At 39.3% G+C, this 57,671-nt stretch carries 42 protein-coding genes (2 of these 42 cut by a window edge); 7 read left to right on the forward strand and 35 right to left on the reverse strand.

Annotation, left to right across the window (positions count from 1 at the left end; translation table 11 throughout):
- The 4 genes from CVD27_RS09490 to CVD27_RS09505 form a co-directional block, all read right to left on the reverse strand.
- Positions 1-260, reverse strand: the beginning of a protein-coding gene (locus CVD27_RS09490; protein ID WP_101647657.1) for a sugar ABC transporter permease. The gene continues 592 nt to the left of window position 1, outside the view; only the first 260 of its 852 coding nucleotides appear in the window; the start codon lies at positions 258-260; its stop codon lies beyond the left edge, outside the window.
- Positions 261-263: 3 nt separating this feature from the next.
- Entirely contained in the window at positions 264-1,520 is a 1,257-nt protein-coding gene (locus CVD27_RS09495; protein WP_101647658.1) for a carbohydrate ABC transporter permease, read from the reverse strand.
- A gap of 145 nt (positions 1,521-1,665) precedes the next feature.
- Positions 1,666-2,946, reverse strand: coding sequence for a sugar ABC transporter substrate-binding protein (locus CVD27_RS09500; RefSeq protein ID WP_101647659.1), 1,281 nt, complete (start codon positions 2,944-2,946; stop codon positions 1,666-1,668).
- 154 nt (positions 2,947-3,100) lie between these two features.
- On the reverse strand, positions 3,101-4,093 hold the full coding sequence (locus CVD27_RS09505) for a LacI family DNA-binding transcriptional regulator (RefSeq protein ID WP_101647660.1): 993 nt from the start codon (positions 4,091-4,093) through the stop codon (positions 3,101-3,103).
- Positions 4,094-4,400: 307 nt separating this feature from the next.
- Between CVD27_RS09505 and CVD27_RS09510 the strand changes: the two genes are divergently transcribed.
- Positions 4,401-5,560, forward strand: a protein-coding gene (locus CVD27_RS09510) for an IS3 family transposase (RefSeq protein WP_101647661.1) whose coding sequence is annotated in 2 segments (ribosomal slippage) — positions 4,401-4,659 and positions 4,659-5,560 — 1,161 coding nt in all. Because the reading frame shifts where the segments join, the coding sequence is not laid out codon by codon here.
- Positions 5,561-5,629: 69 nt separating this feature from the next.
- Here CVD27_RS09510 and CVD27_RS09515 read toward each other — a convergent pair.
- From CVD27_RS09515 to CVD27_RS09545, 7 genes are all read right to left on the reverse strand, one after another.
- The gene (locus CVD27_RS09515) at positions 5,630-8,677 is read right to left on the reverse strand and encodes a glycoside hydrolase family 2 TIM barrel-domain containing protein (protein WP_101647662.1); all 3,048 of its coding nucleotides are present in this window, start codon (positions 8,675-8,677) and stop codon (positions 5,630-5,632) included.
- 169 nt (positions 8,678-8,846) lie between these two features.
- Positions 8,847-10,700, reverse strand: coding sequence for a DUF2264 domain-containing protein (locus CVD27_RS09520; protein WP_101647663.1), 1,854 nt, complete (start codon positions 10,698-10,700; stop codon positions 8,847-8,849).
- Positions 10,701-10,750: 50 nt separating this feature from the next.
- Positions 10,751-11,869 (reverse strand): glycoside hydrolase family 88 protein, encoded by a 1,119-nt coding sequence (locus tag CVD27_RS09525; RefSeq protein ID WP_101647664.1) that lies wholly within the window; start codon positions 11,867-11,869, stop codon positions 10,751-10,753.
- 14 nt (positions 11,870-11,883) lie between these two features.
- Positions 11,884-13,710, reverse strand: coding sequence for a heparinase II/III family protein (locus CVD27_RS09530; protein WP_101647665.1), 1,827 nt, complete (start codon positions 13,708-13,710; stop codon positions 11,884-11,886).
- Between the two features lie 224 nt (positions 13,711-13,934).
- Positions 13,935-15,554 (reverse strand): response regulator transcription factor, encoded by a 1,620-nt coding sequence (locus CVD27_RS09535; protein ID WP_101647666.1) that lies wholly within the window; start codon positions 15,552-15,554, stop codon positions 13,935-13,937.
- Positions 15,532-17,370: a sensor histidine kinase gene (locus CVD27_RS09540; RefSeq protein WP_101647667.1), complete on the reverse strand. Its 1,839-nt coding sequence runs from the start codon at positions 17,368-17,370 to the stop codon at positions 15,532-15,534. The genes CVD27_RS09535 and CVD27_RS09540 overlap by 23 nt, the downstream gene beginning before the upstream one ends.
- A 63-nt stretch (positions 17,371-17,433) precedes the next feature.
- Entirely contained in the window at positions 17,434-18,777 is a 1,344-nt protein-coding gene (locus CVD27_RS09545; protein ID WP_101647668.1) for an ABC transporter substrate-binding protein, read from the reverse strand.
- A gap of 467 nt (positions 18,778-19,244) precedes the next feature.
- On the opposite strand from CVD27_RS09545, the gene CVD27_RS09550 reads away from it, so the two are divergent.
- The gene (locus CVD27_RS09550) at positions 19,245-19,946 is read left to right on the forward strand and encodes a YesL family protein (RefSeq protein WP_101647669.1); all 702 of its coding nucleotides are present in this window, start codon (positions 19,245-19,247) and stop codon (positions 19,944-19,946) included.
- Between the two features lie 78 nt (positions 19,947-20,024).
- Here the strand turns inward: CVD27_RS09550 and CVD27_RS09555 are convergent, their stop codons facing one another.
- From CVD27_RS09555 to CVD27_RS09580, 6 genes are all read right to left on the reverse strand, one after another.
- On the reverse strand, positions 20,025-21,008 hold the full coding sequence (locus tag CVD27_RS09555) for a glycoside hydrolase family 43 protein (RefSeq protein ID WP_101647670.1): 984 nt from the start codon (positions 21,006-21,008) through the stop codon (positions 20,025-20,027).
- Positions 21,009-21,151: 143 nt separating this feature from the next.
- The gene (locus CVD27_RS09560; protein WP_101647671.1) at positions 21,152-22,726 is read right to left on the reverse strand and encodes an ABC transporter substrate-binding protein; all 1,575 of its coding nucleotides are present in this window, start codon (positions 22,724-22,726) and stop codon (positions 21,152-21,154) included.
- Positions 22,727-22,797: 71 nt separating this feature from the next.
- Positions 22,798-23,700 carry a carbohydrate ABC transporter permease gene (locus CVD27_RS09565; RefSeq protein ID WP_101647672.1) on the reverse strand — a complete coding sequence of 301 codons (903 nt, stop codon included), beginning with the start codon at positions 23,698-23,700 and terminating at the stop codon, positions 22,798-22,800.
- A 15-nt stretch (positions 23,701-23,715) separates the two neighbouring features.
- A complete protein-coding gene (locus CVD27_RS09570; RefSeq protein WP_101647747.1) occupies positions 23,716-24,612 on the reverse strand; it encodes an ABC transporter permease in 897 nt (298 codons plus the stop codon).
- A 400-nt stretch (positions 24,613-25,012) separates the two neighbouring features.
- The gene (locus CVD27_RS09575) at positions 25,013-26,794 is read right to left on the reverse strand and encodes an ABC transporter ATP-binding protein (RefSeq protein WP_101647673.1); all 1,782 of its coding nucleotides are present in this window, start codon (positions 26,792-26,794) and stop codon (positions 25,013-25,015) included.
- A complete protein-coding gene (locus CVD27_RS09580) occupies positions 26,781-28,550 on the reverse strand; it encodes an ABC transporter ATP-binding protein (RefSeq protein ID WP_101647674.1) in 1,770 nt (589 codons plus the stop codon). Before CVD27_RS09580 ends, CVD27_RS09575 begins: the two co-directional genes overlap by 14 nt.
- 146 nt (positions 28,551-28,696) lie before the next feature.
- Here CVD27_RS09580 and CVD27_RS09585 point away from each other — a divergent pair, with 146 nt between their 5' ends.
- Complete coding sequence (locus tag CVD27_RS09585) at positions 28,697-29,587, forward strand: helix-turn-helix domain-containing protein (RefSeq protein WP_101647675.1); 891 nt, start codon at positions 28,697-28,699, stop codon at positions 29,585-29,587.
- A 90-nt stretch (positions 29,588-29,677) separates the two neighbouring features.
- Here CVD27_RS09585 and CVD27_RS09590 read toward each other — a convergent pair whose 3' ends face one another.
- The 3 genes from CVD27_RS09590 to CVD27_RS09600 all read right to left on the reverse strand — a co-directional run bounded on the left by CVD27_RS09590 (position 29,678) and on the right by CVD27_RS09600 (position 37,821).
- Entirely contained in the window at positions 29,678-32,836 is a 3,159-nt protein-coding gene (locus CVD27_RS09590) for a family 43 glycosylhydrolase (RefSeq protein WP_257984318.1), read from the reverse strand.
- A 57-nt stretch (positions 32,837-32,893) separates the two neighbouring features.
- Positions 32,894-34,942, reverse strand: coding sequence for a glycoside hydrolase family 2 protein (locus CVD27_RS09595; RefSeq protein ID WP_101647677.1), 2,049 nt, complete (start codon positions 34,940-34,942; stop codon positions 32,894-32,896).
- A gap of 71 nt (positions 34,943-35,013) precedes the next feature.
- Positions 35,014-37,821 (reverse strand): beta-galactosidase, encoded by a 2,808-nt coding sequence (locus tag CVD27_RS09600; RefSeq protein WP_101647678.1) that lies wholly within the window; start codon positions 37,819-37,821, stop codon positions 35,014-35,016.
- A 409-nt stretch (positions 37,822-38,230) separates the two neighbouring features.
- On the opposite strand from CVD27_RS09600, the gene CVD27_RS09605 reads away from it, so the two are divergent.
- Positions 38,231-39,478: a GGDEF domain-containing protein gene (locus tag CVD27_RS09605; protein ID WP_101647679.1), complete on the forward strand. Its 1,248-nt coding sequence runs from the start codon at positions 38,231-38,233 to the stop codon at positions 39,476-39,478.
- Positions 39,479-39,642: 164 nt separating this feature from the next.
- Here CVD27_RS09605 and CVD27_RS09610 read toward each other — a convergent pair whose 3' ends face one another.
- Positions 39,643-40,233 carry a biotin transporter BioY gene (locus tag CVD27_RS09610; RefSeq protein WP_180960213.1) on the reverse strand — a complete coding sequence of 197 codons (591 nt, stop codon included), beginning with the start codon at positions 40,231-40,233 and terminating at the stop codon, positions 39,643-39,645.
- 119 nt (positions 40,234-40,352) lie between these two features.
- Positions 40,353-40,511 (reverse strand): hypothetical protein, encoded by a 159-nt coding sequence (locus CVD27_RS28005; protein ID WP_180960214.1) that lies wholly within the window; start codon positions 40,509-40,511, stop codon positions 40,353-40,355.
- Positions 40,512-40,815: 304 nt separating this feature from the next.
- On the opposite strand from CVD27_RS28005, the gene CVD27_RS09615 reads away from it, so the two are divergent.
- Positions 40,816-41,352 carry a ribonuclease H-like YkuK family protein gene (locus tag CVD27_RS09615; RefSeq protein WP_101647681.1) on the forward strand — a complete coding sequence of 179 codons (537 nt, stop codon included), beginning with the start codon at positions 40,816-40,818 and terminating at the stop codon, positions 41,350-41,352.
- 36 nt (positions 41,353-41,388) lie between these two features.
- Here the strand turns inward: CVD27_RS09615 and CVD27_RS09620 are convergent, their stop codons facing one another.
- Positions 41,389-42,849: a PAS domain-containing sensor histidine kinase gene (locus CVD27_RS09620; protein ID WP_101647682.1), complete on the reverse strand. Its 1,461-nt coding sequence runs from the start codon at positions 42,847-42,849 to the stop codon at positions 41,389-41,391.
- A gap of 174 nt (positions 42,850-43,023) precedes the next feature.
- Between CVD27_RS09620 and CVD27_RS09625 the strand changes: the two genes are divergently transcribed.
- Entirely contained in the window at positions 43,024-43,506 is a 483-nt protein-coding gene (locus CVD27_RS09625) for a hypothetical protein (RefSeq protein ID WP_101647683.1), read from the forward strand.
- Positions 43,507-43,595: 89 nt separating this feature from the next.
- On the opposite strand, the gene CVD27_RS09630 is transcribed toward CVD27_RS09625, so the two are convergent.
- The 7 genes from CVD27_RS09630 to CVD27_RS09655 form a co-directional block, all read right to left on the reverse strand.
- On the reverse strand, positions 43,596-44,606 hold the full coding sequence (locus CVD27_RS09630; RefSeq protein ID WP_101647684.1) for a DUF418 domain-containing protein: 1,011 nt from the start codon (positions 44,604-44,606) through the stop codon (positions 43,596-43,598).
- Positions 44,607-45,017: 411 nt separating this feature from the next.
- Positions 45,018-46,364 (reverse strand): arsenic transporter, encoded by a 1,347-nt coding sequence (locus CVD27_RS09635; RefSeq protein WP_101647685.1) that lies wholly within the window; start codon positions 46,362-46,364, stop codon positions 45,018-45,020.
- A gap of 193 nt (positions 46,365-46,557) precedes the next feature.
- Entirely contained in the window at positions 46,558-46,695 is a 138-nt protein-coding gene (locus tag CVD27_RS28010) for a hypothetical protein (RefSeq protein WP_180960215.1), read from the reverse strand.
- A 55-nt stretch (positions 46,696-46,750) separates the two neighbouring features.
- Positions 46,751-48,265: an acetyl-CoA hydrolase/transferase family protein gene (locus CVD27_RS09640; protein WP_101647686.1), complete on the reverse strand. Its 1,515-nt coding sequence runs from the start codon at positions 48,263-48,265 to the stop codon at positions 46,751-46,753.
- Positions 48,266-48,396: 131 nt separating this feature from the next.
- On the reverse strand, positions 48,397-49,041 hold the full coding sequence (locus CVD27_RS09645) for a LytTR family DNA-binding domain-containing protein (protein WP_101647687.1): 645 nt from the start codon (positions 49,039-49,041) through the stop codon (positions 48,397-48,399).
- Between the two features lie 103 nt (positions 49,042-49,144).
- Entirely contained in the window at positions 49,145-49,801 is a 657-nt protein-coding gene (locus CVD27_RS09650) for a response regulator transcription factor (protein ID WP_257984313.1), read from the reverse strand.
- Positions 49,779-51,911, reverse strand: coding sequence for a sensor histidine kinase (locus CVD27_RS09655; protein ID WP_257984314.1), 2,133 nt, complete (start codon positions 51,909-51,911; stop codon positions 49,779-49,781). The genes CVD27_RS09650 and CVD27_RS09655 overlap by 23 nt, the downstream gene beginning before the upstream one ends.
- Positions 51,912-52,162: 251 nt before the next feature.
- Here CVD27_RS09655 and CVD27_RS09660 point away from each other — a divergent pair, with 251 nt between their 5' ends.
- Positions 52,163-52,741, forward strand: a complete 579-nt coding sequence (locus CVD27_RS09660; protein ID WP_101647689.1) for a hypothetical protein — start codon at positions 52,163-52,165, stop codon at positions 52,739-52,741.
- Positions 52,742-52,774: 33 nt separating this feature from the next.
- Here the strand turns inward: CVD27_RS09660 and CVD27_RS09665 are convergent, their stop codons facing one another.
- The 5 genes from CVD27_RS09665 to CVD27_RS09685 form a co-directional block, all read right to left on the reverse strand.
- On the reverse strand, positions 52,775-53,386 hold the full coding sequence (locus tag CVD27_RS09665; RefSeq protein WP_101647690.1) for a class I SAM-dependent methyltransferase: 612 nt from the start codon (positions 53,384-53,386) through the stop codon (positions 52,775-52,777).
- Positions 53,387-53,479: 93 nt separating this feature from the next.
- The gene (nagE, locus tag CVD27_RS09670) at positions 53,480-54,925 is read right to left on the reverse strand and encodes an N-acetylglucosamine-specific PTS transporter subunit IIBC (RefSeq protein WP_101647691.1); all 1,446 of its coding nucleotides are present in this window, start codon (positions 54,923-54,925) and stop codon (positions 53,480-53,482) included.
- A 267-nt stretch (positions 54,926-55,192) separates the two neighbouring features.
- Complete coding sequence (locus tag CVD27_RS09675; RefSeq protein WP_101647692.1) at positions 55,193-56,098, reverse strand: Gfo/Idh/MocA family protein; 906 nt, start codon at positions 56,096-56,098, stop codon at positions 55,193-55,195.
- 160 nt (positions 56,099-56,258) lie between these two features.
- Entirely contained in the window at positions 56,259-57,005 is a 747-nt protein-coding gene (locus tag CVD27_RS09680; RefSeq protein WP_101647693.1) for a sulfite exporter TauE/SafE family protein, read from the reverse strand.
- A gap of 137 nt (positions 57,006-57,142) precedes the next feature.
- Positions 57,143-57,671: the 3' portion of a TerC family protein gene (locus CVD27_RS09685; RefSeq protein WP_101647694.1), read on the reverse strand. It continues 233 nt past the right edge of the window; only the last 529 of its 762 coding nucleotides appear in the window; its start codon lies off the right edge, out of view; the stop codon is at positions 57,143-57,145.

A 57,671-nucleotide genomic window follows, 5' to 3' on the forward strand; every position in this document is an offset into this window, starting at 1 on the left:
ATCGTAAATATACTGATTTTAAGTGAATTTAAATACCAATGACCATATTGCAGACTCTCTTTCCCTGCAAATAACTCTTTATAGTGATCTAAGGTTGGATTTTTTGGAATAATCGTATTACTAACTAAACTGTTTCCGGGATTAAAGCTCGCACCCACTGTCCAAAGTAAGGGGTAAATGATAACAACTGCCATAAGAATTAAGATTAAATGGGAAGTAAAGAGACGTAAAAATCTATTTCCCTTCATACCTGTTAACATCTTTTAAGCCCCCTCCTTAAACGAATTCGTTCTTCTGAATTGCCATAAAGCAATTGCAATGACAAAAACAGATAACAAAATGGTTAATGCAGCAGCAAGTGAATATTGACTTGATTGCATCGTTAATTTGTAAATCCACGAAACTAGAATATCGGTTCCGCCGGCATTGGAACCTGGAACTGCTGGACCACCGCCGTTGAATAGATAGATAATATTGAAATTATTGAAGTTAAAGGTATACTGCGTTATGATAATCGGTGCCATCGCGAGTAAAATCATTGGCATTGTGATATGTCTGAATTTAGCAAAGATAGAGGCTCCATCAATCGTTGCCGCCTCATAAAGATCATCAGGAATAGACTGAAGGACACCTGTAGTCACGATGAAAATATATGGGAAACCAAGCCAGCCTTGCATAAGAATAAGCGCTAGTTTTGACCAAGCAGCATTGGTCATCCATGGAATAGGATCAATCCCAATTGCAGCTAAAATCGAATTATTAATCGCACCAAAGCTGTCATTAAATAGCCCAGCAAAAATTAAAATCGTAACAAAACCTGGTACAGCCCATGGTAAAACTAAAATTGTTCGATAAAATCTCTTAAATTTAAGGTCCTTTTGATTTACTAGTACAGCCAAGAAAATACCAAGTGCAACCTGAACCGTTGAAGCAACAAGTGTCCAGATGACCGTCCAGCTTAAAACATCGAAAAAGGTTGAACGCCAGATATCTACTGTGAATATTTGCTTAAATGTACTTAATCCGACCCAATCAGCTAAGTGAGCTGGCGGAGAATGGTATAAATCATAATTCGTAAATGCTAGAGCAAAACTAAACAGAATTGGGAAAACAACAGCAAAAATTAATATAAATAATGACGGACCACTAATAACATAGGGATAGCCCTGTGAAATTAAATTGTGGTAATCTTCCTTAAGAGAACTTGGATTCATATTTTCATCGCGCATTTTTCCATTCTTATACGCATCCCGGAAATTGGCGTAATAAAAACCAAGTCCAAAACACGTAACAATAAGAGCAATAATCCCTTCAGCTAAAAGGAAAATAGAATTATCCCGCGGCACTTCTGTCCCTAGAGTCATTAGTCCCCAAAAACCCATATTCAATAAATCCTTAAACACTGCTATAAAAGATACCCCAAAAACAAGGAACAATAGGCCCTTTACCCATTGCTTATTATAAAATTGACCAAGTCCCGGAATAACGGATAGTGTTAAGGCTGTTTTTCGATGCTGCATCATTTTCACCTCTTTATTTTGAAAGCGTAAGCGCCTCTGTCACCAAGGATTGACGCTAAAGCTAGACATAATACAAAGCCACCATTTACTAGAAAACAAATGGTGTCAAACATCATTAGGCGTTTGACACCATTCTTTAACCTAATTATTTGCTGTGTTTCGCTTTTATTTGGCCTTTAATTGTTTCAGCCGCTTGATTCAAGGCTGCTTTTGGTTCTGCCTTGCCTGTTGCAATTGTTTGTAACGCTGCATCAGCAGGCGTCCAAACTTCGTTCATCTCAGGAATATTTGGTGTTAATTCTGAGAATTGTGATTGCTGAGCTACAGCTTTTGCTGCATCACTCTCAGTTACTACTGGGTCATTAGCTAAATCTTTTACAGCAGGAACTTCCTTTGTAATTTCAAAACGTTTTTTAGAGTTATCTTTATTAGCTAAGAATTCAACTAACTCTTGTGCTAAGTCGGAATTTTTTGAATAAGCACTTACGTTATAGCTCTTCACCCCAACGAACGCACTCATATTTTTACCATTATCCAGCGCTGGAAGTTTCGCTACACCATAGTTAACGCCAGCTTTTGTAAATGGTTCAATGTTCCAAGGACCAGAAATAATCGCTGCTGCTTTTCCAGATGTAAATAATGATTCTAATACGTTAATTCCTTGTGCACCGATAATGCCGGCTGGGAATAATTTTTCTTTATAAAACTTCTGAATGATTTCTGCACCTTTTACAGCACCTTCATTATTAATACCAATGTCGGCTGGATCATAATTACCTTTGTCATCCTTTTTAAAGATGTAGCTGCCATAACCACTCATTACGCTCTCAGCATAATAAATTTGATCAAATAGAGCTAAGAATCCATAATTGCCGTTTTTAGTCACTTTCTTATCATACTCGTACCACTCATTAAGTGTTTTTGGCAGATCTTTTTCTGCAATCAAGTCTTTATTATAGTAAAGCATCGTAGTTTCTACAGCTTTTGGAAGTCCATAAACCTTGCCATCTACTTTTTGTGATTGCATTGCAACATCCGTATAGATTGATTGAACATCTTCACCGACGTTTAGCTCTTTAATTAATCCTTCTGTTACAGCTGTGCCAATTTGATCGCCTGGCATTGTTAGTACGTCAGGGCCTGTCCCAGCTGGGCCATCTAAACGTAATCCTTCAATTTGTTTTGCATATGGTTTTTCAACGACTTTAATTTTTACGTTGTGATCTTTTTCAAACTGAGCAATGGCATCCTTGATACCATCTGCTTTTTGTTGGTCTTCCCATACAAGTAATTGTTTTGTTTCTTTTGAATCTTTTTTTGCGGTATCTGAACCTGACTTACCACTATCTTGCGGTCCACAAGCAACTAACGAGAAGCTCAATGCAAGTCCGCTGACGATTCCAGCATATTTCTTAAAATTCTTCATATATATTTCGTCCTTTCAAGTTATATTAGTGAAAGCGGTTTACAAGATTAAATATATCACCCAAAGAAAAATGTGTAAACAACTTTTTTACTAAAGTTAGTAAATATTTTTACGAAAATTTTTACAAAAAAATTAAAGTAGTAATATTACTACTTTAATTTGTACTCTTTCTTATGATTAATTCCGATCCCAAATATAATGTCTTTACAATCTTCCGTTTTTCGGACACTTGTTCCAGCAGCAATTCGATCGCGTTTTTACAAATTTCCTTCAAATCAATGTGAAAGGTTGTTAAAGGCGGTGATACATATTTCGCCACACTTATATTGTTAATACTGATAACGCTTACTCGATTAGGTATAGCAATACCATGTTCATTTAATGCTTGAAGACAGCCAACAGCAATGGGGTCTGCCGCAATAAAGAAAGCCGTTGGTAATTGGTCACCCAGTTTATTAATAGCTTCCTTCATCAAACGATAGCCATTTTCCACTGAGAAACCTCTATGACAAAATATATTCTGCTCCTTCATTAACCCCTTTTCCAACATGTAGGAGCGGAAAGTACGTTCACGAATATCCATTTCATCTAGATCGGTATTAGGGTTATGGAAGGTACCGCCAATAAAACCGATATCACTATGACCTTTTTCGATAAAAAAGTCTACCGTTCTCTTTGTCGTTTCGACTAAATCAGGGCGGACGGAATCATACGTATTCGGATCTGGAGTTGTATCAAGAAAGACTCCCTTTGTAGTAATCCTTCTCAAGTAGTCTAACTCTTTGTCAGAAAACATACCTACGGCAATAAATCCCTCGATATTATCAGGGATTTTTTCGATTCCATCACTTATTTTATAAGTGGTCAGTTCGATGTTATATTTGCTGGCCCACTTTTCGATTTCTATCCTCATTGTCTTAAAATAGACATCCTCTAATTCTTCTATGTCTGTTAGCCAGTATAGAAAGGCAATATTCTTAACTAATAATCTTACTGTTTTCTTACGATAATTTAGTTTTTCAGCAATTTCATAAATTTTTTCCCGTGTTTCATCAGGAACAGAAAGGCTTTGATCATTATTTAAGACACGTGAGACCGTCGAGATTGAATAACCTGACTCTTCAGCAATATCTTTAATTGTCGCCATTCTCCCCACCTCCACTTTTGTTATCGTTTACTTTTAAGCGTCTATTTATCATTTCACTAACTAATATGGTCTATCGTTTTTCGGTAAGTAAAATATTTTACTTATATTTTACTTGTTTTTCTTAATTTGGTCAAGGTACTTAATATTCCCTTTGTTGTTTCAGGACTATGGTCCCTGAACTATAAGGAATATAGACAGGCGCATAAAAAAAGAGCCTGATATTGGTATTATCCCCTTTAGGTAGACAGTAAAAAAAGAGAACATGATATGATGTTCTAAATACAGTCTACCTGGAGGGGATTTTTCTATGGCAAAAAAAGGACAAACCTTTTCTACATACACAGAAGGAATAAAGCGTGAAGTAGTCCGATTGAAATTGGAGGAGGGTTGGACGTATCGACAACTCCGTGAACGATTTGGTATTAAGAGTGATGCTCAGATTGCCGAGTGGGTAAAGAAAGTTCAAAATAAGGAATCTTTTGATGACCAACGTGGCCAATGGAATAAGAAGCATTTTAATAGTCTTGAAGAGGAAAATGCCTATTTGAAAGCGCAGGTAGATTATTTAAAAAAGCGCAATCCAAATCTACATGGAAAGGAGTGGTCTTAAAAAAGGATAGGTTTAAAATTATTGATGGTTTAAGGGAAAAGTACCCACTTACGTGGCTTTTGAAGATTGGGGAAGTATCGAAAGCAGGATATGATAAGTGGTGTAAAACCAACACCATTAAGTCCGTTCGTTTTGAGGAAAATATGCTTTTAAAGGAACATATATTATCAATTCATAAAATGCATCCTTACTACGGATATAAACGAATGACTAGAGCCTTATCCAGGGAAGGAATGCCTGCGAGTCATAAAAGGGTTAGAAGGCTTATGAGAGAATTGGGTATCCGTTCCGTTATCCGTAAGAAAAGACCTTTTTACGGTAAGAGAGGTTCGGTTGTATTTCCTAATGTCTTAAACCGGGAGTTTTTTGCGGAACAACCTTTAGAGAAACTAGTAACAGATATTACGTATATCAGAGTTGGAGATAATTTTGTCTATCTGTCAGCTGTTTTAGATTTATTTAATAATGAGATAGTTGCATGGCAATTATCAGATAGAAACGACCTTGAATTAGTGTTAAATACTTTAAATCAATTAAATGGTAAACCATTTGCCGACAAAGCCCTCATTCATTCAGATCAAGGATTTCAATATACAACAAAAGCCTATGAGAAAGAGGTGAAGAAACTAAAGTTATTGGGCAGCCACTCCCGAAGAGGAAACTGCCATGATAATGCTTGTATAGAATGTTTTTTCTCTCATTTAAAGACAGAGAAGATCTATTTAACCAAACCAAAAACGATGGATGAAGCCTATAAAGTCATAAAAGAATACATTGATTTTTATAATCTTGATCGTTTCCAAGAAAAATTTAACGGCCTCTCCCCTATAGAATATCGGGAAAAGGCCGCGGCTTAGTTTACTCTTTTTTTCATTGTCTACTTGACGGTGGTATGTGCATATCCAGACTCTTTTTTCGTAAGTTTATTAGATTCTCTGAATCTTAAATTCAAATTCCATGTCCTGATCTGCCTGAATAAGATGTTCTTTATGAACTGGGGCTCCCCAGCTGTCATCGCCGCCTATACCCATCTGCTTTCCTGCGACAGTTACAACAGTATAATGAACATTAGGAAGTTCATATATATGGTTCGCATTTTCAAGTTCAAAGGCTGTATACGGAGAAAAATTACATTCAACCGGATCGGAAACAGAAGTGATTCTGATCCCTTGGCCATCGTTGTTTGTTACATCTACACGGCGGACGCCCGTGCGATTGCCTGATTCTTGCGGCATAACGTAACCTGACAAATTATCTTCGACCCTATTTTTAAAGATCCCCAGCTTCGCTCCCATAGAACGATCAGAGTAATTTTCTTCAGGTCCCATCGCATACCATTCCAATTGTTGATAATCGGCAGGCACCTTAAAAGAAAGAGCGAAAATCGGCAGCTGCGGCAGATGATCTGCACCTTTATATGCAGACTTGACGTTTATGCCTCCATCCGAATCAACCGTGTAAACAGTCATAACCTCAATATCATTATGAATGGAGAATTTATAGGTAAAAGCAACACTAACTTGATTCTCGTTCTCTTCCAGTTGGATATTCACACATTTCCTGGCTAAGCTTGCTGCGTACCAAAGTCCAGAATGGAAACTTTGAGAAAAGCCCCGATCATTATCGGTAGTTGCTCTCCAAAAAACGGGTGCCGGCGGCAGGGCAATCATTTCTTTCCCTGCATAATTAAGTGATACCAAACTTCCTGCTCCCTTAGAGAACATGACCGTAAAATCTTTCCCATGGACACCAATATTGACATCCCCTTGTACGACCCGAAGCTCTCCACTGACAGGCGCTGATTCTCTCGTTCCTTTCTGATACACATACTGACCGAACGCAATCTCAAATCCTGTTTCGGCCCAAAGTGTGTTTTCCTTAAGTCTTAATGAAGTTTGAACAGTATACTCACCCGTTGCAACATCAATGTTTTCAGGCCAAACCAATTCGAATCGTCCTTCTGTTTGCGGTTCAACTGATGCAAGAAGAGAGGTTCGGTATAATTCCTTCCCCTCAAGGAATAGAGTATATTCAAGTTCATAATTAGCTGTACTAGAGAACAAGCTCTCATTCTTGATGAATACCCCCTTTTGATCAGGTATCAGCTTGAAGTTCTGATATAAGTATTTCACTTCTTGCATTTTCGGTGAAAGCTCTCGGTTTGCATACACGATTCCGTTTGTACAGAACCCATAATCTGTTGGACGGTCGCCAAAGTCACCGCCGTATGCAAGGAATTCGTTTCCGAAACGATCCTTTTTATAAATCGCCTGATCAATATAATCCCAAATGAAACCACCTTGATACATTGGATACTTTTGTTCTAAATCAGTATATTTGTACATCCCGCCAAGCGAATTCCCCATTGCATGCATATATTCACAGCTAATGTAAGGTTTTTCTGGGTTTTCAGTTAAATATTTTTCGATATCTGCGGGTTTGGCATACATGCGGCTTTCCATATCACTTGTATCATTATAGTTTCGGTTATGGAATACACCCTCATAATGGACAAGACGGCTTGGATCTACCTTTCGGAAATAATTAGAAACATTAAGAATGACTTCACCTGCGTACGATTCATTACCACAGGACCAAATTAGGATGGATGGGTGATTCTTGTCCCGTTCTACCATCGAGATTGCCCGGTCCATGACAATGTTTTCCCATTCCAGCTTATTCCCCGGAATGTTCCAGGATGGTTCAACTTTCCCCATCTTTTGCCATGACCCATGGGTTTCTAGGTTCATTTCATCGATGACATAGATACCATATTCGTCACATAATTCATACCAATAGCTCTGGTTCGGATAATGGGACGTTCTAACCGCATTAATGTTATGGCGCTTAAGAGTTTTAATATCCCATAGCATGTCTTCTTTGGTAATCGCACGGCCGCGGCGGGGATTAAATTCATGACGGTTAACCCCCTTGAATACGATTCGTTCCCCATTTAGGCGCATAATTTTATCCACGAGTTCAAATCTTCTGAAGCCGGTTTTCTGTGGAACAACCTCTACCAAACTACCAGATTTGTTATAAAGTTGAATCAATAATTTATACAAATAGGGGCTCTCCGCATTCCAAAGCACTGGGGTCTCAACCGGCATAGAAATCGACCACTTACCATCTATCTTTTTGCCATTGGCTGTCGCCACGAGACCTCCCTTAGCGTCAACTAATTGTGCAATAATCTTTGAAGGTATTTGCCCTTGTAGTTCCAGACAGGCATTCAATGTCCCTTTTGTAAAAGTTGAATCCAGTTCCGGCAGTACATGTAGATCAGCAACATGAATTTCCGGTACCGTATAGAGGTAAACATCGCGAAAAATACCTGAAAATCTCCAAAAATCCTGATCCTCCAGCCAAGCCCCTGTACTACGCTGGTAAACCTCCACAGCAAGCTTATTTTCTCCCTCTGTTAAAAACGGAGTCAACTCAAACTCAGCCGGAGTAAAGGAGTCTTCACTGTAGCCGACAAACTCTCCGTTCAGCCATACATAGAAAGCTGACTCTACACCTTGGAAGGAAATATAGACCGGCTTATTTTGCATATTGTCCGGAATGGTAAAAAACTTCACATAGCTGCCAACTGGATTATGATCCGTCGGAATTTCTGGGGGGCGGATGTCATTGTGTCCGTCCCAAGGGTACATCGTATTTACATATTGCGGTTTTCCATAGCCTTGGAGCTGAATATGCCCTGGTACGGATATATCTCCCCAGCCAGCGCAATGGAATTCTTGCTTATAAAAATGAACCGGCCGATTTTCAGGATTTATACTATAGGAAAACTTCCAATTTCCATTTAAATCATGGCGCCACTTCATTGGTGCAGCAGCGAGGGCCTCTGCCACTGTTTCGTAGTAATAGTGGTCGGAGTGTGCTGGAATACGATTAACAGCAAATATGTTTACATCGGTAAGCCAGTTTAATGTTGGAACAGCTTTTATTAAATTTGAAATCGTTGTCATTTTTTACTTCACTTCCTAACTTTTTTTATCTTCAATTTCACTATTTCACAGACCTATCATAACTTCAATCACTTTTTTCTTGGCTCTGTTATATTTGGCAGTTGATTTCCGCTCCAATCAACTAAGTTTTAAAAACAACAATATCTTTTAAATACACTTCATTCATTTTTCAAAATTTAGGGATCATTATTTTCCCAGGGCCCTCACCAATAATAATTTCTCTTTCTGTAACACAAACCCGCGGTTTAGTATCCCAGAGCTTACTAGCGTTTTCTTCACCTGGTTCCCCAAACACTGCATTCACCAGCCAGTGTGTACCTGGCTTAAGGCTTGCTTTTACTGTAGGGATGACAGTACGTGCATTCATAAGGTTCGTGTTTGCATTCGGATAGACCAAATCTGCCTGCCCGTTCCCAAAAATATTTTTGATACCACTTACTCCCCATGGGAATTTTGCCAGGCTTTCTTGCTGATTCACCAATTGTTCAATGTTCAGGTCTTTAAATTGGTTATGTTCCAGCCCCAGCGCGAATCCGCCATCTGCAACATCTAGGATTCTACTTGTCTCAATACAATGAATGCGAGTATGCCAAGGTGCGCCCGCAACAATCCATGTTCGGATTACAACATCCCTCCACGGCATCCATTTTGTATAAATCACATTTTCATCAACGGTATATTCTTCACTCTTTCTTTTACCTCTAAAAATATTATCGCCCTCACTTACAGCCAGCATGGAATCAAATGCACTTTGCCCAAGCCCCCACTCTGCTTTTGAAACACTAAAACCAAAGACATTGGAGTAAACAAATTTCTCGTATTTGGCAGCAGTGTGAGAATGATCATTTGTATGCTGATATCCAGCGTTAAACACAACAATATGGTCTTTTTCATCCTGTCTGCACAAAATGAAACGCGGAGATGGTTGAACTACCTTCTTTTTTAACACTGGAAGCGGCATTTCTTCTTCCTGCCAAAAAGGATGATTCTCTGGCAAGGCTAGTGGTAAAAAGGTTTTCAAGGCCCAATAAGGTGATCCTGGGGAATTGTAATTTTCCGCCATAATCAAATTGGGATAGGAATAACCAATAGTCAACAGACCATTAGAATCGAAAATAGGCTGACTAAACCACCAGCGGAGGTTCCTTAAGATCAGTCCCTTCATAACACCTAATGGAAACGGCGCCGCCCCAGCATATACAAGCGCACTCCAAAAGGCAGATTGAGCAAATCTATAGGTTAAGCTTCTTCCATATGGAAGTGCGGAACCATCACCAGCAAACCAGTAGATAAAATCTTCAGCATAGGCGTCTGCTCTGCTTATATAACGCTGCGCTCTTATTGGATCCTCTTTTCTCATCAATGCTGCATACAGAAGACTGTAAAAATGGATGGCAAATGGTCCGTAATAATCACAATGAGCATCTTTTCCGTCCGCATACCAGCCTTCTCCTAAATAAAATTGATCAATCCGATCAAGGTTCTCCCTTACCTTTTCTTGTTCATAAGGCAATCCCACTCTTTTAAAACCGAGGTTCACCAGGACAGGAAAAAACAACCAATTGCAGTCATATACATTAATTCGATTAATTTGATTGAGCCAGTTAAATAGATTCTCTTTTTCTTGATTTCCCAGCGGATACCAAATCTTTTCGGGAATTAAGGCTAAGCAATAGCCAAATGCAGCCATTTCCACAGCCTTTTGATGAAAATTAGTCACTTCCCCCCAATATTCCTCATGCGAAGGGTTGGTACCATTCTTGATACCTTGCAGACAATCTTCCCATAATTCGGATTCCTCTCCTCCAGCCAATAATGGAACCAGCCCCCAAAGTACTCTTGAGAACCCTTCCATCCCTGCGATGGAGTCAGAGTATCCAGCACCCGTACTTCCGATTTCCAAAAGTGCCTTTCCTTTACTGTAATAGGGCTTCAAAGGATTGATTATTTGATTAACGGCATCAATAAAATCTCCCCGTGATTGTAGAGGATTTGTCTGTATAGGAAATTCCAGTTTTAACATTACATCTTAGCTCCTTTTAACTGCTGACAGTCCGCAGCCTGCCGATTATTCTACCAATCCTTACAGCCTTTTAATCTTGCAAGTCCTTCAACAAAATAGTAATCCCCATAAATGAGTGGGTTATCCGTATACTTTCCTTCGGGAAAATGACTTGTTCCATGCAGAATTAATCCTTCTTCTAAACCATCCCAATCACCATAATTCATGTAAAGAGATTCTAGAATCTTCTCCCCGGCTCGTTTATAAACGTGTGATTCTGCCGTTGTTACCTCCTGCGCTAATAACAGGAGACCAGAAGCGGCAATCGCCCCTGCAGAAGAATCCTTTGGTGCCTCAATTTCCGCTGGCAGGCGGAAATCCCAAGCTGGAACAAAATCCTCCGGAAGATGAGAAATAAAGAAATGAGCCACCCTTTTAGCTATTTCCAAGTATTTTGCTTCTTTAGTATAGTGATAGCATAATGTCAGACCGTAAATTGCCCAAGCGGTTCCTCTGGACCATGCTGAATCCGGACCGTAGCCCTGTCCTCCAATCGCCTCAAGCTTACTGCCGCTTTCAGGATCAAAACGGACAATATGATGAACACTCCCGTCATTTCGGATAAAATGTTCTAATACTGTATCGGCATGCTTTCTGGCTACATTCTTGAATCTTGGATCTCCTGTTTGTTCACTGGCCCAATACAAAAGCGGCAGATTCATCATGCAATCAATAATCGCTACACCGCTATTGTCTTCTCCCTCACTCCAAGGATTCCAAGCTCTGATGAAGTTTCCATTTACATTAAATCGTCCCAATAGGAGATTGGCAGCCAAAAGTGCACGACGCTTGGAATCCTCATTTCCCAAGAGTTTATACTGAGCAACACTCGTTAGAGTCCACATAAACCCCATATCATGATCGAGCCGGTAATACTCATTTTGGACAGCGTCCAACTTGGCCTCGCAGTCCTCTGCGAGTTGCTTTAAGGCAGCATCTTCCGTATCCTGATACAACAGCCATAACAATCCAGGCCAAAAACCTGCTGTCCACCAATGCGGTTCCGCAAGAACATAAGCACCATTTTCACTTGCGTGAGGAAAATTAGCCCCTATTCTTTTGCTAGTCCTATCAATTTTTTGAGTCACTTGCTGCCATGCTTCATTTACCCAGTGCAGTTGCTCTGTCATTTTCTTCCCCCTCACTAATCAAATTGAAAAACAAGCTGGACACTACAATCCTTTTCAGGGTTTACCACAGTAAAGTCCAGTGCGATGTTATTTTCTGTTTCTCCGAAATGGTTCTCAAATTCCAGTATTCTTACTACGAGCCAAAGCTTGGTTTTGTCATAAAAAATTCTCAGTTTTTCTTGTCCTTCAAGGATAACCCCTTTGTCATCTTTCGTTATCGAAAGAGCGGGTACAATCAACCGTTCCACAATAGAATCAGGTTGTTCAATAAAAGAGTAATAGTCTTCCAAGATAAGGCTAGGCTGATTCCGTTTCAACCAAGTAAACTTTCGGGATAATTTTTGAAGACTCTCTATTTCGTACGCATGTTCAATATCAAGTTCTAAGGTTTCCACGTCTTTTCCTAAAGAAGCATCACGAATCATGGCATACCGCTTAGGACCTTCTTTTTGAAATTGATTATTTATGATAGGAACAGAATGCCCCTGCGAACCGTTACATAAATAGGAATAACGTTTGTCATTAAAGTAATCCTTGCTATATAAGCCCGCCCCCAAATCTTTTAAAAACACTTCACCATTTCCTTGCAGAATAAAATGTCCGATATCGTTATGATTATGAGGCTCATCGTTATGGCCGCCTTTTGCGGCAAAGGAAAAACTCCCCAATGGTGATTGATGCCTTGAAATGAACCATGCAGAATCTTTCGAGAAAAAGGTGCCACTCTTCCAAGGTTTCGCTGAAGCTGTTTCGTCAAACCATAGTAAATTACGGATTGCTGGAGCCCATCTGCTGCAATGGTCATCGCTATACCTTGCACGAAGTGCCTGATCAGGAATTTCAACATCACAGTAAATTTTACTTAAATAATGACTCAAACCTAAATAAACACTAGCTGTTGGAGGGGCATCCGAAAAGTTTACAACCAGGTTACGATTCATAAAACATCTTTGTTGAAAGAGTGCGATTTGATGAACCTTTTCTGAATGAAATAGATTTAACTGGCCTGCAGTCCTCTTTTTTAATAAATCGGCAAAATAGACATAATAACCAAAGCCATACTGCCAATACCCATATCCCTCAAGGCAAATTCCATCCTCATTAAAGCCTTTTAAATAAGAGTCCATCGCTGGCAATATCCGCTCCAGTATCATGGAAAGTTCGCTGTTATCATTGATTAAATGCAGTGCTGCCGAACCAATCGATCCTGCACAAACAGCTGCCCAATTATGTGTTTGTGTTTCCCAGCCAAATTGTTTTTTTAGAAATGGGTGAAAAATCCGTTTGTATACCTCTTCATAAATACGCTTACAAATTAGCGGACTTAAATAGTCCTCAGTCAGCTTTAAAATTTCTGCTAAAGTAAATGCAGTTTCGGCGGCAAATAAGTCAATGGTATAACCTTGTACAATAGGTTTGCCCAGAGAGTAGCTTATTTGGGTGGATGTTTCCGGACTATTTAGTAAATGTGCGGGCAAACACCAGGAGTATTCATTACATACGGACCATATGGTATTTTCTAATGCATTTAGGTACTCTACTTTCTCTGGTTCAAGCAGTACCATAATAGCAAAAGTGTTAAGCCGCTTTCTCTTATGGAAGTAGGCCTTTTCATATTCGAGTCGGGAACCCTTCTCAGAAAAAATTCTAAACAGAGAATAGGTAAGTATCTGATCCTTTTCTGGCAGAAGATGGATAGCTTCGTCCCTAATTTCATCAATAAATGGTTGAAATGCAGGATGTTGACTTAATTTCCCCCACCAATTGTCTTTTTCCTCCTTGGTTGAAAATAACAGAGTTGTTTGAGACTCTAGCAAACTCTTATAATCAACAGTAATCAAGGTTTCACCCCTCCTTTCATCCCTCTTAAAGCAATCCTTCTTTTTAAGAGGTGTGGATGATTCTTTTTTCCTTAGTTAATTATAAAATTATGGCAATTTGCATGATTAACGATATTTTGATAACTATTTATAAAATTTTGACTTGTTTTTTAAATGCTCACTCCTATTTGGAAGAACATAGAAAAAGTCCAGCTATATACTGGACTAAAATTCACAAAAGTTTTTTATCCTGCTGAGACTTTCCCGCCTCGATACTCAATCGGAGTGACTCCGACATGATTTTTAAACAGTTTAATAAAATAGCTTTGATTATCATAGCCTAGACGTTCACAAATATTCCCTACAGAGCTTGTTGTTTGCTCAAGTAATTCTTTTGCCCGAATAATTTTCAATTTTGTAACGTATTCAACAAAGGTTTCACCCATTTCTCTCTTAAACAAACGACTAAAGTAGCTCTGGTTTAAAAAAAGGTAACTGGCAACCTCCTCTAGGCTGATTCTCTTTTCTAGATTCATAGAGACATAACTGATAGCATCTAGAATTTCCCTGCGTTTTGTCTGATTGTAAACTTGATTGGAAAGGTATAAGAATGATTTAAAATAGTTAATTAGTAAGTCTCTTAATTCACATAAAAAATTACTCGTAATAATTTCTTGATGCAGACATTCAACATGATGGTCTTGACGAAATAACTGCAGCGCATGCAATTTAATCTTAAGATCTAATAACAGCTTTAATAACCATTCTTTAACCAACTCAGGGGGATATCTCTTTTCTTCTAGATAGTTAATCCATTTAGAAACGATAGGGATAATCTGGTTTTTATCTTTCATTAGTAACAAATCTCTAAAATCTGATGAGACTTCATCGTATTTTGAAAAAAGGTCATCTGTTAAAACCTGAACGTACTCCCTTTTTAAAATCGTTCCTGGCTGCATATAAAAACTTTGATGCTTAGCATTTAGCAAAAGGGACAGCTCCTCTTTAATATTCGGAAGGCTTGAGCATTCATTCCCGAATAAAAAAGATACGTGAATGTTTAAATACGTTTTTAACGCCTTTTGAATTTTATTCATGCTTTCCATTGTTTGATTAAATGACCCTGCCTTCAACAGCTTGGAACATGGGAAAAACAGAAAGAATTCGTTTGCTGCTCCATAAAAGTGGACAACGTCCAATTTGGAACCCTTAATAAGTTCGTCCATAATATTGTTAATCGCAAAAATTAAGTTTTCCTCCGAGAGGCAGCGATGTTTAGCTAAATGGAAATCATGAACGAATGCCAGTGCAGGGGTGTATTCTCTTTTGTCTAAATGCAACCCTAAAGCACTTGCCTCTGTAAGCCATTCTTTTTCCGAGATAGGTGATTGCTGGATCGTTTTCCTGATAAATCTTTCTTTCACGTTCTCTCGATTTCTTTCGAGCATTTGCTGCAGCTGCTGCTGCATAAAAATGGTATTATTTTGGTGATCAAGGTTTTCTTTCACCTTTTTAATGACTTCACATAAATCATCTGGGTCAAACACATCTTTCACTAAATAATCATGCACTTGAAGCTTTAACGCTTGTTTGGCAAATTCAAATTCGGAATGGCATGACAAAATAACAACCTGTAAATTAGGATTTAACTCTTTTAGGTGCTTTGTTAATTCAATTCCATTCATTTTCGGCATACCGATATCAGTAATAAGTATATCAGGCATCTCATCCAATGCATTTTCATACGCACTTGCTCCATTCTCGTGCGTACTTTGAAGCGTGACACCAAGCTGCTCCCACTCAATCGCTTCCGTTAACAATTCTAATACTGGATAATCATCGTCAACTAGCATTACTTTGTACATTAGACTTACAGCCTCCCTTTGGAATGGAAAGAATGACTTGAGTTCCTTTACCTATTTCGCTTTTTATTTCCATCTTAAATTCTTGTCCAAAAGTCATATACATTCGTTCATACACATTTGATAGGCCTAGAGACGAGAAGCCCTTTTTATGCTGGGGCATAGAATAATCAGAGTCTGCTGATAGGATGAGCTTACTTTGCAAATGGTTCAAAGTTTCTTCGTCCATCCCGCATCCATCATCCTCAATGGTAATAATAAGCTCATTTTCATTCAATTTTGTTTTTAATTTAATAGTCCCCGCACTTTGGTTTAAACCATGAATGATACTATTTTCAATAATCGGCTGAAGGATAAACCTTGGAATTAAGATGGAGTGAGCCTCTTCATCGACGGATATCTCAACAGTCACTTTTTCCTTTTGCCTCATATTCATAATATTTATAAAGTCCAAGACAATTTGGATTTCCTCCTGAAAAGTAATGATTTTTTTGTTTTTGGATATGGTCATCCGCAATAACTTGGAAAGGGATAAGATCATATTGGCACTTTCTTTATCTCCTTTGACTAAAACCTTCATTCGAATGGAATTAAGGACGTTAAAAAGAAAATGTGGATTAATTTGAGCCTGGAGCATATCCAGCTCTGCTTTTCTTTTTCTTTCTTCCGTGATAGTGATTTCACGAAACATCTCATTGATTCGATCAAGCATCAAATCAAAGGATGTAGAAAGCCTGCCTATTTCATCTTTGCTTCGAATCCGCGAGCGGATGCTTAAATTCCCCTTCTGAACGATATCCGCCACATTTCCCAAGCAGGCAATAGGTTTTGTAATCGTTCTCAAAAAATAAGTCATAAGAATGAGAAAAATAGCAAACAACCCAACTTGTACAATCATGACTTTATTAAAGATTGCGTTAACCTTATTGGTTGCTTGTTTATAAGGAATTAACGAAACCAGCTTCCAGCCTGTGAAAGAGATTTTTTGTTCAGCAATTAAGTAGTCCATCTTGGATATCTGAAAAATATTTGAGGAGTTGCCATCCTTGAGCTGTTCATGGAATCGAAATAGTTCACCAATTCCCTTCTCATCTTGTTGCGAGAGGATATGGTTTGATGAATCTAAGAGAACCATTTCTTCATGGCCGGTCATATTTTTAAATATTTCATTTATTTTATTTTCCATGATTGTTACGACTACATAGCCATAAATATTTAAATTATCATCCCTTAATGTTCTAGCCACAGATATCTGATACGGGTTATGTTTCTTCTCTGATTTAAACATAGTCGGCTGACTTCCAATCCACACAGTTTCATAACCCTTTGTTTTATTCAATTGCTCAAACCAATCTTCCTTAAATAAATCAGTTGGGACAAACTCAAAGTTTGAGTAGTTTGTATAGGAACGGCCATTTTTCAAAAGAATCGTGACGTAGGATTTTCCTCCAAGCATGGTGATATTATCAATGGTTTTATTAATCTTACTATCATCAATAAACTGCTGGTATTTCTGCTCTGGAGTATCCTCCATTTGTTTCTTTGCTTTTTCTTTTAAAAGAGTATTCATCTCAGCATCAACTTGGATAAAGTTTGTTATATACATCATATCTTCAAGCAGCTTTTGTACATATTCGTTTGCAATGGTTAATTCTCTGTTTGCACTGGATAATGCCTGCTCCTTTAATGTATCTTTTGTTAAATAGTTATAGATTGATAGTGTTATCGTTGCAGGAATAATCAGACAAATGATAGAAATGAAAAGAACTTTCAAACGAAAAGAACGAGGTGACAGTATATTCTGTAACATTTCCCCCATATACTAGATCCTCCTAATCGCAGCGGGATGAAATAACACCCTCTGCCCTACTTAAGCTAATTATTACTTGTTGTTAAGAATATCTTGTACTCTCTCATTAGTAACTTGAATAGTTTTATCGATATTTTGCTGGCCAAAAATTAGTTTTTCATATTCTTCGTTGATGACTTTATAAATTTCAGCCTGATTAGGAACGGGTGAAATCAACTTAGAGGACTTTGCATTTGTTAATACATTTATAAGAGATTCCTTGTCCACTCTTTCAGGATCTTGGGCGCTGTTAAGAATATGATTGATAATTTTTTTCAAATCAGTATCACTCACTTTATTCCATGCTGGAATATTTTTACCTTGAACAATTTGCCCCTCAGTTGTGTACCAGCGGATGAAAGTATAGGCTTCTTTTTTATGCTTTGAACTAGCAGCAATCGCCATATAGTCTGTTGTTACTGGAGCATAACCACTCTTTTCATTTTTATTATTTTTTGGATACGGGGCGACTGCAAGATGAAAATTTAACGGTAACTGTTCTGAACCGCCAAGCTCGGTATTCATCCAGCTTCCTATAATGATGGAACTAACATCCTGATTATAAAACTCATTACGATAATGAAGCTTTTTTGATAAGACGTCTGCATATGGGACAGCAGATTTATCATTTTTTTCCATTTTTAATCTAATCTCCAAAGACTTCTTAAAGAGTGGGTTCTCCAGATTTGATTTCCCTTTTCCTGTAATAAATTCAGTATTTTCAGGCTCACTTGCTAGCGCAAGTCTCATATACTCCATCCAGCTCCCATCTTGCGGTCCATGGAAGTACGTCCCGTAGTGTCCATCCCTTGTGAGTGCCTTCGCATATTCCATAAATTCATCCCAGGTCCAGTCCTTCGGTACCTTAAGTCCCGCGGCGTCTAAATGATCTTTATTTAAGAGAACATACCATGGATTAAATTTGCCTGGCAGAGCATAATGTTTTCCGTTTATTTGGGTGTCAACCTTATATTCTTCAGAAACTTTATAGCCATCTTTTTTAATGAATTTGTCTAGAGGAGCAGCCATTCCCATACTGACACGCTGGGCATAGCTGGCGGATTCGCTGAACATGAGAACATCCATAGGATCCCCTGACGCTGCAGCAAGGTCTAACTTTTTAGTAGCTTCCTGGGTGTCTCCCTTTTCACTCAGAACAATTAAATCTACATGAATATTTGGGTACTTCTTTTCAAAAGCATTAATCGTCTTTCTCCAGTTGTAGGAGGCCTCGGTTCCATGGGAATAGAATTTTAAAGTAACTTTTTTATCTTTTTTTGTTTCTGATGAGACCTTGCTTACGGTATCTGAACAACCTGTGACTATAGCTGAAAATAGTACGGCACACATTAATATAGTCCATTTCTTTTTCTTCATCCGCTTCCCCCCAGGAGTCAAGCTCTAAAATGAAAACCTTTACAAAAAATATGATAATTACTGCAAAAAACTCATCTTAAACTTTCCCTGTCAGCCTCAAATGATTTATTTCTATCTTTTAAGTATAGAATTTTGCAAATAATCCGTCCATATTTTTTGTAAGTTGATGGTTATTTTAGATTCTTCTATGTTTCTTTCATTCTCCTGGGGTGACTCGAAATAATACTTTTTTCTCTGTCTATTCATTATTTAATTATAAATTAATCATAGATTTCAGGCTTAACGGTATCTTGATGTATCCCTCAAAAATTTTGACTTTATGCTTATAGCATGACTTTACTTTTTCTATTTCTAATTGATTCCACTTTCTCAGAATACTTTTTAAATTATATTTTTATGTTATAATGAATGTGCTTACATAAACGTTTATTTAATCTATCAACATGAATGGACTGGAGTTGATATAAATGTATAATCTCGTTGGACGTTTAAATCCCATTTTTGAGTGGATTTCAAAGCTTGTCGGTACAAATCTATTATGGGTTTTGTTTAACTTCCCTATTGCGTATCTAACATTATCTTTATTTACTGTTAAAGAGATGTCGCAAATAATCATGTTGATGATTATCATTGCTTTGCTGGTACCATTTATATTTTTCCCAGCAACGACGGCTATGTTTGGCATAGTTAGAAAATGGGTTATGAAAGAAGAAGTGCCAATTTTTCGATTCTTCTGGAAATACTATAAGGAAAATTATAAGAGGAGTCTTTTGGGCGGCCTCATTCTTACGGTTCTTTGGGTCATTGTTGGTGTGGACTATTATTATTTTCACGCCCATATTCCTCTAGGGAGTTATCTGTTTCTATTCCTAATGGTTTGGCTGTTCAGCATTACTCTTTACTTTTTTGCCCATACAGTTCACACAGAAACGAAACTCGGTCAAGGATTAAAAAATGTTTTTATTTTAACGATTGTTAACCCATTTCTCTCTTTTGGGGTTGCCATTCTCAGTATCTTCATTTTGTATATTAGTCTTATGAAAATAACATTTCTACTGCCATTTTTCACTGGCGCCGTTTTATCTTTTCTTGCTTTCTCTGCTTACAATAAGATTTTTAATAAGATTGTTAGATTGGAGCAAAATGCTTCAGAAGTAGATTCGAATTGATTGGCAGCCAGCATGCACCAATACAAACACCATATAAAAAGCCCTCTCGAGAGGGCTTTTTATATGGTGTTTGGAACATCAATTAACTCTAGGTTTCCTAACCTTAAAGCTATCCTCTGTTTCTTCTACTTCATATATCTTTGCTCGAGATTCAGGTGTACTGAATGGATGATGAAGAATAAGCATCCATTCCCCTTCAAATGTTTTGAACAGCATGCCGTGTCCACTATCACCATCCACCAGCGGATCCAGTTGTTCCCATGGCCCTTCCAACTTACCAGACTTTGACCTAGCAATCGTTTGCACATACCCTTCCTTGTTATAGCTTGACCAGAGCATAACAAGGTGACCGCCCTTTGTTCGGTATAATTGACACCCATCAGACACATAAACAGAAGGCTTAACATTAGGCTTTTTTTCAGCATTGATCCATGGGGCATCTGAAGCTTTAAAAAGATGCCTAGGTTCACCATCTGCTTCAGACAAATCAGACTTTAATGGAATGGCCTCAAACGTGCCATCAATTACCTGAATCCACTCATGGCAATATACCATCCATGGCTGTTCATCCTTATCCACATATAGAGTTCCGTCTAATGTCATGAAATTTCTTGGCGGTACTGGACCATCCGTTTTTAGTAATTCAAAGGGGCCCATCGGCGAATCAGATACGGCAATACTTGTACCACGAAGATGATTGGTTTTCCAAACTTCTGGCGGTTCTGCTATGATCGTATCCCGATTATGGAGCGTAACGAATAAATAATATTTTCCCTGATACTGGTGAACCTCTGGTGCCCATGTACCATGCTCTGGATGTGCCCACGTTCCATCAGGAATCTCGAAAATGACATAAGGCCCCTCCCAATCAAGTAAATCTTTACTTTTATAAACTAGTACTCCATTTCTCTTTAAATCTGTTAATTCTGGAATTCCAGTTGTATATAAATAGTATGTATTCGTTTCTTTATGTGACAAAACATACGGGTCATGAGCAGGAATATCCTTAAGTCGGTGCCCCTTCCTGGGATTAGATGTATCGGAAGCATGGTTATACGGCATATGGACATCTCCTAACAATTATATTTTTTTTATATTATCCTGTTGTGGGGTTAATTGTACTAATTTCCTTAGATTTGGAAGACTGATAGATAAAGGGCTATCATGTGTAAGATAGCCCTCTTTCCTTTAAATTAAAGCTCTAATTAATTACCTTCTACAAGCTTTTTATATTCATCCATTTGTTTTTGGATTTCTTTTAAGACCTTATCATAGCCTGCATCTTTTAATTTCTTACGGAAATCCTTTACAGCTTTTTCTGGATCGCCTGCTTTACCAAAAGCAATGGCTGGTACCATTTGTGCAGTCACTTGGGATAAAGCAGAAATTTCAGCTTGTACAGGGGTACTATCAAACACAAATTGTCCATATGGGTACGGCTTCTTAATTTTATCGTACTTCGCGTAAATCTCAGAAATCCCATCAAATGTGTCGGCACTTGGGATTTCGTACTTGTCCATACGGCCACCCCAGAAGTTAGTCGAGAATGAATCTTTTGTATCATCATAACCTTCAGGTTTAACCCGTTTTCCGTCTTTAATTTCGTATTGTACACCTTCAATACCATAGTTCCATAATTTATAAAGTTCTTCATCGTTTCGAAGTAAATCGTATACCATTAGGGCACGTTCAGGATTTTTACTATGAGCTCCAACTGCCATAGCACCATGTGTAATGGACATTGAAACTAAGTTGTTACGTGTATCAGACCAAGCAAACATATCGATTGCTGAACCTGGCTGTTTCACGTCCATTTGTGGGCGAAGACCTGAGAATGTCTGTGTATGATGCTGGTCAGCACCTGTTTTCCCTGCTTGGAATTCAGCTCTAGTGTCACCTTTATAATTTAATACGTCTTTACGCCAGTAGCCATTATCTCCCCACTGTTTCATCAATTTTGCATAATCTACAAAAGTATCAGTGAAAATAGGACTCATAACATTATACTTTTCATCATAGGATTTAGCCCAGTAAATTGGGAATACTCCTGTAGTGATTGGCAATTCAATCGCATCCGAATAAGAAGTTGTGTATCCCCATGCTGTGGTTACGTTTGTTCCTTGTGCATCCCAAGGAATGACACCTGGTTTTTTGTCTTTAACACCTTGGAAGTATTTACCCATTGTTTCAAAATCGCTAATATGTCCATTGATTCCAAATTCTTTTGCCCAATCTGTGCGATAGAAGAATCCGTGATTCACCCATTGAGTATATTGGTCCTCAGGAATCATGACAATTTTGCCCTTGTACTTTGATTGCTCCCAATCATCTTTGGAAACCTCTTCCCATGTCTTAGGTGCATATTTTGGAAGAAGGTTTGTAAGATCCATGAAGGCACCTTTTTGTGCATTTCCCCACGCATCTAACCAGTCAGTTGCAGTGATTACTAAATCGACTGGTTCTCCAGAAGCAAGAGTTAGATTATATTTTGTCATATAATCAGCCCATTCAATCCATTTTAATTGAATAGTGGCATTTACTTTTTCTTTTAATTTAGCATTCACTTTTTCCAATACTTTTTCAACTTGTCCGTTAGTTGGCTTGTCCCCTAATACCATCATGGTAACGGTGGCAGGCTTGGAGGTATCAATTTTTCCATTTTTATCAATCTTTGTTCCCGCGCTTTCTGAGCTGGTTTTGCTTGAGCCACTACAGGCTGCAAGGCTGAAAATCAACATCATGACCATGACCAGTGCAAGGATTTTTTTCATCTTGAACATTCTATTTCCCCCTTATTTTTTAAAATTTTTGCTCTCTATGATACGAGGAAACTTCCTCGGGCCATATTCAATTACCCCTTAACTGCTCCAACTGTAATACCAGTAATAAAGTACTTTTGTACAAACGGATAAAATAGAATAACCGGTCCAGTAGCTACAACGGCTGTTGCCATTTTCATAGATTCCAACGGTACATCCTGTGGCGGCACATTAGAGGATGCTGCTGAATTCCTAATGAAATCGGCACTCGTGATTACGTTATAAAGAAACAGCTGCAACGGCCTATATTCCATATTAGGTGAAAGAAAAAGCATGGAATTATACCATTCATTCCAATATCCCAGAGCAATAAACAGTCCGATTGTTGCCAAGGCTGGAGTAGACATAGGTAAAATAATTCTTAAAAAAATGGTAAAGTCACCCGCACCATCAATCTTCGCAGATTCGGTAATCTCGTGTGGAATCGACTTTGTGAAGGATTTCATCATAATAATGAGAAAAGGACTCAGCAATCCTGGTAACAATACTGCCAAGTAATTATCTTTAAGATGCAGATACTGCGTAATTAATAGATAAAAAGGGACAAGCCCGCCGGAAAAAAGGGTTGTAAAGTAGATATAAAATGAAATCTTATTCCGATACAAGAAATCCTGGCGCTGCAAGGCATAGCCTGTCATGGCTACAATAAACAAACCGACCGCAGTCCCGACAACCGTAATTCCGAGCGTTACGAGATAGGAACCAATGACAAGTCTAGGATTCTGAAAAACGATTTCATAGGCAAATGTTGAAAATTCTTTAGGCCATAAAGAAAATCCATGGTCCATAATAGCCTTCTCAGTTGAAAGAGAAGACGATATGATTAAGATAAAGGGCAAAAGACAAGATAAAGCAAATACACCTATAAAACCATATCCAATAATACGAACCATTATCGTAGACACATCTATATTTTGTCTGTCCGTACTTTCCATAAATACATCCCTCCTTTAAAATAATGAGTTATCTGGTGAAACCTTTTTAATAATCCAGTTTGCCACAAGGACAATAACGAGGCCAAAGAAAGATTGATATAAACTAACAGCACTTCCTAACGAGAAGTTAAAATTCGTCATTAATGTTCGGAAGACATAGGTTTCAATAATATCTGTGGTAGGATAGAGCATGGTATTATTCGCCCCAACCAAGTTATAAAACAAACCAAAATTCCCTTTTAATACTCCACCTAAAGAGAACAATAGTAAAATGATGAAAGTTGGCTTAAGCCAAGGAATAATAATATATCGGATACGTTGGAAAGCATTAGCGCCGTCGATTTCCGCAGCTTCTAGAATGGATTTATCCAGACCCATGATGGCTGCAAAATAAACGATGGAACCATAGCCTGTGGATTGCCATAGGAACGTAATGACAATAATATAAGGCCAAATATGCGGATTAGAATAAGTTTGTACCGGATCCAAGCCAAGCATTTTTAAAAAGGAATTTAATAAACCATAATCGTAACTAAGTATGTTATAGGCTAAAAGTCCAACAAGAACTGCGGAAATGAAGTGTGGCAGAAACATAATCGTTTGCGATACTTTTTTGAACCATTTGTTTGTCAGTTCGTTAAGCATGATGGCTACAGCTATTTGCAGGAAATTACCCAGAACAATGAAAGCCAGATTATAAGCAATTGTATTAAAGGTTAATTTCCACAAATCACCGGTCATCACCAAAAAGCGAAAATTATCAAGCCCTACGAAAGCGCTTTTAAAGATTCCGAGTGTATAATCATAGTTTACAAATGCTAGATATAATCCCGGCATGGGTAGATAAGCAAATACAGCAAAGAAAATAATTGCAGGCAGACACATAAGAAGCAGGGTTCGGTTTTTCCACATTCTTTTAAATGCAGACTCTTTCGTTTTTGTTTGTTTCTCAACAATAGGCGTCTGCGATTGCACAGTAACGGTTTTCAAATTATTCCCCCCTAATCAACATATTTTGACTTGATTCTTGTATTTATTAAATTGGAAGCCTTTACAATTAAAAGATTATCAAATTTTTTCCCCCATCATATAAGAATAATTTTACCTAGTTTGCGAAAATTTTGACTTTATTAGTAGATATATAGTTTCATTCCCAAAATAAAAAGGAACTTTGTAAATCTCATATCGAGAAATGACAAAGTTCCTTTATTTAAAGATAAGAATGTATAAATTTGGACTTCGAGAATTGTCCAGCTCCAGGCGCCATCGGCTCGAGGTCACAAGCCGAAGTCTAAGCGCCTTGCGCTTTTCTTTATCCCACTTCTAGGGATTGATGTTGTGATTGATGCAGCTTCCAATAATAACTCCTTCGACTTATTAATTCGTTATGTGACCCTTCCTCAATAATTCTGCCCTTATCAATGACAAGAATGCGGCTTGCATTTTGAATCGTAGATAGACGATGAGCAATAATAAAAGAGGTTCTTCCTGCAAGTAAAGTTTCAAGCCCCTTTTGCAATGCCAACTCGGTTTCCGTATCAATAGAAGAAGTAGCTTCATCGAGGATTAAGATTTTTGGATCAGCTAAGAGAGCACGGGCAAAGGAAATCAACTGTCTCTGTCCAGTCGAAAGCCTTGTGCCTCTTTCGTTGACCTCTGTATGATACCCATCTGCCAGCCCCATGATAAACTGATGAGCCTGAACCGCTTTCGCTGCTGCAATCACTTCTTCGTCTGTGGCATCAAGCCGGCCATAACGGATATTATCCATAATCGTACCCGAAAAAATAAATGGATCTTGAAGCATGACGCCCATTTGCTTCCTAAGGGAAGGAATGGTAACTGTGCTGATATCCACACCATCCATTTCAATTTTCCCGCTGGTTATATCATAAAATCGGCTAAGTAAACTGACAATCGTGGTCTTTCCCGATCCAGTAGCACCCACAAGTGCAATCGTTTCGCCAGGACTAACAGAAAAATTAATATTTTTTAGAATTCTTTCCCCTTCATCATATTCGAAAACAACATCTTTAAAATCAACTTTCCCTCTAATGATTGGAAGTTCCGCAGCATTCGGACGATCTTCTACTGTCGGCCGTTCATCAATCATTTCAAATATTCTTTCCAAATAGGCTGTAGCATTAATAATTGCATTGTAGAAATTTCCGATATTAGCAATTGGTGCCCAAAACATACCTATATAACCAACAAAAGCAACTAGAGCCCCGACGGTTACTCCTTCACCAATCTGAGAAATACCGAAAACATAAATGAGCGAAGTCGTAAGAATAGAAATATTTTCAATGGAAGGCCATAACAGGAACTGGATTCTTACCGCTTTCATCCACGAGCCTCGATAACTTTCAGATACCTCATTAAAAATGCGTTTATTTTCTTCTTCCCTCGTAAATGCTTGAGTCACTTTGATCCCATTGATACTTTCATGTATATAAGCATTCATATTCGATTGCTTATTACTTAAGATTTGGAAAGCTTTCCTCTGGGCATTTTTAATGAGGAGAATGACAACCACAAGGACAGGAAATCCGAGCATGGCCATAAGTGTCAGCTTTACATCAATCGCTAACATAAATCCTATAATTACGAAAAGACTGAACAGGTCTGTAATCAAATTAATCAAACCATTTGATAATAAGTCACTTAAGGAGTTAACATAGTTAACCACTCTCACTAAAATCTTTCCATGCGGCCTGCTGTCATAAAAGGAAAAAGATAATTTTTGTAAATGGGTAAACAAATCCTTCCTTATGTTGAGGATGACACTTTGACCGATTTGGGACATCATTCGAATCCTGAATTTCATACAAATTCCGGTAATCACGAGAGCACCAAGATAGATACAGGAAAGGAGCAGTAAATTTCCCACATCCTTGTTCGGAATACTGTCATCGATTGCTTTTTTAATTAAATAAGGTCCAATTAAATTTGCTCCACTGGCAATCAACATAATTAAAACCGTAATAAAAATCTTTTTTCTGTAAGGCTTTAAATAGGTAAACAATCGTTTTAGATGAACAAAGCTAAATGGTGATTCCAGCTCTTCATCTACATCAAATTTATTGCGCGCCATTGAGATAAATCACATCCTCACCATTGTGCTGGCCATCGAAATTGCCATTTTGGTTCATAAACACTTTATAGTAATACCCTTTTTTCGCAAGCAGTTCCTTATGCTTTCCTCTTTCTATGATCTGTCCATTTTCCATGACGAGAATTAAATCGGCCTCTTTTACAGAAGAAATTCGATGAGCAATAATAAAACAGGTCTTATCTTTTAGTAAAGACTTTAATGTACGTTGAATCCGGAGCTCTGTTTCCATATCGACAGCTGAAGTTGTGTCATCGAGGATTAGGACAGATGGGTTTTTTAGTATGGCCCTTGCTAATGCAATCCTTTGCCTTTGCCCACCTGAAAGACCTACTCCCCGTTCTCCAATAATGGTATCGTAACCTTCTGGAAGAGCGGTTATAAAATCATGAGCCTCCGCCATCTTTGCAGCAGCTTGAACTAATTCCAAAGAGGCATCTGGATTCCCATACGCAATATTTCCCTCAATGGTATCGGAAAAAAGGAATATATCCTGCATGACCATTGCCATACTATCCCTTAATTTCGAAATCTCCCAATCTCTTACATTTAGACCATCCACGTTTACTGCTCCACTGGTTGTGTCATAAAAGCGGCTTAAAAGGTTGACCAAAGTTGATTTACCGGCACCCGTCGGGCCGATGATTCCCACTGTTTGCCCCGGAAACACTTTAAAGCTGATATCTTTCAAAACCTGTTCATCCCCATAACTAAAGGACACCTGGTTAAATTCAACTCCCCCATTCATGTGTCTGATATTAGATTGTTTCACTTCATTGATGATTTCAGGTTTGGTATTTAACAGATCTTCTATTTTTTCAGCTGATGCAATAAACCTTTGAACATCATTGAGTAACCACCCTGCCATTCGCATCGGATTATTTAGCGCCCAAATCAAGGAATTAAATGTTACTAATTCGCCAAAGGTAAGCGAACCATTAATCACCATAATTCCGCCAACTAAAATCATTACAACGGTTAATACTCCTGCAAGGGAATCAAGAACAGGCAAATATTTTTCCCATACTTTTGCAGAATCCAGACTCTTTTCCTTAAAGGCCTCATTTTCAACTGAAAACTTTTCAATTTCGTAGTCTTCCTTCGCAAATGCTTTTACAACCCGATTACCCGAGATGTTTTCCTGTACAACAGAGTTTAACCTTGCAAACTGACCCCTGATGGCTGTAAAGGTCGGTTTAACTGTAAAGGAAAGACGCGTAGCAAAGAAACCAATGATAGGTGTAACCGCAATCATTGCAGCGGCCAATAACGGGTTAATATAGAACATAAACCCAATAGCAATGATTAAGATGGTTAGGTTTTCGAAGATCATATAAATTACCCATGCCGTAAAATGTCTTACGGCTTCTAAATCCCCCGTCATTCGGGCCATAATATCCCCTGTTTTGGTTCGATCGAAAAAACTAAAATCTAATTGCTGAAGCCGGTCATACAACTTTTCTCTGATGGTAAATATGACATTTTGCGAAACACTTTCAAACATTAATTGGTAATTATAACGAATGACTGTTTTGAGCACAGTCACCCCTATCATGGCTCCTAAAAAGGACCATAATAAATGGTTCTGGTGGCCATAAATTACCTTATCGACTATTTTTCCTGCAAAATATGGATTCAGCATGTTTAGCAAAGAAACAGTTAATGCCAGAAAAAGTCCACTGAATAATCTAATTCGAAAGTTCCTAATATACCCCCATACCCAGCGTAAGCTTTGCATGAATCACATCCCCCTTCCTACAACTCCTTAATATAAATACATTAAAATAAAAACATTTATGAACCTATTATAGTGTTATAATTAAAGAATTAAATATAAAATCATAACAAAAAATTGCACAATCCTAACATTAGAGGAGAAATCAAATGCTTCAATTATATGCCCCGCCCCTGCCAACTCTTCTTGCTGCAGGAAAGAATATTTTTGAAATCGGCCAATCACATTTAAATCGGAATAATATTGGTGTTTTTGATTTATTAGTTGTTACAAAGGGACAATTATTCATGGGTGAAGATTATCGTAAATTTGAAGTAAGCAAAGGAGATGCACTCATCCTCTACCCAGATCGGCATCATTATCCTACTTCGCCGTGTAATCAGGTGACCGAGGCATTTTGGTTTCACTTCATAGCCTCAAAGGGCTGGCAGGATCTGACTATCTCTAAACCTTTACCATTCGAAGAGAGATCCGCTGAAGATTGTGGAAACTTTTTATCAGAAGTTCCGTTTGGGATTACACTGCCCAAGTATTGCCATTTATCAAATTCCGAGTCTGTGGAACTACTGTGTTCAAAAATCATCTCATCAGAAAATGAGTCGATTTACTCTGGAGAATGGCAGCGTCAAGTACTCTTTCAACAATTACTCCAGGAGCTTTCAAACCATATGCACTTAGCCAATTCGCTGCCTGCATTCGCAGTCGCAGAAAAAGCTGCCGTATATTTGCGGAAAAATTATGCTAAGAAAGTTACCTATGAGGATCTTGGTCAAGCTCTAAAGTTCCATCCAAATCATATTGCACGATGCATGATTCAGTCATTTGGCTGTACACCAATTGAATATGTAAATAAAATTCGTATTGATCAAGCAAAGATTTTACTCGTTTCAACAGATTGGAGTATTGACCAGATTTCTGAAAGCAGTGGTTTTACTCAATCCGCCTATTTCAGCAGGATGTTCAAAAAAATGGAACATTTAACCCCCAATCAGTTTCGTAAACAATATGTTGGAAAAATAACAATGACCAATGAAGATTAAATTCAATAACAAGGACACGCCCTAGTATTTGTTTAATCAATTAACTAGGGCGTGTCCGTTTTACTATATCTTTGCTTTAGTTTGATTTCTCTATTTTAATAAGAGGTTATTTGACAATGAGATTAATATATTTGCTTGTTTTTCCGTAATAGATTTCCCGCTTTGGGCCTCCAGCTCATTCACATATGCTTTCAGCTTTCCTTCTAATGCCTCTTTATTTTCTCTAGCTGCGGCTTCTTTAGCAACGGCAAGTTTGGCAGTAAGTGATTGCGCTATTCCTTGGTCAGTAACAAATGATTCTGTCAATCGGCTTAGACTATCAAAATCAATCGTTACAGTAAATTGAATCTTCACTTCTGTCTTATTCCCTGCACGATCCATGGCCTCAGCGGTAAATTTATTTACGCCAATATTAAACTCGTTCGCCGGTCCTTCAATGGTTGGGCAATTAACAGAAGCAATTCCAGACAAATCATCAGACGCACGGCAGGTGATGGATAGGTTGGAATCAATGGAATAACTTCCCTTATTACCTGAAACAGTGATTTCAGGGGCGGTTGTATCTTGCTCTACAACCATAATCCAGCTGATTTGCGGGTCCGGTGAGCCAGGTACCCTTCGAACCGTCACATCTAGTTTTCCATCCGTAACGTTCACATTTTGATAGCTTAGGACATCATATGCGCTTGTAAATACATATCCCTTTGTTTTTGTTTCACCGTTAATCAGGATATCTGCTTTTCGACTTCCTTTGGTGGATGTATACCAGCGATCATATAGACCAGTATATACAGTATATTTACCATTCTTTAGATCAAACTTATAGGAAAGATCATCTCCGGAATTCGCTAGTAAGTAGCGCAAAGCAGAAAATAAATCATCACCTTCTCCGCCTGCAGGTCTGGTTTTATCCCCAACATAACCCCAAGTCTGGCCATTAGCTGGGTCATATTTTTGATCAATGACATCTTTGTTTAATAGTGTATGTTGCATATAGGAAGACCATGTCACGTAATCATTTGTTTTCACTCCGCCTGCATGGACAAAATATCTTACATGGTCCGGAATAACTAACATTTTTATTCTAATGACTTTATTGGCTAACTCAGAAAGGGTTCCTTCCACAACAACCGTACCAGGCTTTGCGAAATTCGCTGGATTAATCGCCCATGTAACCGGGGTATCCATTTTCTCACCTTCTGAATTTGTTACGTTAATATTATCTGGTAAGGTTGGAACTTGACCAACAGACACTTTCTCAGGCAGTTCTGTATTGATGGTTACTTTCCCCATTCTATCTAATGTATCCAGTTTCCACTCGTCATACCATTGCAAACTAATTACATCACCTTGGCCAAACTCAATTGGCAGCCAAATATATCTTGAATCCTTTAAATCACTAGCCTTCCATCTGTCAGCCATGAAGATAAACTTTCCCTTTTTAGGATCTACTGGAATGACATTGGTACTTTGTGAATCAAATGTCGTTGAAGCCTTGTCTCCTATCGATGGATCACGCATTGGCTTCCATTCTCCGAAAATACTATCCGCCACGGTATATCTTGCTGGATTTGGGTCCCACCCCGTAGCACCAGAAGTAATTAAATAGTATTTTCCTTGATATTTAAACATAGCTGGTGCTTCACGCTGGGCACCTGGAAATACCCTGACATAATCCTCACCATATACTGCCTTGTATTCTGTATCACGTTCAATCTTTCCATCTTTATGCCAGCCAACCACATCTGTATAAGAGTCATTTAACTTTGAGATATAAATGGTCCTATTCTCTTCGCTGGAATAGATTATATAAGCTGTCCCATCATCATCCTTGAACAAGTTCATATCACGCGCCATTCCTGGCTGGTCTGGCTGTCCATTATACGCAGCATCTTTAGGTGCTCTGTCCATCCGGTTACTTTCTTGGTAAACGAACGGTCCTGTAGGAGAGTCACTTAATGCATAACCTGCTTCTGCTTTCGCATACATAGCTGTCGATGTAGTTGAAGGGCCATCCGTATGCATCCACATGACATATTTTTTGGTCTTTTCATTGTAGATGACTTTCGGCCGTTCAATTACCCGGTCTGTACCAATATCATTTAAAATATCAGCCTTATCGTCTCTGCCTTCATAAAGCTTAGAGATCAATGGATCGGTTTCAAACTGGTCCAACGATTCAATCGCTGTAAGGGCTAAACCTTCGTCCTTCCAGTTATACAAATCAGTTGAAGAATAAACCCTTACCCCCCTGGCAGGAAGATATCCATTCGTTTTATCCTCACCGTACCAATAATATTTCTTTGTTTGCTCATCATACATGATCCCGCCGCCGTGTGCCTGAATAGGGGCACCGTTTGTATCTGTCCATACTTGCCCAGGTTTATATGAAGTATTCGGAGCGTATACGATAAGACCTGCCAGTGCACTATCTAAATTTTGGATGGCTGTTCGAATTTGGCCCTGGGTCTGTTTATTATCGACATCTAAGTCATTTGCATTGATATTTTTAACCAAGGCATCTGCTTGTGCAATGGCTTTATTTAATGACTCCAAGCTGAATAGGGTATAGGTATCTGCTTTTTCCGCCTCTTTCTTCGCTGTTTCTATTTTTACCTCCAAATCGGAAAGAGGAATCACTGTATATTTTTTTATAATAATATAGTTTACTAATGGGTCATTATAGTTTGACAGGGCAGCCGTGGCAGGTCCTTGAATCCTGACATCTAATTCTCCGTCTGTTACAGAAACCTGTTGATACGTAACCTCTTTTTCAGCGTTATAACTTCCAATATCAAAATCGCCATTGGATAGATTTTGCCCCTCACTGATGATATTGACACTTCGGCCGCTCCACGGATTTTTGAATCCTAATGTAAGATCATATTCACCATTTGGCAATTCGAACTTATACTCTAATGCTTTATCCCGAACCTGTGGTCCGCTATAATATCGAAGCGACCCTAATTTATCTCCGCCATTTGAGACATTCGTATTACTGGTGGTGGTTACCAATCCCCATTTCTTCCCTGTAACGCTGTCTACATCATATTTTTGTTCTGTTTTACTAGAATACAACCCAAATTTATCCGTTCCCTCGACCGTGTCAGGGGTCGGGTCACCTGCATTCACAAAATAGAGAACATCATTCCCCCCGGTTGTGCTCTCAGCGGAAACGTGTCCAGTTGAGGATAGATTTGGGATGGTAATGAGCGAAACGGCTAAAATGGACGATAGAACTTTCCTCATTTTAAACAACAAGATTCCTCCTTACTTTATTAATCTTTAACATTACGACCTTAACAATTAACGAATCGGGTTCATGGCGTTTTTAAAGGTGTCATAGACCAAGCGTGGTTTTTCTTTGTCGAAAGACAATAAACCCATAGTGGAAATTCCATTAATCTGTTGGTTGTAGTTTAATCTTTCTTTATAATCCTTTAACACCCAGAACGTATAGCCAGCCATATAGGATAGACGACTAGGATCGGTTACCTGATTCCAGTGATTAAGAAACTTATACGATTGCCATTCTTCTGTTCCGGACTGGGTTTCTGGTCCATGATTATTAATTTCATCTGCATAGGCCCATGTTCCATTTTCCGTAATTAGAATCGGTTTATTCGGATAGGTATTATGCACAATATCCAAGGTTCGCCCTAAGTCTAAATCCTGCATATAAAAATACCCGAAATACTCATTTAAACCAATTACATCTGCCAAGTCATATGCAGGGTCCCAGCTGCTGCCAGATGCCCATGTTACGGGACGATTTTGGATATCAAGACTTTTGACCGCTTGCTTCATATCAGCCAGCCAATTACGATAAACGGTTTGATCCTCCCAAATTCCTGACTCATTCTGTAAGGACCACATGATGGTGGAAGGGTGATTGATTTGATTCCAAGCCATACTTAAAGCTAATGCTCTAGAAAGACCGTAAGAGTTTGTTTGCAAGGCTTCCTGCTTTGTATCAAGCCACATATTCTCTACTTCATCTAGCACCATTAATCCATGCTGGTCGGCAAAATCATACACATATGGATGACGATTGTAGTGGCTATTACGAATGAAGTTCGCATTTACATCCAATACATGATTTAACTCCGTATCATACTCATCAATCGTCATCGAACGGCCGCTTGCGGCTGTTTCCTCATGCCAGTTAAGACCCTTCAAAAATACCTGTTTTCCATTTAGCGTTAATTTGCCATTCTCTACCGCAATGGTTCTCATACCATAATTTGTAGAGAGACTGTCATCGATAGAACCGTTTCCTTTTTGTTGAACCTGACCTTCCCCTATTCCTTTATAAAGTTCTGCGGTTACTTGATATAGAGTCGGAGCATCCGGGGACCAATAGGCTGCTTTTGGAATCTGGAAATCCATCGAAACAACTTTTACTTCACCAGGTTTTACATCAACTTGCTGTGACTTAGGATTGCCACCCGTTTGTTCCCCTGGATCCACAACTAATTGTCGATGTACTTCTTTGTCGCCATGATTGTACACGACCACTTTTGTTGTTAAGGTATGATCGCCTGTTGAAGTTAGTATTTTACTAACATTTACATCGGAGGTTGCTTCTAAATAGACACTACGTGTAATTCCAGCATACGGCCAAAAATCTACTGGTTTATACGGCAGTTCAGTGTCAGCTGTTACAGGTTTCGGATTTGAGCTTGTATAGGAATCGAAGGTCGGTTTACGGTATACTCGGACCGCTATTACATTATCTTTACCTGGTTGGAAATATTCGCTAGCATCCAGGGCAAATGGTGTATATCCCCCTTCATGTTCCCCCACCAGATGACCATTTACATAGACCCATGCACGATAGTTAACACCAAGGAAATTTAGTTTGACAAATTTGTTTTTCCAATTCTCATCTGGCGAAAAATGTGTCCGGAACCAGGCGTAACCATCGTAAAAAGCACTTCCTTTTCCGAAGTTGGATCCATCGTATGTCCCGAATCCAGGGGTATCATACAAATCCCAACTGCCCGGCACCTTTTCTTCCTGCCAATTTTTATCACTGTATCCTTGTTCAAACCATTTTTCATTCATCCCTTGATTATTGGGATCCATTGCAAATTTCCACTTTCCATCAAGGCTTAAATAACTTCTGCTTTGCTCTTTTGAATTCCATGTATCAAACGAAGGAACAGGTTCCCCGTATTGGAACAATACATTCGTTCCATTAATTGATTGGACCTTCGTGTTCATTGGTTCATGATCAGCAGTATTCGTTGTAGTATTTACTGTTGTATCAGCTTTGGTATATGCTCCCCCAGTTAATAAGGTGGAACCTAGTAGAAGAACTCCTATTCCGAAACTAGACAATTTCCGAATCATCATTTGCCTCCTCTGTCTGATTATGAATAAAATTGATAGATTTTTTTACCAAAGTAAATTTGTTTCTTCTATTAAATATTGGACTTTACAGGTGAGAATTGAATCCCCTCTAAAACACCCATATACTCCCGCTCAGTAGACTCTAGTAAAATGGCAAGTGTATTGCCTTCGCCACGCAGCCATGGGCCTGGGATATAGGCCATATTTTCATTTCCACCTCTCATTTGAGGTTTTGATGTTTGGGATGGAGTCCATATCCTCCCTATTAATCTTCCATTTACAAATACAGTCACCTTGATATTCGAACCGTTGAACATAACCTCCCAACAATGGGTTGAATCCATTTGCTCGATTTTCCCCATTAACCATGCACTGCTGCCTGGTAAAAGTTCAACAGGTAATTCTGCAGCTATTGTTTCCGATTGAGCTGCTAGAGCGTGATTCCATAATTCTTTTTCACCAGCAGAAGCTACCTCCCATTCTTTAGCCTTAATCCCCTCGTAAAGAATGACATCTCCGGTCTCCAGACCGTAAAAGGTTTCTAAGAATAGGGTTAACTGATTCTCTTCACCAGCTTTTATCCATGGGGTTAGTTCTAGGTATGGTGTTAATGGATTCACCTTTCCTGCCTCGTCTCCGTTAATAAACACTGTAGCAAGAGCACGAATACCTGGAAGATTGAGGTACCACGCGTTAGATTTGGAAGATGCTTGGAATGTTTTTTTATAGTAGCCGTAGGAAGGATGATGTTCTGTCATCCAACTGCCCCAGTTTATAATTGGCCAAGTTTCTGTATCACAGGATTCAATCGTGTATTTTTCATGCTCATTACGTGAGCGTACGGATTTGAATCGCCAGTTACCTTTGAATTCCATGAGCTTAGTAACGGCTATAGCTCCGGTTATACCCTTCTGTCCATTCATCCGGAAAGCAGGAAGCCGTGCATCATCAAAGTTGGAATGACCCCAAATCTCTGAACGGACTAATAATTTCAACTGATCAGCAAACCTGTCTTCCTTAAATGGAACATACACACTTCCACCGCCCGGTACGACGGTAGCTTGAAAGGTATCGTTAGTATAAACAGAGCAAATATCACTTGCATCTTGCAAAAGGACACCGTGTACATGGTCACCCGAATGGCTTTGTACCTTTGCTTGATACCAGGCATAGCCTCTATAAATCCCCTGATTCTCAAGGAAAACAGCTTGATCTCCCAGATGTTGAGAATTCTCCCCTAGTTCAGATGCACCAGCATTTAAAGGAGAGATTCCCCATTGAATAGAAGGTACTTCCGCGTCAGATACTCTTTTTAACAAATCGTCAAAAATCAGTGAGCCATCAGCCGTTACTTCCCGTAAGTTTAAAGCCTTTTCACGCTGAAGCATCCTAAGCTCTAAAATCTGGCCTGATGCCAGCGTAATCACTGCTGATCCTGAGATACCTGTGAACACCACATGTGAATCATTGGCTCTAGATAACAGTATCCCGTCCTCTGTTTCCACATTGATTAATTCTGGCAGGTGGAATACTGTCTCGGACTCCCCTTCAGCAGAGAATACCAATATGGATTGGTTTCCTATAGTACGTGAATAGATTAATTCTGCCGATGAAAATTCTAACATTCCCTGTTCCAATCCCCAGTGACTAAGTGGTGTTTGAGCCAGCAATAAAGGACAACGGCCCTTGGAAATGGTCAGCTTCGTTTGCTTCGGATAGAACTGTCCTCCTATCTGAACGGAAACCGTTTGTCCACGCTCACTTACATTTGGTAAAGAATATAAATATCCACCCCCTTCCAATTCCAGTACATTAGGTCCTGTCACTTCATTCGGCAGGGCTCCTTTTAATGTTAGTCCATGATTCTTTTTGTAAAGTGATTGAGCCAGCGGTTCACCAACTGAATCTATGATGTGGCTCATTAGTCTTCCTTCTAATGCTTCTGGTCTGACCTCACCTGTAGAAGAGATCATTCCTCCAAAATCGTAATCGGAAGTTAGTAAGGAAAGTGGATTTCCCCAATTATTAGCAGCATTGGAAAATCCAAAATTGGTTCCCGAGACCTGCAAATAGGGTCCTAGCAGTTTTGCACCAGCCGCAAACAAACGGCGCAGTAAAAAATGGGACCGATTTGTTTCTGTCACCATTAATGGAAGGTTTTGTTTTTCTAGTCTCTCAACGTATTCATGCACCTTAGATTCGAAGTCAGGATCTCGATCATTTGGATAGAAATTACACGTTGGGATAACTCCTGTTGCATTCCCGCTCGCCTTGTACAGGTCTCCTTGACCGGCACATGCCACAAGCGGCACCTCTAACGAATGCGTTAAGGCCATATCCCTAAGAGCTGAGATATATCCTGTTGGATCTTGGCAGCCGTAGAAATCAAGTTCATTATCGAGCTGAACACAAATAATGGAACCCTTTTGTCCTAATTCATACTTTTTCAATAAAGATAAGATCCGGTCAAACCATCGGCCAACATGTGCCAAAAATGCCGGGTCATTATCCCTCAGCCGTACCTTTGAATCGGCAAATAAGTAGGATGGAAGAGCCCCCCCATCCCATTCAGAACAAATATAAGGACCAGGACGTGCAACCACATACAGTCCTTCATCTGCAGCCATTTGTAAAAAGACCTCAACATCTTTTTCACCAGAAAAGTCCCACTTATTTTGTTCTGTTTCATGGAAATTCCAAGGGAAGTACACATCGATGCAGTTGTAGCCAGCCTTTTTTACTTTTCTAAGACGATCCTTCCATAACTCTCTCGGAATACGAAAATAGAAGAGTGAGGCGCAAAGAATAATAGCCGGCTTCCCATCAATTGAAATTCCCCGGTTAGATAGCTGGACCGCAGTCTTGTTAATGATATTCATAAATTCCCCCTCCTTTAGCCTTCGTAAGGCTCTGACAAGTTTGTCTTCTAATCAATTCTTCTGTACTCTTAAAAGTGAGACTCATGATGGTAATAACAATCGGCTTACTATCGGGGATGCCATTTTAACTTCTTCCGATGAAAGCCTTTACAATTAAGATTATCAAATTCGTTGGATATGGATATAAGATAAATTTTACTGGTTATGGGAATATTTTGACTTTATTTTTCCAGGTGAAAGAGGTACTTGTAAGAGGTATAATGTTTTAAAATTTAGTAATGTCAGTATATTGTAAAAAATAGGTCGTTATATGCGTGAAAATTTTGTAAAATAAAGATATCGATCTGAAAATTTTTGTATGTAAAAAATAGCTCCTTAGTTTATTTTTTCACGAAGGGACATCTTTACCATGCTAAAAGGAAGGTTATATGACAGTTTGCTTTTCCTGATTGCCTTGGTGATAGCTTTTAGCTCATCCGGACTATTGGTTGATCGGACAAGCTTCTATAAGGTGCTTTTTATATTCTGGCTCTTCTCCTGTCTGTATTTTCATCTAAGGGTTTTTTACAAAAATGGAAGTATAAATATTGATTATGGGATTACCTATGATTTATCATTGGTCCTATTTGCCGGGCCTCTCGGTTTATTTATTTTCGAAACGATTTACCGTCTTACGGTCTATATTTATCGTAAATGGACAAAAACAGCTGATCCAAGCGAATTTTCCGATACTATTTATAATATTGGCTGTTTTGTCATTACCAACTCAATTGCATATGTATTATTTCAACACTTTCAGGAAACATTTCAAGCCTTTCCGTTTGGCTATTGGGTTTTGTTATTTATTTTAGTTTGTCTGTCATCTTATCTTTCAGGGACCTTCATGGTGATTGTTTTTGTCCTATTGGGAGAATTGAAATCTTTTAAAGAAGGATTCGATTTTATTTTTAGAAGCATAAGCACGCTTGATTTTGCAAAGGTTGCCATCACCAACGGTTTGCTGCTTATTTTCCTTCGTGAAGGCAAATGGGAGATGTTATTCAGCGTCTTTCTACTCAACTATATTGTCAGCCGCTCCTTTTCTTCGAAATCGCAAAGTATTCAAACGAAGCTTGAGCGGGATAGGTTTGAGCAAATGGCCTATACTGATTTTTTAACCGGAGTGTACAATCGTACGTTTATGGATAAAAAGATGAGCGAACTGAATCAAACGGGCGAGAATGTTGGAATTGTCGTATGTGATATTGATAAATTTAAATCAATCAATGATAGTTATAATCACGCAGTGGGGGATAAGGTCATTCAGCACTTTGCCTCCACTCTTAAAGGCTATCTTACGGCAGAAGATTACTTATTTAGAAGCGGCGGGGAAGAATTTACACTCTGTCTCAGGAACAGGAGTTTCGAGGATACAGTGTCCCTTGTTAATGAAATAGGAAAAGGCGTTCAAAACAGTGTCGTAAATATGGAGTTTCAAGAGGTGGAGATTGCTATTTCTTACACCGCCTCGTTCGGTCTCTACTTCTACACTGTACATGAACAAATGCCAATGGAAAAGGCTTATATCTTGGCTGACCAGCTTATGTTCCAATCCAAACATCAAGGAAGAAACCGTGTCAGTGCAACCAACGGCCTCTTAAACACAATACTTATCTAAGAACAAAAGCTCTGGAGCTGGACGTTTCTAAACCTGTAAAATGTTATCCACAAGTTGTAAATCTATAATTTCCTAGACCACAAAAAAGCAGCGGCTCAACCTACCGGTTGAGCCGCTTTTTCACGTTGACAATGTGATTAATGGTGACAGGCACCGTAAGACTGTTAGGAGTGTTTGATTTGTTTGAATTGTCCTTTGGATAGGACGGTTTTTTCTAGGCGATGTGCCATGATGGCTGCAAGGACGGATAAGATAATGTCCTTTGGAAGCGGAGCTATCATCCATAACCATGCCATTTTGTAAGAGAAGCCATCCGGTGCTGATCCCAATAGTTTGTATGCAAAATACATCCAGTTGGTTCCGAAAAGATAGTTCACCGCCATCCCGATTAACGCAGCAATGATGAACATGGACAGACTTTTATTTCGCTCCACCATTTTTCCGATGATAAATGCTGTAAGTATATAAGAAAGAATAAAGCCAAATGTAGGTTTGATGATGATCGAAAGCCCGCCAGTAAAGTCAGCAAAAACGGGAACCCCAACGATGCCCACTAACATATAACCAATCATAGCGATGGCTCCTAAACGACTGCCTAGTATGGCTCCTGCTAAAATAGCAAAAAAGGTTTGCAATGTTATCGGTACTCCGCCCACATGTAAAAAAGGCGCAATAGTAGAAATGTTTGCCCCTATGGCCATTAGTGCTATAAACATAGCTGCCATAGTTAAATCTAATGCCCTTAATTTTCTCATAATTATTTCCCCTGCCCTTATAATTTATCTTATTTTTAAAATAAATGGTAAGGGCACCTATTGTCAACTATAAAATTTTATTAGTTAACATTACAACATAAGTTTCACATAGAACTAAGTTATTTTTTACGGCAATTTTTGCAGACTTTAATGGTTTGGCCCGTTTCAGTTTTATGTGAATATAGCAGCTTGATCCCCGTTCTTGCACATAATGGGCATGTCCCTCGTCCATTTGAAGGCAGGTTGCTGATTGTCTTTCCTCTGTTTCTTTTTGCCATTCTCATCATCCTTATCTATTAATCTTCTTTCTTTATCTAATGATGGACTGGCACAAAGATTGTTAGGCAAATAATGGTTTTAAGATAAATTTTTTTTGCTTAAGATTTTCAAGCCTATTCAAAGGTTCAGCTTCTCTTAAACAAGACCTCCCGCCTCTTCTTGTCTATTTTTCTTAAACACTACATACATATTAATTAGATTGAATTACCGAGGGTGTCCACACGATAATTGTTCTTCTGCCATAAAATAGAAATAAGAGGCAGTCTAAACTTTTTAATGAAGGGAAAGATGTGGTGTTTCTATATGAATAACTATTCAGCGTACCACCATTCATTTAAAAATCTGCAGGAGAAAGGACTTTCGTTCGAACAGGTTTTTGAGCGGATCGTTACTTTTATGAACCTAAATCCTAAAGGACACTATCGTTTGATGGTTGGAACAGATTCACAGGTTCATAAATCTCAAACGGTTTTTATCACGGGAATTGTCATTCAAAATGAAGGGAATGGTGTGTGGGCCTGTATCAGAAAGTTCATTGTCCCAAGGAAGATGACACAATTGCATGAAAGGATTTCACTAGAATTATCGTTAACTGAAGAAATTGTCGCCATGTTTACCGAGGAACGAAAAAATCAGCTTATCGCGATTGTCCTCCCGTATATTTACGAAGGGGCAACCTTTACTATGGAGGGGCATATTGATATCGGCGCCGGTCAACGAAATAAGACAAGAGAATTTGTTAAAGAGATGGTGTCACGAATGGAGTCGATGGGGGTAGAGCCTAAAATAAAACCAGATGCCTTTGTCGCCTCAAGCTATGCCAACCGTTACACAAAATAAGCGTCAGATACCAACTCTATGGTACCTGACGCTTTTTTATACATACACTAATTCCACTGTAATCGTCGTGCCATTTCCAAGTTCACTTTCAATTTTCATCGTGCCGTTATGCTCTTGGATGATTTTATTACTGACCGTTAAACCAAGGCCAATTCCCTTGTCCTTAGTCGTATAGAATGGCGTACCCAAATAGCCCATAAGTTGATTATCGATCCCAATTCCTTCATCCGTAAAGCAAATCAAAACCCGATTATCTGCCATTTTTTCTACATGAATATGAACCTGACCACCATGAGGCATAGACTCGATGGCATTCTTCAAAAAATTAACAAAGACCTGTTTCAACTGATGCCGGCTGCCAAGTAAATGGATATCATCCGTTTTAAAACAATTAATAATTTCCACATTATGTAATAGCGCTTGCGGGTGCAGGATATTGACCGTACTTTCAAGAATGTCGTGTAGACTCTCCCTCTCAAACTGAATCGCCTGCGGTTTCGCCAGAGACATAAATTCATTTACAATCATATCAATTCGGTCCAGTTCATTCATGATAATCGACAAATAATCTTCTTGCTTCTGTATATCCCTTGTACTTTTTAAAAGCTTGGAAAACCCTTTTAATGAGGTCAATGGATTTCGAATTTCATGAGCTACCCCGGCAGCTAATTGTCCTATGATGGATAGACGGTCCAGATTTCGAAGAGCATCATCATTTTTAATTCGATCACTAATATCCCGGCCCACTGTAACAAAGGATTCAAATTCTCCTTTTTCATTATAAACTGGCGAAATGGTCGTCTCCACATCGATAAACCCGTTATCACTAGTTCTCATTTTAGCCTGAAATAGCTGCGGTTCTCCTGTATTTATAAGAGCTTCGTAGACTTGATCAAAAGGCTCTCTGTCCTCTGGCATAATGATACTGTAAACATCCTGACCAATTAGTTCCTCAGGGCCGATTCCTACCCCTTTTTTATGTGACGGGGAAGCATAGATAACCTCTTTATCCTTAGAATAAAGCTTGATCATATCAGTTGTATTATCTGTTATCAACCGATATAACTCACGAGTTCTCTTTAAATCACGTTCTATATTTAAATGTTTGGTAATATCGCGATAGGTGCCAATAATAGCAATAATTTCCCCAGCGGTGTTTCGGAGAGGAGAAAAAGATACCGCTATATCGAGTCTGCTTCCATCTTTATGATAACAATGAGTCACAAGATCGTGGAAAAACTCCCCTTGTTTGACTGCCTTAAAGACTTCCTCTACTAAAGCTGACTTATTCATTTCATTAAATTTTCTTCCTGTCAGCTCTTCTTCTGTATAGCCAAAAATTTTCGTATACATTTCATTCACTCGGATGAAACAATTTTCCATGTTCACGATACAAATGCCATCGGCGGTACCATTAAGAAATAAGTCGATTAATTCATCAGGATTAATGGCATCTGATTTAATCAGTTCGCCAAATATAGGGAAACTTTTAGCCATACATATCTCTCCAAACACATAATCTCTTAAACTCCATTTTCACAGAACTTTGTCCTAAAGAAAAGAGAAAATTTTTCTATTGGTGTCAGGCACCGCGGCAGCATGATCATTTTTTCATCCCCAAACATATTGGACTTCCAGCCTCTCATAAATTGAGAAATAGGAGGTGATCGAGTGAAAAAAAGATTACTAGCCATTGTTTTTCCGTTATTCCTGCTTTTATCAGGCTGCTTTAACGACCCTGTACAGGATGATCTGCTGAATTATGTGAACAAGGAAATGAAACAGGCGGGAAAATTAGAAGCAGCGGCGGTCTCTGCTTATGAAGGGGTTGCTGGTGCGAATTACACGGACGACCAGACCATGTATGAGGCGTTAACGAAAGAAGTCATTCCAAATTATAATGAGTTTATTAAAGAACTTGATTCAGTCAAAATAGAAACAGAAGAGTTAAGGCAAATTCACGAGATTTATATAGAGGGGGCTGACATTCAATTTAAAGCATTTGTGACGATAAAACAGGCCCTGGAAGACCAAGACCCAGCACTGGTTCAGAAGGCCAATGGGCTGCTGGCAGATGCTAGGAAGCATATCCGTGATTATAAGAGTAAGCTGAACAAATTGGCCAAAGAACATGATGTGAAAATTAAAGAATAAATCGAAAAGAAAGAGCCAGTCTTCCATCTGTATGGTGAGGGCTGGCTCAAGGTTTTTAGCCTGAATGTCAAGGGCCCGAAACCATCTGGCTAAGGCAAGGTTCTTTTTCGCATCGGCGGAAATTCTAAATAGGTTAGCGCCCTCCAAATCCACTCTAATGGACCAAACTTATAATAGCGGAGCCAAATTGTGCTAAACATTAATTGGATGACCAAAATTGCTAAGCATACGTACAAGGTTTCAAGATAGTTAATCTGATTTTGGAACCCTAGTACGTTTCCAGCCAGAATGATAAAGGCCGTTTGAAACAGATAATTCGTAAAAGCCATCCTGCCATAACTTTTTAAAGGCGATAATAGTTTTCGGAAAAATGATGTCTGTAACAGAAGCACAAGGCAGCATATATAAAATGCGGAGACGACAGGGCCAATAGTGATGCCAATGCTTATAAATTGCTGCATCTGAACGGAATTGGAGACAACTTCGGCACTGTAGCTCGATTGATATTGGAAAAATAGACCCGCTATGGTTAGAATCAACATGATTACGGTGAAAACAGCTATTGCTTTTATGTGATATGAAATTCTTTCAAACATTTGATATTGGCCTGCGGTAATCCCAAGCAACATTAAAGGAATAACCAAGAAGATTTTAGCCGCAAATAGGGCTAATACTACTAGCATGACGACTCCAAACACGAGATTGACCGTTCTGTTTATCTTGTAAAATGGCAGAAGAATTAGTCCTGCGATGGCATAAATCGTTAATGCTTCTCCCGGATGAAACTGCACATGGACTAACCCAAAAAGGAATAACACGATTATTCGCCGTACAAACAATCTTTGTCCACTTTTTCCTCGAGCATTAGCGCGGGAAATAAAAAGATAAAAGCCGACTCCAAACAAGAAAGTGAAAATCGTATAAAAACGGCCTTCTACAAATAGATACAACAACTTCCAATAAAAAGCATCGCCTGTACCTGCAGCCGGAAGTTTAGCAGACAACAACGGTCCAATATTAACCAAAATAATCCCCAGCAAAGCAAACCCCCGCAAGTAGTCCAACACATCAATCCGTTCATTTTCTCCTATTGCACTCATCGCAAACTCCTAATCATTTTCTTTCACATTAAAATAATTCCCCATCCAAGCGGACACTTACCCTCCTCCTCTATTTTAACATTTCCCCCTCTAATCAGAAGGAAAATAACCTCACTGAATTATTAATGGTGCCTGTCACCAAAAGTAATCTTGATATTTTTCTTAAGATAATGAACATAGTAATAATGAGATTCATATTTTATTTATATACTGATGTTTTATCGAGATGAAATGAAAAAAGACCGTGGTCCCAAATTACCACGGCTAGTATGTGCAAATACGAGCGAGTTAATCCATCCTTTGTCTGCCAAACAAGCATGGATTATTTTTTTTTCTAACCAAGTATATCATCTGCTCTTTTTCCTCTCCTAAAGACTAATAGCTCATTTAGAATTCTTTAAATTCTCCATCTTATTGAAGTGCTCCTCCGAACAAACCTGAAACCCAATAATACAAGACTACTAACGTAAATAAGGTTGCTGGCGGTATAACCACGGCCGTAACCTTTACGTATTCCCACCAAGAAAATTTAACCTTACCCTTTCGTATAATATGCATCCACATCAATGTGGCAAGGGTTCCCATCGGCAGCAGCAGGGATCCCATATCACTTCCAATTACATTTGCCAAATAGGCGACCTTCAAGGTAAGCATATCAAGTCCCATATGTGTTAACGTAAGTGTTCCAACCATTAGGGCCGGATGATTATTAAAGATATTAGATAAAACGGATAGTAGTGTCCCCATCGTCACACTTGCATGCAGTAAACTTCCGGACACCATCGGCCGCATGAATCCGATTAACCAATCCGTTAGACCAATATTGTTCAGCCCATATATGATGACGTACATACTAAATGCAAAAACCAGAATGTACCACGGCGTCTTTTTGATCATATCCAGCGGCGGAATTTTTAAATACGCCCATCTCCACGCCAAGAGGATCAGCGATCCAATGACAGCCATAACCGAGACTGGAATTCCAATATAAGAGGCGACGAAAAGACTAATTCGTACTCCAAATACAAACAACAGGACATTTCTCATGAATCTTGACCTTTGTTTTTCTGAAGAATACTCAGGCCCAGGCTTTAGTGGATGATAGGATGGACGTGATAAGCCAGTTACCTTGGTCGGAACCGTTTTTGGCAAGACTTTTTTAAAGCGCAGGTACAAAAGGAATACTAAGAACAGAAGACCAAGAGTTGCCGGTACAAACATCATAGCTGTATGCAAATATAAACTCATATGCACTATTTTTAAGGCGATGAGGTTCACGATATTGCTTACCCCAATCGGAGCACTTGATGCTGTTGCCACTAGCCCCCCGGATAATAAATAAGGGATCTTCTGATGGTTTTTTAATCCCATATTATTAAGCAGCATCACCAAAATCGGCGTAGTAATTAAGATACTTCCATCATTATTAAAAAACAATGTCATCAAAAAGCATAATAGATTAACGTACCAAAATAATCGAATACCGGAGCCTTTAGCCTTTGCGGCCAGCTTTTCGGCAACCCAGTTAAAAAAACCGAAGCTTTCTAAAACGATTGCCATAACGATGGTCGCGATAATGGTGATAGCAGCACCGCTAATGGTTTCGGTAATTAATCCGAGGTCTTTCAGTGAAACACTGCCGCTTAATAAAACAAACATTGCCCCAATGGTTGCCGGAATAGCTTCATTAACACCCCTGGGTCGCCAAAGAATAAATATTAATGTAACCACAAAAGATAGGATGGTCATCCATACCATTTAGGTCTATCCCCTTTCATTCTTGCTAGTGATTCATGATGTATCATGAGATGGACCTGCCTCCTCCCTAAGGATTGTCCGCACTTGTCCCTCCCTTCCATTTATCTCTCTGTATGCCTGTACTTCATTTATATGTAACCAATATAGACAGGCTCTAGGTTTGTACCCTTTTCTAGGATAAATCCACAGTAATCTAGATATTAAAAGGGTGACAGGCACCACGGATGGACAATTGTCCATCCGTGGTGCCTGTCACCCTTACTTCTCTTAGCACTGTTTTTACTTTATTTAACGGACAAGCTGTTAAAAAAGCTAAATACACTTCCACCATAAAAAACCTGATTATCATCCATTGCTCTGTAGGATAATCAGGTTTTGTCTCTATACTATACAGTTTGTCCTACTGGTAATTTCATCGTGCCGTTCGCGGCAAAGTTTGTATGCCAGGATAACGCTTTTTCTAAAACATGAGGAGTTTGTCCTCCTCTTTTTAGTGCTTCTTGATAATATTCCCTCAGCTGTTCGCGGTACATAGGATGGGCGCATTGTTCTATAATTATTTCCGCGCGCTCTCTTGGTGCCAGCCCGCGTAAATCAGCATATCCCTGCTCGGTCACAATCACATCCACATCATGCTCGGTATGATCGACATGGGAAACAAACGGAACAATACTTGAAATCTCCCCACCCTTTGCTATTGATTTCGTTACAAAAACAGCTAACCGGGCGTTACGAGCGAAATCCCCTGATCCGCCAATCCCATTCATCATTTTTGTCCCTAAAACATGGGTAGAGTTCACATTCCCATAGATGTCCAATTCTAAAGCAGTATTAATCGAAAGTAACCCGAGACGGCGAATGATTTCGGGATGATTCGAAATCTCCTGCGGCCTCATCATTAACCGGCCGCGATACTTATCAAAGTTTCCGTAAACCTCTTTCATTTTTCCATCGGAAAGCGTAATGGAACAGCATGAGGCAAAATTCACCTTGCCTGCATCGATTAAGTCAAACACCGCATCCTGCAATACCTCTGAATAAACTTCCAAGTCAGTAAACTCTGAATCCAGCAAGCCGTGCAAGACGGCATTGGCCACTGATCCAATTCCAGATTGCAGCGGGGCAAGCCTTTCCGTCAGCCTCCCTGCTCTCACTTCCGTCCGCAAGAACTCTATCAAATGATTCGCCATAATGACTGTATCCTCATCTGGCGGAACAATCGTGGAAGGAGAATCTAGCTGGTTTGTAAAAACAATCCCTTTCACCTTTTCAATATCCACAGGGATACCGATTGTTCCAATTCGGTCGCCAACTTTTGATAAAGGAATCGGACCGCGCTCGCCTTGCTTTCCAGGATCATATAAATCATGTAAGCCTTCAAGATTCACTTGATGAGCCAAATTAATTTCAATAATGATCGATTTAGCATTTAAAGCAAAGGAAAGTGAATTTCCCACTGAGGTGGTTGGAATCACCAGCCCATCCTCCGTCACAGAGAACGCTTCCAAAATAGCATAATCGACAGACTCCATTACACCCGCTCTAACTAACTCTGCTGTATGTGATAGGTGCTGATCTACAAACAACATTTCTCCCTTATTTATTTTACTCCTCATTGTCGCATCGGCCTGGAAGGGCAGTCTTTTCCCAAGAATCCCGGCCTCCGCAAACAACTTATCAACATCAGAACCCAAGGAGGCACCCGTATACACATTTACCTTAAATTTTTCTGTCTCAGCCCGTTTGACCAAAGCGAATGGTACCGCTTTCACATCACCAGCACGTGTAAAGCCGCTTAAACCCAAAGTCATCCCGTCTTGTATCCATGAAGCTGCTTCTTCCGGTGTTACGATACGATCGAACAAACGCTTATCACGAATCCGTTCCATTTTATTTTCCATGCTACATCCCACTCCCCCAGCAAAATCTTGAAATCATTGTAACCGATAGAGGTGTTGAAAGTGAGATTTCAAGGATATATTACGGAAAATTCAGATAAAACAGCATTATTACGTTCTCAAACAGAAAATACTTAAAAACCTAGCAATCTTCGAAAATAACTTGAATAGGATTGGCTCACAGGAACTTGGTCACCATTATCCATCGACAGGATGAAGGTGGAGTGACTATCAGGAAAAATCTCCTTGATATGATTGACATTGACAATAAACGAGCGATGACAACGAATAAAATAATCCTTTGGCAAATGAAACTCAAACTCCTGCAGTGAATATTTATGTGTACCGCTAAGTTCTTTAGTGATTACAAATGTTTTTTTATCCTTGGCTTCAATATAGATCACTTGAGAGAAAGGAACAGGTATCCATCCATCCTCTGTTTTAATTGTCACGACTAGCTTTCCGCTCGTTAAAGCAGGGAATATTGCCGTCACACAGCCTTCTAGCCTGCTTTCATGAAAGAAAGGTACGGCCATTCCATGGTAAGGCACCCCAAATAAATCACGATTAATAAATTCAGAAATCTTTTGCTTTGAATGAATTGCCTTATAAGCAATTGTCCCCTCCTTCAATGGATCACCAGCCCTAATCTTCAAATCAATCCGCTTACTCGGCCGATAATAAATATATTCCCTAGTATTAGATACCGCAATTGAAATCTCCTCCGAAAACAACTCACTAATCACATCTAAAAGAGAAACAACCGTAATACTCTCCATACCCTATAACTCCCTTGGTGAGATTGTAAATGGTGACAGGCACCGTTTCTACTATTTTACCACTCTTTTATTTGTTTTCCTTTATTCTGGTGCATTTCAGCCATTATTCTTCGTCTTCTGCGATTAAGGGGTTTTGGGATTCTTTATAGAGTTTTTTTGCTTGGTGCCTGTCTGTGACTTGCAGTTTGTTAAGGATATTGGAAATATGGTTGGCGACCGTTTTGGGGCTTAGCTGCAGACGGGCTCCAATTTGTGTATTTGTATATCCTTCCGCAATCAGCTCTAACACCTCCATCTCCCGGCTAGTAAGCTCCCGAAGAGCAGGTACGAGATCCTTTTTCTGGGGCATAGTAAAGTAATTCATCATCCTAGCGGCAATATCTGAGCTAAAGACCGCTCCGCCATTTCCAACCATACGAATGGAATGAAGCAGTTCCATTTCCCCCGCATCCTTTAACACATAGCCCCGTGCCCCCATTTGCATGGCCGTAAAAACCGATTTATCATTCTTTAACATCGTAACAATTAATATTTTCATTTCAGGCTGCTTTTCGCGAATAACCCGAGTCGCTTCAATCCCGTTTAGCCCTGGCATACGAATATCCATCACAATCACATCAGGCTGAAGCTTTAGCGCCAGCTCTACTGCCGCCTCGCCTGAAGCACCCTCCCCAATGACTTCTAAATCGTCTGTCGTCTGTATCAGATTACGAACCCCACTTCGAAATAAAGGATGATCATCGATTAATACTACTTTCATTCAATTTATCCTCCCCCTGTAAAAAAGGTAAAACCGCCCTTACCCTCGTTCCGCCTATCTCTGATTTATCAAAAAAACATTGCCCTCCAAGTTCAGCGGTTCGTTCACGAATGGACTTCAAACCGATGCCTCCATTGATTGACGGCCTCAACAATAAGGGCAAGCCAACTCCATTGTCACTTACCTCAATCTCCAATTCGGATTTAGAAAGGACAGAAATTCTGACCACACACTCGGTTGCCTCTGCATGTTTAACAACATTTACCAGGGCCTCTGTTATGATCCGATAGCCTGCCACTTCTACGGCTGCAGGCAAAATCGGAAGCTTAGCAGGTGCTTCCAAAGACACCTTTAACACAGCCGCCTCATCCCCATGCGAGCTGTTTGTCCCTACTGTTTTTCGTATCTCATTAATCCTCGCTTCAATCGCTCCGATCAGTCCAAATTCATCTAGCGTCGGCGGCCGTAAATCATGAACCATCGTTCGAATTTCATTTACCGTCGTCCGAATCACACCGCGCAGCTCCCCCAACAGCTTCACAGCCTTATCTGGTTGTTTATTCACATACTGCTCTGCAGCTGCTGCATTAAAGGATAATGACAGAAGTCTTGGAGCGAGTTCATCATGAAGGTTCCTTCGGATTTGCAGCCGTTCCTCTTCGCGAGCAAGCACGAGCTTCTCCCTCGACTCTTGCAAATCTTTGGCTAAAAGCTGCATCCCCAAAGTTATTTTTATATTTTGTAAAATGACTCCGGTCTGCCTCAGTAACACATCCATCAGCCGCAAATCCTCTTGAGAAAAAGCTTCATCGCGAGAGCGGCTCGAGACCATCATCGCTCCTAGCTCCTCTCCGCCGTGAATAATGGGAAAAGAATGAATATCAAAAACTACCTCTGGTTTTCCCGCAACAGCAGCCTTTTTTTCTTCATCATTAACCCTTATAAATATCCCTACATATGGAAGCCGCAATGCTCTTCTTATCGTCCCTGCCACCTCTTGCAAGGCTTCTTCCGGTGATAATGGCTGGACCAAATGATCGCCTAATTCTTTTAAGACTGCATACGGGTCATCATGCCTCCCTTTCATCAGACGATTCACAATCTGCTGAAGCCTTTCTTTTATCGGCGAAAAAAGAACCGCTACAACCCCGGTTGAAAACAATGAAATAATAAAATTGTCCTTCGTCTTGAATAAACTGCCAAGATACATCACCATTCCCGCGTAAAGTAAAACGATCGTTAACGTTAAAGTCCCATAAAGAATCGTCCGGTTCACCAGCGGATCAATATCCCATAACCTGTGCCTTAAAATGGCTAACGCCAGGGTTAACGGAATAATAGCAACGATCGCATATAGCAAGGCACTTAAATAAATATAAGAAACTGGGCTATCAGCAAACACTGGATATACAAAAAAGCCGCTAACAATTACTGAACCCAAAAGAGAAATGACTGCCCCATAGACCACCCATTTCGTTTGCTGTTTTTCAACGGAACTTGACACCTTTCGATATCGATATACTTGTGAAAAAATAGTCATGCCAATCATCGGTAAATAGTAAAGGAGCCTGCCTGTATTTGACCAATTCAGTAAATCATAGGATGTCTCAGGAAAAAGAAAACTAACTAGTTGAACCATACAAAAAGGGATAAACACAAGCAATGTCCAGCGCGGCACAAACCGCCCTTTTGGAAAGAGGAGCAAGAATAGAAAAAACGTCATCCTCCCTACAGCAGCAATAGCCTCAGGAATTCGTGCCAATAAAGGACTATCTTTTGACCCAATATAAACCAGCGAAGTAAACGTTGTTCCGTAAGCTACGAGAGCAACCATCGCCAAAAATCCCAGCAAATCTCGCTTACTTTTAAAAAAAATAAGAAAAGCGGCCATATAAAAAAGAAAAGAAAATGTACATTCAATGATGACAAACCATAGTGAGTAGGTATCCGGGGTTAAATGATAGACACTTAAAGCCTCTAATGTTGTTGGCGGGGCAGGAGCCAGTGTGCTGCAAGGTTTGAGCGTACAATCCGTGCGAAGTGTTTCATAATAACTGGGAATATTATTAATATAAAAAACTATCATCATGACGCAAAGTAAGGACGCCATTACTTGTACAAACAATCTACTTCGATTTGGAGCCCTATCCAATAATCTCAACCTCCACAAACCCTATTTATAGGAAAATTATAACAAGGTCATTCTTACTATGTATACAATCTTTTTTTCTACAAATTGTTCCCGATTTTCCTCATAAAAGTTCCCGCTCTCTCTAGGTATAGGGTGCTCTCGTAACAAGGAATATCCTTTTGTTACGATTAGTTTGTAAACAACAACAAAACTTTAGGGAGATGGAAAGAATGACAGTAGAAAAAACAGTTAAGTGGCTTGGATTGATTTGTATATTGGCAGGTATCGCTAGAATGGGGATGACCCCTGCAGGGCTCATTTTTGGATCAGACAGCAAACAGGAACTTGCCTTCGCATTGGCCGCCAGTATCCTAATGGGGATTAGCTCGATCAACCTCTTTTTAGCACAAGCAAAAAAAGCAGGAGTTTTTGGATTGATTGCAGCCCTATTGCTCGCGGTTGGTAATATTATTTTAGCCGGCGGTTTTTATGGATTTTTTGCCTATGGGGAATTACCAAAGCCAGGCACCTTCGTGAATATGATAGAATCTCTTGCCTATCCAGGTTTACTTCTAGGGACATTAATCCTTATGATTGTCACCTACCGTGCGAACCTTTTTCCACGCTGGTATATTGCCATTTTTGCGCTCATGCTGCTTTCATTAGGGATTCCATTCTTAGGTGACTACTTCGCCTTCTTCTGGGGATTAACATATGCAGCGATGGGTTACACCATCTTTACCGAAAAATACGTCAACCCTTCTGTAACAATCAAATCCAAAAAATCCAATGCGGTCATCAATGAATAAACGATTAGCCCCTTTCCTAGTGATGGGGCTTTTTTATTTATTAGGCACTGTTAAACGATAAATTAAAAACCGTTCATTAGGATTATGCTCATAAACATATGGCACGACCACCTCCATCTTCAATTCAAAGGCTGTATCCTGCTCTAAAAAATAAATATAATCCTCAGACGGATAATATAAAACCAGCTCGACTTCTCTTGGTGTCTCTTCCAAGGAGCGCTGAATATTGTTCACTACCCTGCGAAACACCTGGATCGAGAACGGATTAAAAAAATAAAAGCGATTATCATAACTATTGATGCCATACTCCTCTGCCAGGCAGCAAAGAAATTGGATCTTACCCTTTCCATTCTTTTTCACATAACGCTTTTGGTTTAACAACGCCTCGTGATAAAGATCTTCATTCATCTCTACCCCTACAACTGCTACATCATAAAAATAGTGAAGATAAAAATTCAGCCTGCCCTTCCCAGATCCAAAGTCCACAATAAAATCATCGTTATGTATTTGATAATGACGGAATAATTCCTGAAGGGCGCTGTAAGGAGTAGGTTCATAACGATGATAATGCAGAGACTTATTAAATCCCTGCTGCTCGCCCCGGGTCTTAATATTAAATAATTTATCAAAGTAATATTCTTTCATTGCTGACTCCTATAACCTTATTTCCATTTATTTTAGCAAAGAGGACCTAAAAAAACCGCCTAAATTTAAAATCAATCTAAGCGGCTTCCCTTTTTATTTACCTTTGCGCAGCTTATGAACCTCATCTGCGACAAATTGAACATTCGTTCCAATTATAACTTGGATACTTTGCGGACCAACGATGTTAATTCCTGGTACACCGGTCGATTTGATTTTCTTCTGATCGACTTTACCCATATCCTTCACTTCTAATCGTAAGCGGGTAACACAGTTATCCACTGAAACGACATTGTCATCTCCGCCCAACCCTTCATAAATGGCAGCTGCCATTAAAGCAAATTTGCTCTCTCCTGCCGTTGTCTCTGCCACTGCCTCCTCTTCGTCTTCTTCGCGTCCAGGAGTCATTAAATTAAATTTAACAATTATATAACGGAATAAAAAGTAGTAAATAACCGCAAAAACTAAACCTTGAACAATTAACATATATGGCTGATTAGCAATGGGAATTTTAAAACTTAGCACATAGTCAACAAGACCGGCACTAAACCCAAATCCCGCCGTCCAGTGGAACGCTGCCGCAATCGCCAGTGAAAGGCCCGTTAAAATGGCATGCACAAGATAGAGCGCAGGTGCTAAAAACATAAAGGCAAATTCAATTGGTTCCGTCACACCTGTAAAGAAGGAGGCAAAACCTGCTGCTAACATTAAAGACGCGACTTGCTTTCTCTTTTTTGTTTTAGAGGTATGAACCATAGCTAAAGCAGCTGCCGGCAGCCCAAACATCATAATTGGGAAGAAGCCCGCTTGGTACATTCCCGTTACGCCCTTTACCCCCTTGCTCGCCCAGAAGTTCGTAATATCGCTGATTCCAGCCACATCGAACCAAAACACGGAGTTTAACGCATGGTGTAAACCGGTTGGAATTAAAAGCCTGTTAAAGAAGCCGTAAAGTCCGGCACCAAACGCTCCTAAATCACTAATGGCTTTACCAAAAGAAACTAATGCAGTATAAATAACTGGCCATACAAAGAACAATACCCCGGATACCACCAGCATGGAAACCGCTGTCAGGATAGGTACCAGCCTTTTGCCGCTGAAGAAAGCAAAAGCATCAGGTAATTTGACGTGACTATATCGATTGTATATGACCGAAGCCACAATACCAGAAATGATACCAACAAAGGCATTTTTAATTTTCTCAAAAGAAGGATCAACCTTAGCAGGGTCAATTCCTTCCAGCAAAGCAACCGTACCCGTTGAAAGCAGTGTGGTAACGACGAGGAAAGCAACAAGTCCACTTATTGCAGCTGAACCGTCTCTTTCTTTTGACATCCCTAAAGCCACACCAACAGCAAACAAAATCGGAATATTATCAATAATGGAGCCTCCAGCCTTAATTAAAAAGGCTGCCAGCGGACTGTCTGCCCCCCAGCCGGCTGGGTCAATCCAATATCCGATACCCATTAGTATCGCAGCTGCCGGCAAGACCGCTACCGGTAACATCAACGAACTCCCTAATCTTTGCAGGTATTTCTTCATGTTCTAACCCCCTATTATGTTTTTCTTAAACGGCTGCAGCTATCTTTGAAAAAAATAAACGACGTATAAATAATTTCTATAAAACTAGTAAGATAGCTGCTGTATTTTTTCGTACCACCCCCTTAAAGACCTTATCCATTACTAGTTTACTGTCTAGTCCTAACTCCTATTACTGTTATTAGAATATGAGTCAAAATAAAAAGGCATGGAGGTACAATAAAAGAGCCTTAACGGCCTTTCATTATGCCTTCATGCCTAAACGAAGCACTAAATTCCCAGCTTAGAAAGAATCTTTTCGCAAATTTCATGGGTTTTTAGTGCATCTGAAGCTGATATCCTTGGCTGTGAGTTCGTCGCAACAGCATTTACAAAATCAGTGACCATTTGCTCGAAACCTCGTTTTTTAAGGGTAGAATCCCAGTCACTGCCCCGTACTTCTGTAGTTTCCATTCCTTTTGAAATAACTAATTTAGAAACATTGTAAACACTGCGTTTCTCATGAGGTCCCATCACCTCAGCAATTTCTTCATTTGTTCCGTTGTCTCTATTCATGATTCCAATAGCTGCAGCCCCACTGGAAATAAACTGGACAACGACATGGTAAAGGCTATCCTCCACCATCTTCCCGCTGACAATCACATCTTCAATAGGGTTCGGAAATAAAAATCTCATCGTATCGACTACATGAATAAAATCATCATAAATGAAGGTCCGTGGTTCACCCGGTAATGAATTTCGATGCTTCTGAACAATGACCATATTTGGGTCAGCCACTTCCTTTAGCTGCTGATAGGAGGGCGCATATCTTCGATTGAACCCTGTCATTAAGATGACGCCCATCTGTTCAGCTAATGCTACCAGCCCTTTAGCACTTTCATAATGGTCCGTGATTGGCTTATCGACAAACACATGGATTTTGTTACGAAGCAATTGCTCGACTATTTTCTCATGTGAAGCAGTCGAGGAATGAACAAACGCCCCCGTAATCCCGCTGTTGATTAGGGATTCTACTGTAAAGTGAAGATGATCAAAACGGTATTGACTTCCAATCGTCCTAAGCTTTTCTTGGTTGCGTGTAAATAAGTGAAACTCATGATCCTTCAATCTGCTGTAGACCGGAAGATATGCCTTTTGAGCAATATCTCCAAGTCCGATTACACCAAATTTCCCCACTATATCTCTCTCCTAAAAAGTTCATTTGTAACTTTAAGTATATCAATTTCCACATCGGAAGAACAAAGGACCTAGCGGCAGCGACACGATATATTTTTTTAAAGGCTAAGTTTTTATCTAATAAAAAAAGGACTAAGGATGCTCTTAGTCCTGTTTTTTATTAGATTAATAATCTTATCGCAGATAAAGCAGTAACCACTAAAATAATAATCCGAAATGGCTTTTCATTTATTCGCTTGATTAAAAATGCTCCAAGAACGGCACCTACAGCAATCGCCGGAATCATCATTAGGCTAAACAACAGCGTTTTTAAATGAATATTATGCCAGACCAAAGCCTGCATAGGTACCTTCGAAATATTGACAAGGAAGAAGAACCAAGCGGTTGTGCCTAAAAATTTATCTTTCTTAAAGCCTTTTGCTAATAAAAAAACACTGAAGATTGGTCCCGCAGCATTACCGATCATTGAGGCAAAACCGCTAAGAATTCCTGTTAAGGCATAAAACCATTTACCCTTGGGGACTTTAGCTCCGTCCCCTTTTTTCTCCATATAAATTAAAATGATTAAGCATAAAATGACACAAATAGAGATGATCATTTTAAATTGGGCATCATTCGTATACTCACCGACGACAAGCCCTAATAATAAACCAGCAGCAACCCATGGCAATAAAGCTTTAATGTCCTTCCAGTCAGCATGGCGATTATAATAATAAATCGCAAAAATATCCCCGATAATTAATAATGGTAAGATCATTCCGGTCGAATCTTTTCCGCCGAATATTAAGGCAATAATTGGAATGACCGGCATAGAAAAAGCACTAATTCCTGTTTTGGAAAAACCGATCAAAACAGCTGCCACGATAATCCAAATCCACTCTGAAACGTTTAGATGAAATAAACTCATTTTAGTATCCCCTATTTATCTAGCAAGTCTTTCATTCCAGTCCATTGAAAAAAGCAGAAGAACTTTTGTTTTATTCTTCTGCTTCTATCTCCATATTGAGTTGTGATGCCTATAATGTCAATAGGGTCCAAGCGGTTTTAATGCGATAATTTTCCCGTCCTGTTTTTACGAATTCCATGAACAATAAATGTAATAACAAAAGCTACCACCAAGACAATAATAAAAATTTCGTTTGGAATCTCGATATCAACAAGGGTAAGCCCCATTTTTACCGCAATAAACAAAATTAAGAAATACGCAGTTGTCTCGAGCTCTGGGACCCTGTTCATTAAACTAATAAAAAAGGTCGCCACTCCCCGCATTAAGAGAATCCCAATCATACCGCCAAGTAAGACGACCCAAACTTCATTGGAAACTGCCAGTGCAGTGAGAATACTATCGACAGAAAAGGCCAAATCCATTAGTTCCACACTAATAACAGTCGCCCAAAACACTCCAAAGGTTTGCATTAACCAGCCCTTAGGCTCACGTACATCTTCCTCTTCTCCGTCTTCTTTACTTTTTAGCTTGTCCACAAAGAACTTAACGGATAGCCAGAGTAAGTAAAGCGCACCGATCAACTTAATAAACCAAAGCTTAATTAAAAACGTCCCTAGTCCGATAAAA

The sequence above is a fragment of the Neobacillus cucumis genome (genome assembly GCF_002860255.1).
GTDB classification, from domain to species: domain Bacteria; phylum Bacillota; class Bacilli; order Bacillales; family Cytobacillaceae; genus Neobacillus; species Neobacillus cucumis_A.

Bases quoted from the DNA above. Each gene is read 5' to 3' on its own strand.
- CVD27_RS09495 (WP_101647658.1), bottom strand. From the start codon at position 1,520: ATGCAGCATCGAAAAACAGCCTTAACACTATCCGTTATTCCGGGACTT.
- CVD27_RS09500 (WP_101647659.1), bottom strand. From the start codon at position 2,946: ATGAAGAATTTTAAGAAATATGCTGGAATCGTCAGCGGACTTGCATTG.
- CVD27_RS09505 (WP_101647660.1), bottom strand. From the start codon at position 4,093: ATGGCGACAATTAAAGATATTGCTGAAGAGTCAGGTTATTCAATCTCG.
- CVD27_RS09515 (WP_101647662.1), bottom strand. From the start codon at position 8,677: ATGACAACGATTTCAAATTTAATAAAAGCTGTTCCAACATTAAACTGG.
- CVD27_RS09520 (WP_101647663.1), bottom strand. From the start codon at position 10,700: ATGTTAAAACTGGAATTTCCTATACAGACAAATCCTCTACAATCACGG.
- CVD27_RS09525 (WP_101647664.1), bottom strand. From the start codon at position 11,869: ATGACAGAGCAACTGCACTGGGTAAATGAAGCATGGCAGCAAGTGACT.
- CVD27_RS09535 (WP_101647666.1), bottom strand. From the start codon at position 15,554: ATGTACAAAGTAATGCTAGTTGACGATGATTATCCAGTATTAGAATTG.
- CVD27_RS09540 (WP_101647667.1), bottom strand. From the start codon at position 17,370: ATGGGGGAAATGTTACAGAATATACTGTCACCTCGTTCTTTTCGTTTG.
- CVD27_RS09545 (WP_101647668.1), bottom strand. From the start codon at position 18,777: ATGAAGAAAAAGAAATGGACTATATTAATGTGTGCCGTACTATTTTCA.
- CVD27_RS09550 (WP_101647669.1), top strand. From the start codon at position 19,245: ATGTATAATCTCGTTGGACGTTTAAATCCCATTTTTGAGTGGATTTCA.
- CVD27_RS09555 (WP_101647670.1), bottom strand. From the start codon at position 21,008: ATGCCGTATAACCATGCTTCCGATACATCTAATCCCAGGAAGGGGCAC.
- CVD27_RS09560 (WP_101647671.1), bottom strand. From the start codon at position 22,726: ATGTTCAAGATGAAAAAAATCCTTGCACTGGTCATGGTCATGATGTTG.
- CVD27_RS09565 (WP_101647672.1), bottom strand. From the start codon at position 23,700: ATGGAAAGTACGGACAGACAAAATATAGATGTGTCTACGATAATGGTT.
- CVD27_RS09570 (WP_101647747.1), bottom strand. From the start codon at position 24,612: ATGTGGAAAAACCGAACCCTGCTTCTTATGTGTCTGCCTGCAATTATT.
- CVD27_RS09575 (WP_101647673.1), bottom strand. From the start codon at position 26,794: ATGGCGCGCAATAAATTTGATGTAGATGAAGAGCTGGAATCACCATTT.
- CVD27_RS09580 (WP_101647674.1), bottom strand. From the start codon at position 28,550: ATGCAAAGCTTACGCTGGGTATGGGGGTATATTAGGAACTTTCGAATT.
- CVD27_RS09585 (WP_101647675.1), top strand. From the start codon at position 28,697: ATGCTTCAATTATATGCCCCGCCCCTGCCAACTCTTCTTGCTGCAGGA.
- CVD27_RS09590 (WP_257984318.1), bottom strand. From the start codon at position 32,836: ATGAGGAAAGTTCTATCGTCCATTTTAGCCGTTTCGCTCATTACCATC.
- CVD27_RS09595 (WP_101647677.1), bottom strand. From the start codon at position 34,942: ATGATTCGGAAATTGTCTAGTTTCGGAATAGGAGTTCTTCTACTAGGT.
- CVD27_RS09600 (WP_101647678.1), bottom strand. From the start codon at position 37,821: ATGAATATCATTAACAAGACTGCGGTCCAGCTATCTAACCGGGGAATT.
- CVD27_RS09605 (WP_101647679.1), top strand. From the start codon at position 38,231: ATGCTAAAAGGAAGGTTATATGACAGTTTGCTTTTCCTGATTGCCTTG.
- CVD27_RS09610 (WP_180960213.1), bottom strand. From the start codon at position 40,233: ATGAGAAAATTAAGGGCATTAGATTTAACTATGGCAGCTATGTTTATA.
- CVD27_RS28005 (WP_180960214.1), bottom strand. From the start codon at position 40,511: ATGGCAAAAAGAAACAGAGGAAAGACAATCAGCAACCTGCCTTCAAAT.
- CVD27_RS09615 (WP_101647681.1), top strand. From the start codon at position 40,816: ATGAATAACTATTCAGCGTACCACCATTCATTTAAAAATCTGCAGGAG.
- CVD27_RS09620 (WP_101647682.1), bottom strand. From the start codon at position 42,849: ATGGCTAAAAGTTTCCCTATATTTGGCGAACTGATTAAATCAGATGCC.
- CVD27_RS09630 (WP_101647684.1), bottom strand. From the start codon at position 44,606: ATGAGTGCAATAGGAGAAAATGAACGGATTGATGTGTTGGACTACTTG.
- CVD27_RS09635 (WP_101647685.1), bottom strand. From the start codon at position 46,364: ATGGTATGGATGACCATCCTATCTTTTGTGGTTACATTAATATTTATT.
- CVD27_RS28010 (WP_180960215.1), bottom strand. From the start codon at position 46,695: ATGGTGGAAGTGTATTTAGCTTTTTTAACAGCTTGTCCGTTAAATAAA.
- CVD27_RS09640 (WP_101647686.1), bottom strand. From the start codon at position 48,265: ATGGAAAATAAAATGGAACGGATTCGTGATAAGCGTTTGTTCGATCGT.
- CVD27_RS09645 (WP_101647687.1), bottom strand. From the start codon at position 49,041: ATGGAGAGTATTACGGTTGTTTCTCTTTTAGATGTGATTAGTGAGTTG.
- CVD27_RS09650 (WP_257984313.1), bottom strand. From the start codon at position 49,801: ATGAAAGTAGTATTAATCGATGATCATCCTTTATTTCGAAGTGGGGTT.
- CVD27_RS09655 (WP_257984314.1), bottom strand. From the start codon at position 51,911: ATGGCGTCCTTACTTTGCGTCATGATGATAGTTTTTTATATTAATAAT.
- CVD27_RS09660 (WP_101647689.1), top strand. From the start codon at position 52,163: ATGACAGTAGAAAAAACAGTTAAGTGGCTTGGATTGATTTGTATATTG.
- CVD27_RS09665 (WP_101647690.1), bottom strand. From the start codon at position 53,386: ATGAAAGAATATTACTTTGATAAATTATTTAATATTAAGACCCGGGGC.
- nagE (WP_101647691.1), bottom strand. From the start codon at position 54,925: ATGAAGAAATACCTGCAAAGATTAGGGAGTTCGTTGATGTTACCGGTA.
- CVD27_RS09680 (WP_101647693.1), bottom strand. From the start codon at position 57,005: ATGAGTTTATTTCATCTAAACGTTTCAGAGTGGATTTGGATTATCGTG.